Origin of the sequence: Pedobacter rhodius (genome assembly GCF_027213645.1) — a bacterium.
GTDB lineage: Bacteria > Bacteroidota > Bacteroidia > Sphingobacteriales > Sphingobacteriaceae > Pedobacter > Pedobacter rhodius.
Genome location: NZ_JAPWGL010000001.1, coordinates 1,268,771 through 1,319,393 on the forward strand (window position 1 = coordinate 1,268,771; position 50,623 = coordinate 1,319,393).

General features: G+C 36.4%; 44 protein-coding genes and 1 other RNA gene (1 of these 45 only partly in view). 20 read left to right on the forward strand and 25 right to left on the reverse strand.

The genetic code is table 11. The features are described from left to right. The 5 genes from O0931_RS05275 to O0931_RS05295 form a co-directional block, all read left to right on the forward strand. On the forward strand, positions 1-866 hold the 3' portion of the coding sequence (locus O0931_RS05275) for a PhoH family protein (protein WP_269414504.1). It extends 94 nt beyond the left edge of the window; the window shows 866 of its 960 coding nt (coding positions 95-960); the start codon falls outside the window, past its left edge; the stop codon is at positions 864-866. Positions 867-964: 98 nt separating this feature from the next. Next, the gene (locus O0931_RS05280) at positions 965-1,243 is read left to right on the forward strand and encodes a hypothetical protein (protein WP_269414505.1); all 279 of its coding nucleotides are present in this window, start codon (positions 965-967) and stop codon (positions 1,241-1,243) included. 113 nt (positions 1,244-1,356) lie between these two features. Further along, a complete protein-coding gene (locus O0931_RS05285; protein ID WP_269414506.1) occupies positions 1,357-2,301 on the forward strand; it encodes a phosphoribosylaminoimidazolesuccinocarboxamide synthase in 945 nt (314 codons plus the stop codon). Between the two features lie 35 nt (positions 2,302-2,336). Beyond that, entirely contained in the window at positions 2,337-2,714 is a 378-nt protein-coding gene (locus O0931_RS05290) for an STAS domain-containing protein (protein WP_269414507.1), read from the forward strand. Positions 2,715-2,782: 68 nt separating this feature from the next. Beyond that, the gene (locus O0931_RS05295; RefSeq protein ID WP_269414508.1) at positions 2,783-3,688 is read left to right on the forward strand and encodes a ribonuclease Z; all 906 of its coding nucleotides are present in this window, start codon (positions 2,783-2,785) and stop codon (positions 3,686-3,688) included. Positions 3,689-3,919: 231 nt separating this feature from the next. Here O0931_RS05295 and O0931_RS05300 read toward each other — a convergent pair whose 3' ends face one another. The 3 genes from O0931_RS05300 to O0931_RS05310 form a co-directional block, all read right to left on the reverse strand. After that, positions 3,920-4,873 carry an MlaD family protein gene (locus O0931_RS05300; protein WP_269414509.1) on the reverse strand — a complete coding sequence of 318 codons (954 nt, stop codon included), beginning with the start codon at positions 4,871-4,873 and terminating at the stop codon, positions 3,920-3,922. 173 nt (positions 4,874-5,046) lie between these two features. Then, positions 5,047-5,829 carry an N-acetylmuramoyl-L-alanine amidase family protein gene (locus O0931_RS05305; protein WP_269414510.1) on the reverse strand — a complete coding sequence of 261 codons (783 nt, stop codon included), beginning with the start codon at positions 5,827-5,829 and terminating at the stop codon, positions 5,047-5,049. Positions 5,830-5,838: 9 nt separating this feature from the next. Then, entirely contained in the window at positions 5,839-6,747 is a 909-nt protein-coding gene (locus tag O0931_RS05310) for an N-acetylmuramoyl-L-alanine amidase family protein (RefSeq protein WP_269414511.1), read from the reverse strand. A 29-nt stretch (positions 6,748-6,776) separates the two neighbouring features. Between O0931_RS05310 and O0931_RS05315 the strand changes: the two genes are divergently transcribed. From O0931_RS05315 to trxA, 5 genes are all read left to right on the forward strand, one after another. Beyond that, positions 6,777-9,443, forward strand: a complete 2,667-nt coding sequence (locus tag O0931_RS05315) for a putative LPS assembly protein LptD (RefSeq protein ID WP_269414512.1) — start codon at positions 6,777-6,779, stop codon at positions 9,441-9,443. 1 nt (position 9,444) lies between these two features. Next, positions 9,445-10,698 carry a competence/damage-inducible protein A gene (locus O0931_RS05320; RefSeq protein ID WP_269414513.1) on the forward strand — a complete coding sequence of 418 codons (1,254 nt, stop codon included), beginning with the start codon at positions 9,445-9,447 and terminating at the stop codon, positions 10,696-10,698. Between the two features lie 47 nt (positions 10,699-10,745). Next, positions 10,746-12,089 carry a dihydrolipoamide acetyltransferase family protein gene (locus tag O0931_RS05325; protein WP_269414514.1) on the forward strand — a complete coding sequence of 448 codons (1,344 nt, stop codon included), beginning with the start codon at positions 10,746-10,748 and terminating at the stop codon, positions 12,087-12,089. Positions 12,090-12,159: 70 nt separating this feature from the next. Further along, positions 12,160-12,774 carry a hypothetical protein gene (locus O0931_RS05330; RefSeq protein ID WP_269414515.1) on the forward strand — a complete coding sequence of 205 codons (615 nt, stop codon included), beginning with the start codon at positions 12,160-12,162 and terminating at the stop codon, positions 12,772-12,774. 323 nt (positions 12,775-13,097) lie between these two features. Then, positions 13,098-13,394 carry a thioredoxin gene (gene trxA, locus O0931_RS05335; protein WP_269414516.1) on the forward strand — a complete coding sequence of 99 codons (297 nt, stop codon included), beginning with the start codon at positions 13,098-13,100 and terminating at the stop codon, positions 13,392-13,394. Here trxA and pdeM read toward each other — a convergent pair whose 3' ends face one another. From pdeM to O0931_RS05355, 4 genes are all read right to left on the reverse strand, one after another. Next, positions 13,395-14,033: a ligase-associated DNA damage response endonuclease PdeM gene (pdeM, locus tag O0931_RS05340; RefSeq protein WP_269414517.1), complete on the reverse strand. Its 639-nt coding sequence runs from the start codon at positions 14,031-14,033 to the stop codon at positions 13,395-13,397. It abuts the gene before it with no gap. A 112-nt stretch (positions 14,034-14,145) separates the two neighbouring features. Continuing rightward, a complete protein-coding gene (locus O0931_RS05345) occupies positions 14,146-16,623 on the reverse strand; it encodes a ligase-associated DNA damage response DEXH box helicase (protein ID WP_269414518.1) in 2,478 nt (825 codons plus the stop codon). Positions 16,624-16,758: 135 nt separating this feature from the next. Continuing rightward, entirely contained in the window at positions 16,759-18,348 is a 1,590-nt protein-coding gene (locus tag O0931_RS05350) for an ATP-dependent DNA ligase (RefSeq protein WP_269414519.1), read from the reverse strand. Positions 18,349-18,352: 4 nt separating this feature from the next. Further along, positions 18,353-19,399: a ligase-associated DNA damage response exonuclease gene (locus tag O0931_RS05355; RefSeq protein WP_269414520.1), complete on the reverse strand. Its 1,047-nt coding sequence runs from the start codon at positions 19,397-19,399 to the stop codon at positions 18,353-18,355. Positions 19,400-19,554: 155 nt separating this feature from the next. On the opposite strand from O0931_RS05355, the gene O0931_RS05360 reads away from it, so the two are divergent. Beyond that, positions 19,555-20,166 carry a SatD family protein gene (locus O0931_RS05360; RefSeq protein ID WP_269414521.1) on the forward strand — a complete coding sequence of 204 codons (612 nt, stop codon included), beginning with the start codon at positions 19,555-19,557 and terminating at the stop codon, positions 20,164-20,166. Then, on the forward strand, positions 20,166-20,876 hold the full coding sequence (locus O0931_RS05365) for a DUF3307 domain-containing protein (RefSeq protein WP_269414522.1): 711 nt from the start codon (positions 20,166-20,168) through the stop codon (positions 20,874-20,876). The genes O0931_RS05360 and O0931_RS05365 overlap by 1 nt, the downstream gene beginning before the upstream one ends. A 206-nt stretch (positions 20,877-21,082) precedes the next feature. Here O0931_RS05365 and O0931_RS05370 read toward each other — a convergent pair whose 3' ends face one another. From O0931_RS05370 to O0931_RS05400, 7 genes are all read right to left on the reverse strand, one after another. Next, complete coding sequence (locus tag O0931_RS05370) at positions 21,083-23,254, reverse strand: S9 family peptidase (RefSeq protein WP_269414523.1); 2,172 nt, start codon at positions 23,252-23,254, stop codon at positions 21,083-21,085. A gap of 95 nt (positions 23,255-23,349) precedes the next feature. Next, positions 23,350-24,006, reverse strand: coding sequence for a DUF4412 domain-containing protein (locus tag O0931_RS05375; protein WP_269414524.1), 657 nt, complete (start codon positions 24,004-24,006; stop codon positions 23,350-23,352). 22 nt (positions 24,007-24,028) lie between these two features. Then, complete coding sequence (locus tag O0931_RS05380; RefSeq protein ID WP_269414525.1) at positions 24,029-24,805, reverse strand: enoyl-CoA hydratase/isomerase family protein; 777 nt, start codon at positions 24,803-24,805, stop codon at positions 24,029-24,031. A gap of 1 nt (position 24,806) precedes the next feature. Further along, the gene (locus tag O0931_RS05385; protein WP_269414526.1) at positions 24,807-26,894 is read right to left on the reverse strand and encodes a ComEC/Rec2 family competence protein; all 2,088 of its coding nucleotides are present in this window, start codon (positions 26,892-26,894) and stop codon (positions 24,807-24,809) included. 93 nt (positions 26,895-26,987) lie between these two features. Further along, a complete protein-coding gene (locus tag O0931_RS05390; RefSeq protein WP_269414527.1) occupies positions 26,988-29,018 on the reverse strand; it encodes a ComEA family DNA-binding protein in 2,031 nt (676 codons plus the stop codon). Then, the gene (locus O0931_RS05395; RefSeq protein ID WP_269414528.1) at positions 29,008-29,808 is read right to left on the reverse strand and encodes a PorV/PorQ family protein; all 801 of its coding nucleotides are present in this window, start codon (positions 29,806-29,808) and stop codon (positions 29,008-29,010) included. The genes O0931_RS05390 and O0931_RS05395 overlap by 11 nt, the downstream gene beginning before the upstream one ends. Before the next feature lie 320 nt (positions 29,809-30,128). Further along, the gene (locus O0931_RS05400) at positions 30,129-30,464 is read right to left on the reverse strand and encodes a MerR family transcriptional regulator (RefSeq protein ID WP_269414529.1); all 336 of its coding nucleotides are present in this window, start codon (positions 30,462-30,464) and stop codon (positions 30,129-30,131) included. Between the two features lie 115 nt (positions 30,465-30,579). Between O0931_RS05400 and alaS the strand changes: the two genes are divergently transcribed. Both alaS and O0931_RS05410 read left to right on the forward strand, forming a co-directional pair. Beyond that, the gene (gene alaS / locus O0931_RS05405; protein ID WP_269414530.1) at positions 30,580-33,192 is read left to right on the forward strand and encodes an alanine--tRNA ligase; all 2,613 of its coding nucleotides are present in this window, start codon (positions 30,580-30,582) and stop codon (positions 33,190-33,192) included. A 27-nt stretch (positions 33,193-33,219) separates the two neighbouring features. After that, positions 33,220-33,804: a hypothetical protein gene (locus O0931_RS05410; protein ID WP_269414531.1), complete on the forward strand. Its 585-nt coding sequence runs from the start codon at positions 33,220-33,222 to the stop codon at positions 33,802-33,804. 33 nt (positions 33,805-33,837) lie between these two features. On the opposite strand, the gene O0931_RS05415 is transcribed toward O0931_RS05410, so the two are convergent. The 3 genes from O0931_RS05415 to O0931_RS05425 form a co-directional block, all read right to left on the reverse strand. Then, positions 33,838-34,341, reverse strand: a complete 504-nt coding sequence (locus O0931_RS05415; RefSeq protein WP_269414532.1) for a hypothetical protein — start codon at positions 34,339-34,341, stop codon at positions 33,838-33,840. Positions 34,342-34,455: 114 nt separating this feature from the next. Continuing rightward, complete coding sequence (locus O0931_RS05420) at positions 34,456-34,953, reverse strand: hypothetical protein (protein WP_269414533.1); 498 nt, start codon at positions 34,951-34,953, stop codon at positions 34,456-34,458. 107 nt (positions 34,954-35,060) lie between these two features. Further along, positions 35,061-35,657 (reverse strand): hypothetical protein, encoded by a 597-nt coding sequence (locus O0931_RS05425; RefSeq protein ID WP_269414534.1) that lies wholly within the window; start codon positions 35,655-35,657, stop codon positions 35,061-35,063. 167 nt (positions 35,658-35,824) lie between these two features. On the opposite strand from O0931_RS05425, the gene O0931_RS05430 reads away from it, so the two are divergent. The 6 genes from O0931_RS05430 (at position 35,825) to O0931_RS05455 (ending at position 43,361) form a co-directional block, all read left to right on the forward strand. Next, positions 35,825-37,012: an ATP-binding protein gene (locus O0931_RS05430; RefSeq protein ID WP_269414535.1), complete on the forward strand. Its 1,188-nt coding sequence runs from the start codon at positions 35,825-35,827 to the stop codon at positions 37,010-37,012. A gap of 213 nt (positions 37,013-37,225) precedes the next feature. After that, entirely contained in the window at positions 37,226-38,689 is a 1,464-nt protein-coding gene (gene gatB / locus O0931_RS05435; RefSeq protein ID WP_269414536.1) for an Asp-tRNA(Asn)/Glu-tRNA(Gln) amidotransferase subunit GatB, read from the forward strand. After that, entirely contained in the window at positions 38,689-39,801 is a 1,113-nt protein-coding gene (locus tag O0931_RS05440; protein ID WP_269414537.1) for a TlpA disulfide reductase family protein, read from the forward strand. Before gatB ends, O0931_RS05440 begins: the two co-directional genes overlap by 1 nt. Positions 39,802-39,904: 103 nt before the next feature. Further along, complete coding sequence (locus tag O0931_RS05445) at positions 39,905-40,594, forward strand: response regulator transcription factor (RefSeq protein WP_269414538.1); 690 nt, start codon at positions 39,905-39,907, stop codon at positions 40,592-40,594. Between the two features lie 213 nt (positions 40,595-40,807). Then, positions 40,808-41,530, forward strand: coding sequence for an RluA family pseudouridine synthase (locus tag O0931_RS05450; protein WP_269414539.1), 723 nt, complete (start codon positions 40,808-40,810; stop codon positions 41,528-41,530). Between the two features lie 40 nt (positions 41,531-41,570). Beyond that, positions 41,571-43,361 (forward strand): chloride channel protein, encoded by a 1,791-nt coding sequence (locus O0931_RS05455; protein WP_269414540.1) that lies wholly within the window; start codon positions 41,571-41,573, stop codon positions 43,359-43,361. An 80-nt stretch (positions 43,362-43,441) separates the two neighbouring features. Here the strand turns inward: O0931_RS05455 and O0931_RS05460 are convergent, their stop codons facing one another. The 8 genes from O0931_RS05460 to O0931_RS05495 form a co-directional block, all read right to left on the reverse strand. Beyond that, positions 43,442-44,848 carry a sigma-54-dependent transcriptional regulator gene (locus O0931_RS05460; protein WP_269414541.1) on the reverse strand — a complete coding sequence of 469 codons (1,407 nt, stop codon included), beginning with the start codon at positions 44,846-44,848 and terminating at the stop codon, positions 43,442-43,444. Between the two features lie 286 nt (positions 44,849-45,134). Next, positions 45,135-45,529: RNase P RNA component class A (gene rnpB / locus O0931_RS05465), an RNA gene on the reverse strand. Between the two features lie 58 nt (positions 45,530-45,587). Then, entirely contained in the window at positions 45,588-46,010 is a 423-nt protein-coding gene (locus tag O0931_RS05470; RefSeq protein WP_269414542.1) for a c-type cytochrome, read from the reverse strand. A gap of 132 nt (positions 46,011-46,142) precedes the next feature. Further along, positions 46,143-46,793 carry an SCO family protein gene (locus O0931_RS05475; protein ID WP_269414543.1) on the reverse strand — a complete coding sequence of 217 codons (651 nt, stop codon included), beginning with the start codon at positions 46,791-46,793 and terminating at the stop codon, positions 46,143-46,145. 182 nt (positions 46,794-46,975) lie between these two features. Then, positions 46,976-47,431, reverse strand: coding sequence for a hypothetical protein (locus tag O0931_RS05480; RefSeq protein WP_269414544.1), 456 nt, complete (start codon positions 47,429-47,431; stop codon positions 46,976-46,978). 11 nt (positions 47,432-47,442) lie between these two features. Next, positions 47,443-48,420, reverse strand: a complete 978-nt coding sequence (locus tag O0931_RS05485; protein ID WP_269414545.1) for a transporter — start codon at positions 48,418-48,420, stop codon at positions 47,443-47,445. Beyond that, positions 48,383-49,420, reverse strand: a complete 1,038-nt coding sequence (locus tag O0931_RS05490; protein WP_269414546.1) for a cytochrome-c peroxidase — start codon at positions 49,418-49,420, stop codon at positions 48,383-48,385. Before O0931_RS05490 ends, O0931_RS05485 begins: the two co-directional genes overlap by 38 nt. Position 49,421: 1 nt before the next feature. Next, complete coding sequence (locus O0931_RS05495; protein ID WP_269414547.1) at positions 49,422-50,192, reverse strand: MbnP family protein; 771 nt, start codon at positions 50,190-50,192, stop codon at positions 49,422-49,424. Positions 50,193-50,623 lie beyond the last annotated feature (431 nt).

A 50,623-nucleotide genomic window follows, 5' to 3' on the forward strand; every position in this document is an offset into this window, starting at 1 on the left:
CGAAATTGAAACTGGTAGCGAGAGGTAGTGATGTTAAGGTTCTCGGTGACGAACAGGAACTCAAGGCATTTGAAGAAAGATTTAACCTGCTTGTTGCACACCTTGAGAAATATAGTTCATTAACGAATAATGATGTAGAATCTATCTTAGGTGCGAAGGCTAGCGGGGTTGCAAAAAAAGATGCAGAGCAACCAACAGGTGGCGGTGGCGAAGTAATTGTTTTTGGTACCAATGGATTATTGGTAAAAGCAAGAACTGCAAATCAGCGTAAAATGGTCAGCAGCATTGCCAAAAATGATATTCTTTTTGCTATTGGTCCTGCGGGAACAGGTAAAACTTACACGGCAGTTGCTCTGGCCGTCCGTGCGTTGAAAAATAAAGAGATCAAAAGAATTATATTAACACGTCCGGCAGTTGAGGCAGGCGAGAACCTTGGTTTCTTACCCGGCGATTTGAAAGAAAAAATCGATCCTTATTTACGCCCGCTTTATGATGCTTTGGATGATATGATTCCTGCAGAAAAGTTGAAGTTTTATATTGAAAACCGAACTATTGAGATTGCGCCACTGGCTTTTATGCGTGGGCGTACCTTGGATAACTGCTTTGTGATTCTGGATGAAGCTCAAAATGCGACTGATATGCAGCTGAAAATGTTTTTAACGCGTATGGGACCAACGGCAAAATTTATTGTTACCGGTGATGTTACGCAAGTCGATTTACCCAAAAAACAAATGTCGGGTTTGTTTAATGGTTTAAGAATTCTGGAAGATATTAAAGGCATCGATATTATTTACCTGAGCGGGGAAGATGTTGTTCGCCACAAATTGGTTAAAGATATCCTGAAGGCTTACGGAGATATCCAGTAATTTCTGTAAAATGAAAAATGTAAGATGGATGATTAAAAAGTATAAATGCTTTAAAACCCATCATCCATCTTAAATAAATCCATCTAACAATATTTATTATGGAAAGTATCGATTTGCAAACTGACTTAAAACTTTCCTTTGAAAAATTGCCTCACAACGTAAGGCTAATCGTTTTAAAGAATGATAAAGAATGGGTCTGTAAAAAGGAAAAGCTTGGCAGACTATTTTATTTTGCGGAAGCTGATGAAGAACATCTTTTCAATGGCAGACTTCAATTATTTAAAAATGAACATAAGATAAATATTCAGGTTAAAAATGAATTTATTGGAACAATTTCAAATGAGACCTTTAAACAGGTTTTAAGCAAATTGAAATAATTTACACCTCGCAGCGACCAAACTACGAGGTTTTTCATTTTACATATATTATCTTCTGACTTCTGTCATCCGACCTCGGACTTTCCGACTTTTTTATTTATTTTTATCCCCTCATGAAAGCATTAAAAGAAACCCATTTTAATTTCCCAAATCAGAGCAATTTCTATAAAGGTAAAGTACGCGATGTGTACACCATTTCCGATACATTTATGGTAATGGTGGTGTCAGACCGCATTTCCGCATTCGATGTTGTTTTGCCTGAAGCCATTCCTTTTAAAGGTCAGGTTTTAAACCAGATTGCTGCTAAGTTTTTAGCTGCTACGCAGGATATCGTTCCGAACTGGGTTTTAGCTGTTCCGGATCCGATGGTTACAATCGGCCGTATTTGCGAACCCTTTAAAGTTGAAATGGTTATTAGAGGTTATTTAGCCGGACATGCCTGGCGTGAGTATAGTGCAGGCAAACGTTCTGTTTGTGGCGTTTCCTTGCCAGATGGATTAAAGGAGAACGATAAATTACCTCAACCAATTATTACACCAACAACGAAAGCATCTGTTGGGCATGATGAAGACATTTCCAGGGAGGCTATTTTAACCAAAGGAATCGTTTCTTTAACTGATTACGAAAAATTAGAAGAATATACTTACGCCTTATATCAACGGGGAACTGAAATCGCGGCAAAAAGCGGATTAATCCTGGTTGATACCAAATACGAATTCGGTAAAGCCGATGGGGTTATTTACCTAATTGATGAAATCCACACACCCGATTCTTCGCGTTATTTCTATGCTGATGGCTATGAAGAACGCCAGAATGCAGATGAACCACAAAAGCAACTTTCGAAAGAATTTGTAAGAAAATGGCTAATCGAAAATGGTTTTCAAGGTAAGGATGGTCAGGTAATTCCGGAAATGACTCCTGAAATCGTGAGCTCAATATCTGAACGTTATATCGAACTATATGAACAAATTGTGGGTGAGACATTTATAAAAGCTGATGCTGATGCGATTTCGAGCCGCATAGAAAGCAATGTTTTAAAGGCTTTGGAAACCCTTTAAAATTTTATACATTAGTAAAATAAAGATTAGAAGAGATGAAATTTTCAGTAGATAAACACGATAAATATGTAACGCTGAAGCTTAAAGAGCCAAGGTTTACAAATGATAACGCACCAGGTTTAAAATCTGAATTATACCTGCTTAATGCAGAAGGCTTTAAAAACATAATTGTTGATTTAAGCCATGTTAAAGAATGTAAGGATGCACAAGATTTAAGTTGCTTATTAGTTGGCGACAGGCTGTGCAAGTCGGCGGGTGGTTTATTTATTGTAACCGGAATTAATGATGAAATCGCTCCGATAATAGAATTGTCAAACATATTTCAATCTGTAACGTTTGTTAATACATTAGCGGAAGCAACCGATTTCATCTTTATGGATGAATTGGAAAAAGAGTTCAGAGGCGATAAATAAACACATTTAAATAAATTCTGGCCTCGTAGTTTTTTAAAAATCTACGGGGCTTTTTATATCTAAACACTATGAAATTTGAAGTTACAATTTTAGGAAGCAGTTCGGCAACACCTGTTTTTAACAGGAACCCATCGGCACAGCTCTTAAATTGTAACGAAAAATATTATCTTATAGACTGCGGCGAAGGTACGCAACAACAATTTACAAAATATAACCTTAAAGCTGCCCGAATCGATTATATTTTTATCAGTCATTTGCATGGCGACCACTATTTTGGCTTAATTGGCTTGTTGTCAAGTTTACATTTAAACGGACGAATTAAACCCATGCAAATTTTTGGCCCGAAGCCACTTCTGGAAATACTTGAAATTCAGTTTAAATATTCTGATACTATTTTAAGATATCCTATAGAGTTTTTTCCGATCGAAGCTGATGAACCCCGTCAGATTTTCGAGAATCAGGATTTGATTGTTAAAACAATTGTTTTGAATCACAGAATTCCGACAACCGGTTTTATTTTTTATCAGAAACAAAGGCAACGCAAGCTGATTAAAGATAAAGCAGATGAAATTCCTATGGCTTATTACACAGCCCTGAAAAAAGGAATTGATGTAGAATTGCCTGACGGGAAAATTTTAAAAAGTGAAGATTACACAACGCCGGCAGAACCGCCCAGGTGCTATGCTTACTGCTCGGATACCATGTACGATGAGAAATATTTCCCAGCAATTAAAGATTGTAACACGCTTTATCACGAGGCAACCTTTATGCATGAACTTTTAGACCGGGCAAATGAAACCCATCATACAACGGCATTACAGGCAGGAGAGGTCGCTAAAATTAATGGTGTAAAGAAATTATTAATAGGTCATTTTTCATCTCGTTATAAAACGCTTCAGATGCTTTTGGAAGAAACACAATCTGTTTTTGAGAATACAGAATTAGCGGTTGAAGGAAGGACTTTTCAGCTTTAGTTTTTTATTTAACCACAAAGTACACAGAGAATAGCCGCAGAGATGGGTACAGATTAAACGTTAATATAATCTGCATTTTGTGGGCGCCTTTTGCTGAGTTTCTACCAGCCGAACTATCCGAGGCATCCATCATACATTTTACATCTCTCATTTTCCATGTCAGGAATTGATTGCAAAAAAAAGCCTCGCAATTTAAATTGCAAAGCTTTCGGTTTTTATAAAAAATAATTATTACTTATCTTTTTTATTTCCACCTCCAAATACAGAGAAGTGAACATAACGTTTAGGATTAGCCTTTAAATCTATCATCAATTCATCAAGGTTTTTTGAAGCATTGTTTAAGTTTTGATACATCTTATCATCATTCAATAATAAGCCTAAACTCCCTTTCCCATCTTTAATCCCTGAAATTACGCTTTGTAAGTCGGCAATAGCATTATTTGCATTATCTAAAGTTTGTTTAAAATTAGCAGCAGCAAACTTATCAGTAACCGTATTGATATTCGTTAAAATATCGCTGATTTTCTTGTTATTGTTATTTAAGTTAGCCGTAATTCCTTCTACATTTTTAAATATTGCTTCAATACGGGCACTTTCAGAACCAACCAAACCATCTACTTTTTTTGAAGTGGTTTCTAATGATGCCAATGTACCGGCAATGCTGTTAAAACTCCTGTCAACATTTTTCTGAAAATTAGGATTTAAAATAGAATTAACACTGCTCAAGATTGAATCCATTTTACCAATTATCAATTCCGCTTTCTTTTGAACAGGTTCAACCTGCTCCATTAAACCTTTCTCTACATTGGCATTTAACAGAAAGCCGTCTTCAGCCATTTTTTTTGAATTGCCCAGCGACATCACAATTGCTTTACTTCCTAAAAGATCCGTACCTTCTAAACGGGCTATACTATTTTCAGGAATGTCGTATTTACTATTGATGCTTAAGGTGGCCAGGATAGTTCCTCCGGGCTCCAGTTGTAATGCTGCCACACGTCCAATCTGATAACCGTTAATTAAGACCGGTTTTGATACTGTCAGACCGTCAACCCTGGTGTACCTGGCAAATAGTTTGGTTTCGCTTGAAAAGATAGAGTTACCTTTTAAAAAGTTGTATCCGATAATTAATAAAGCTATGGCAAATGCGGCTAAAATACCTACTTTGGTTTCATTCCTAATCTTCATGAGTGTTTTATTTAATGGCTACAGGCGCTAAAATTAATCATTATTACCTGCTCGAGCGCTATTTTTGATTTATTGATGTTAAATATGTAACTGTTATTACACAAATCTATCATCAGGATTTTTGTTTGATATATTATTTTTTTAGTTAAATTAATTATCATTTATAATGCCAATTATTTAACTTCTATATTTTTTTTATACGTTTTAATTGCTGTTAATATCGATTCGGCAATTTCATCTTGTCCTTTTTCGGAGTTTATATATTTTTCTTCCGCCTTATTTGAAATGAAACCAACCTCCGTTAAAACTGCCGGCATGCCACATCTTTGCAGCACGAGAACACCCTGTTCTTTTACGCCTCTGCTTAAACGCTCATCTCTGCTGATGTAACTGTTTTGAATCAATTTTGCAAACTTAATGCTTTTATCGCGAAAGGCATTTTTTAATAACGATAAAAGTATAAATGATGTCGGGTCATTTGGATCATAACCTTCATATTTTGCCTTATAATTTTTCTCTAATTTAATATCTGCATTTTCCCGAATTGCGGCATCCTGTTCTTTTAAACGATGAGAACCTGCAACCAGGGTTTCCACACCTTTAATATGTTTATTGCCCGGAGGCATCGAATTGCAGTGAACAGATATAAATAAATCCGCATTCGCGTCGTTAGCGATTTCTGCTCTTTTGTATAAATCTACATCAACATCTTTTGTTCTCGTGTAGATTACCTTAATGTCAGGAAGATCTTGTTTTATTCTGGCGCCAAGTTTTAACGCAACTTTTAAGGAAATATCTTTTTCAGTGGAAAAATCTCCGGAAGCGCCGGGTTTTCTTCCGCCATGCCCGGCGTCGATAACAATTGTTTTAATTTTATAACCCTGGGCTAAAGTATTTTGGGTATAAGTTAATGCCAAAAGAAGAAAAAGTATTACGGTGGAATGCTTAAAATTCATTACGGCCATTTAAAACGAAGTTTCTGCTAAACGTTTATAATTTTTTACGGCCCTGACAATACCGCTAACAATTTCATTCTGACCTTCAGGTGAATTCATATAATCTTCTTCTTCAGGATTACTTACAAAGCCAATTTCGGTAAGCACTGCAGGCATAGACGCTCTTGCCAAAACGGCCAGACTTTTTTCTTGTACCCCTCTGTTAATCCTTCCTGCACTTATGTATTCTTGTTGAAGCATCGATGCAAATTTAAGGCTTCTATCGCGATTGGTTTGCTTCATAATCGAAAGCATAATATCGTTTTCGGGCGAATTGGCAATAAAACCTTCGTAGTTTTTTTGATAATTATCTTCTAAAAACATAGATGCATTTTCCCTTTTGATCACCTCATCCTGATCACTTAAACGGCTTGTACCTGATACAAAAGTTTCTGTGCCTCTTGTAGACGTACTTTTAGAAGTAATTGTTCTGTAAACCGGCACTCTTCTGCCTTTAACTTTTTTATAATAATCTACTACTCTCGATACGCGAACCGGCATATCGTTTAAGTGGATAGAAATAAAAAGATCTGCTTTTGCATTATTGGCGATGTTTATCCGCTCGTATAACGGAATAAAAACATCAGTTTGCCTGGTATAAATTATTTTAATATCCTTGATACTGTCTTGCAAAGCCTGGCCAAGATTTAATGCCGTTTTTAATGCAACATCTTTTTCTTTAGAATAAACACCATGTGTAGCACCATCCTTACCGCCGTGACCGGCATCTATAACAATTGTTTTAATTTTATATTCTTGCGCAAACAGCTGATTATCAGTTGCATTTAAGAGCGTTAAACAAATAATAATGGTCAAAAGTTTTTTAAGATACATCAATGGTATATTTTTCACTAATTTTGAACGTTTTTGATTAAACATTTGTGCAAAAATAACATTCAAATACGAATTTGAAACTTCTCAGCAACTCTATTTTACTATTTTCTGTCATTTTATTAACACTAAACGTTAGTAAAGCTAACGCATTTTCTGCATATTCATTGCAGCAGGTAATTCAGCAAGACACCACAAAGAAGGATACTTCTAAATTAAATACAAAAAATAATAGCAGCCTTGACAAAAAAGTTGAATACAAAGCGAGGGATTCTATTAGAATGAACAAAGCCGGAAATATTATATACATGTATGGAAATGCTCGTGTTATATATGGTGATTTTGAATTAGATGCAGATTATATCAGATACGACCAAAAGAACAATATAATTTTTGCCAGTGGAAGAATCGACCCGAAAACCAAGCGGTATGTCGGTAAACCGATTTTTAAGTCGGGTGCTGAAGGTACTGCTATGGCCGATTCCCTGTATTATAATTCTGCTACTACAAGAGCAAAAGTTTTTGGCGTTTTTTCAGAACAGGAAGGTGGATTTTTCTCTGGCGGACAAAGTAAAAAACAAGCCGATGATGAGGTACACATTAAAAATATGATGTACAGCACCTGTAATTTGCCGCATCCGCATTTTGGTTTAATGATTAGTAAAGGTATTGCTACTGAAAAAACAATCATTACAGGTCCTGTTTATATGAAGATTGAAGATGTTTCGACACCCTTTGCTTTGCCTTTCGCATTTTTCCCGAAACAGAATAAACGGACATCAGGTGTTATGTTGCCAACACCTGGCGAAGATGCGACAAGAGGTTTTTTTCTTCAGAATTTTGGTTATTATTTGGGTCTGAACGATTATTGGGACGCAAAATTTTTAGGTACAATTTATACTAATGGTTCTTACGAAACCTCTTTGCAAAGTAATTATACGAAGCGCTATAAATTTAATGGCGGTATAAACATTAATTATGCAAGCACTAGAAATGGTATTCAGGGTTTAGAAGATGTAGGTAAAAATTTTAGAATCGGTTGGAATCATAGTCAAAATCCGAATGCAAGTCCGGGCTCCACATTTACGGCAAGTGTTAATTTAAGTTCCAGTTCTTATTATAAAGCAACGGCTGCGAATGCTACATATGATCAACGTGCTATTGCCCAAAATAGCTCCAACAGTAGTATTGCTTATTCAAAAGTTTTAGGAGGTGGATTATTCAATTTCAGTACTGCGCTAAGTGCTACCCAGGATTTTAGTGCAGGAACTATTGCTTTACAGTTACCAACATTAAACCTGAACATGTCTACAATCAGCCCTTTCGATACCAAAAACAGAACGGGCGAACAAAAATGGTATCAGAAAATTACGGTTGGCTATAGTTTACAAGGAAACAACAACATCAACACAGTTGACAGTATTTTATTTAAACCTGCCGGATTAAGGAAATTGCAAACAGGTTTTAGCCATACTATTCCAATTGGAATGAACTTTACTTTGTTAAAATATTTAACCTTTAGTATGGGCGGTACCTATAACGAAGTTTGGAATTTTCAAACCATCAATAAACGATTTACAACTTTTACAGATGGTTCATACACTTCACGCATTGATACGATTAGCGGCTTTAAACGTGGTGGAAGTTATAACCTTTCAACAAGTATGTCGACCAAAGTTTATGGTAAAACAAAGGAATTCAAAAATCTTGGCAACATCAAACAGCTACGTCATGTGATGACACCAAGTGTTAGTTTTACCTATTCGCCTGATTTTACAGATCCATCAAAAGGAATTTACAAGATAGCGGAAGCAAAAGATGCAAATGGCAACATTGTAAATTTGCGTGATGGTTCTGGCAACTTATTAAAATATTCCATCTTCGAGCAAAGTGCTTTCCCAGGTTCATTTTCGGGCAAGCAAGCTGCAATTGGTTTCACTTTAGATAATACAACCGAACTAAAAGTACGTTCAAAGAAAGATACAACGGGTACAGGCGAAAAGAAAATTCCGATTATACAGGGTTTAAGTTTTAGTGGTTCATATAATTTTTTAGCTACAAGAAGGAAGTTATCTGATATCAGCTTTAGTGGTCGTTCTCAGTTCACAGATAAATTAGGGATTACCTATAACGGAACATTTAATCCATATCTGCTACGCGATTCACTGAATGGAAAAGTTTTTGTTCAAAAATTGGAAGACACTCGGTATTTCTGGCAGGGGGGGAAATTTTTCCCACGGCTGCAAAGCATTGGTTTCTCTTTCGACTACAATTTTAATGCAGATGCACTCAAGAAAAAAAATGAGGCTTATGATAAAACGAAAGGGCAAATTGAGCAACAGGGAATGACGCCATTACAATCTGAACAGTTGAATGCGGTAAATCGTGATCCAAATGCATTTGTTGATTTTAATATTCCCTGGAATTTTGCATTTTCTTACCGGTTCGATTATACAAACAATTTAGGGGTAAGTACCGTTACCAATACGCTGAACTTTAACGGTGATTTTAACCTGACACCAAAATGGAAGTTTACTTTTAATTCGGGTTACGACTTTAAGAACCAGGGTTTAACGCCAATGACAATAGCAATTTATCGCGACCTGCATTGCTGGGATATGAGTGTGAACTGGATTCCTTATGGTGCATACAAAAGTTATTCTGTTACCATTAAAGTTAAGGCATCGATATTGCAAGATTTAAAATTAAGTAAAAGACAAGGATTTTACAGTACAGGATATTAATATGTTAGCCGAAATTATAACCATTGGCGATGAGATACTCATTGGTCAGATTGTTGACACCAACTCCGCCTGGATGGCTCGTCAGTTAAATTTAATAGGGGTTTCTGTTAAGCAAATTAGTTCAGTTTCTGATGATGAACAACACATTTTAAATGCACTTGCGGAAGCAGAGCAACGTGCTGATATCATTTTGATAACCGGCGGATTAGGTCCGACAAAAGACGATATTACCAAGAAAACCCTTGCGAAATATTTCAATATGGGATTTCGAAGAGATGAAGGCGCTTTGGATATGGTTCGTCAGATTTTTGAAAAATATAAACGTCCGCTGATTGATATTAATATGCAACAGGCTGATGTACCTGAAGGTTGTGAAGTCATTATAAACAAAAACGGGACAGCACCTTGCATGTGGTTTGAGCAAAATAAGAAGATTTTTGTTTCCATGCCGGGTGTTCCTTACGAGATGATGTATTTGATGGATGACGAAATTCTGCCAAGAATCAAGTCTAGATTTAAATTGCCGTCAATTGTTCATAAAACAATTCTTACCGCAAATATCGGAGAATCATTTCTGGCCAAAGAGCTGGAAGAAATTGAAGATAGTTTGCCTGCTTACATCAAATTGGCTTATTTGCCTAAACTTGGTCAGGTCCGTTTGCGTTTGTCCGCCAAAGGCGAAAACGAAAGTCTGCTAAAAACAGAGGTAGAAAATTTTGCACAAAAAATTATAGCGAAGATTAAAAAGTTTGTTGTGGTTGATGAGGATGTTCAAGTGGAGAAAGCCATTCTGGATATTATGAAAAATGAAGGTTTAACGCTATCTACAGCAGAAAGTTGCACCGGCGGATATATCGCACATTTAATTACGCAACATCCGGGCTGTTCATCTGTATATTGGGGTGGAGCAGTAGCTTACGCTTACGAACTGAAAGAATCTATTTTAGGTGTACAAGAAGGTACATTAACTAAATTTGGTGCGGTAAGCAAAGAAACGGTTATCGAAATGGCTGAAGGTGCCATTAAGCACTTTAAAACAGACTATTCAATTGCAGTAAGCGGAATTGCCGGACCAGATGGCGGTACTGAAGACAAACCTGTCGGAACGGTTTGGATAGCAATTTCATCAAAAAATAAAACTTTAGCTAAAGTGTTTAATTTCAGCAACAAACGCATTCAAAACATAGAGCGTTCAGCTTCATCTGCATTAGTGATGTTATTAAATCTACTTAAAGAAGACTTACACAAAGAATAAAAACTGTATTTTTGTCGCCTTACCAATATATAATACTGTAATTTAATATGGCTCAATACGAACTATTGTTACCAAAAATGGGTGAAAGTGTTGCCGAAGCAACCGTAATTAAATGGGTAAAACAGGTTGGAGACGCTATTGATCTAGACGATACCGTTTTAGAAATCGCTACTGATAAGGTTGACTCTGAAGTCCCTTCTCCTGTTGCGGGTAAACTGGTAAAACAATTATTTGCAGCAGATGAAGTTGCCCAGGTTGGCGATGTAATTGCCATTATTGAAACGGGGGATGGCGATAATGTAAAAACTGAAGAAGCTGGTGCTCCTAATCCGATAATTGAAGAAAAACCAGAAATTATTCCCGGTTTAGAACAACTTCCTGTAGAAAAAGCTGCAACTCAGTCAGATTTTGCTTCGTCAGAACGTTTTTATTCTCCCTTAGTAAAAAGCATTGCTTCACAAGAAAATATTTCAATCGAAGAATTAGATGCCATTAAAGGTTCAGGATCGGATGGACGTTTAAATAAAGATGATTTATTAAATTATATTTCAGGTAAAAATGGTGGACAACCAGTTGCGACGCAAACGCCATTAACTGCTCCGGTTCAACCAGTTACAGAACCTAAAACGACATCAACGTCGGCGCCGGTTGCGAGTAAAACAGCTACAACATCCGTTTCTGGTGGTGATGAAATTATTGAAATGGATAGAATGCGTAAACTTATCGCCGACCATATGGTGATGAGTAAAACAACTTCTCCACATGTAACTTCTTTTGTTGAGGCTGATGTAACCAATATGGTTTTATGGCGTAATAAAGTAAAAAATAGTTTTGAGAAGCGTGAAAATGAAAAAATTACTTTTACACCAATTTTTGTTGAAGCTGTTGCAAAAGCAATTAAAGATTTCCCAATGATTAACGTTTCCGTTAACGGAACACAGATTATTAAAAAACGTGATATTAATATTGGTATGGCAGCGGCCCTGCCAAGTGGAAACTTAATTGTTCCGGTTATTAAAAATGCAGATCAGCTGAATTTGGTTGGTTTAACGAAAGCGGTTAATGATTTAGCGGCCAGGGCAAGAGTATCTAAACTTAAGCCAGATGAAACTCAGGGTGGAACTTTTACTTTAACCAATGTCGGTTCTTTTGGTAATGTAATGGGAACACCTATTATCAATCAGCCACAGGTTGCAATTTTGGCTGTAGGCGCAATAAAGAAGAAACCGGCAGTTTTGGAAACTGAACATGGCGATGTGATTGCCATTCGTCATATGATGTTCCTCTCACTATCTTACGATCATAGGGTTGTAGATGGTTCGTTGGGAGGGATGTTCGTTCGTCGTGTAGCTGATTATTTAGAAAACTGGGATTTGAACAGAGAGATTTAGTTGGTTTTTAATCACAGTTTTCAATTATCAAAGCCAACAATTTAATAATAAAACAGTTTAACAATCATTAATGTTAGATTCAATTTTAAAGTCGATAGTTACCGATAATGTATTGCATGCCAAGTGGTTAAATACATTGTCTTATATGGAAAATGCAGGTGCTAAAAAGATTTCAGCTTCAGAACATAAGGAGCACGTTAATCTTATTATTCTTAAACATGCTGCAGAAGAACATCGGCATGCTTATTATTTGAAAAAACAAATTTCAAAGCTGAGTGATGAGTTATGTAAAACCTATACAAATGGAGAATTACTGTCGCCACATTACACAAAGTACTATTTGCATGCTTTAGATATAGCGGTTTGCCGATACTTAAAAGCCAATTTTAATCTTTCAGGTTATGAATTAAAATTCGCGGCTTATCTATTTGTGACTTATGCTATTGAAGTTCGTGCTGATGAGCTTTATCCGGTTTATCAGGCTATTTTAGATGAAGCTAAAAGTAAGGTTAATGTAAAATCAATTATTCTGGAAGAAGAAGGACATCTTGAAGAAATGATTAATCAATTAATTGGCTTCTCTGATGATTGGGAAAACCATGCTGCTGAAGTTATTAAAATCGAAAAAGCATTATTTGATAATTGGGTAGGGGCATTAAATCAGGAATTGGCGGTTAGCGCTTAATTCAGGAACCTTCCATTGCAGTTACGATGAAGTTTTCATCTTTGCGAACTGAGCCGTAGCTTTTGCATTGGCGTGAAGCCTGCCTATCACAGGACTAAGGAGTTATCGATTATAAAAAGGTCTGCAACAGGCTCAGACTTACAGTGTTTTTTTTGACTTAATGATATTGACCGCAGGCAGGCAATCATTTTTGAAAAGAGCGAAGTTAATCCGAGCAGTAAGAATTGCTTCGTCGCTTCTCCTGGCATCTGATAGCTATCGGATGAGGGATTTTCTTCTAAACTAAATTTTACATTACTTGTTTCTAAGTAAAGATTAATATCATGGCTAAATTTTCAGAATTAATAAATGGTGATAAACCTGTTTTGGTAGATTTTTTTGCCGAATGGTGCGGCCCCTGCAAAATGATGAAACCAATTTTAGAGCAATTAAAATCTCAGGTTGGCGATTCAGTTTCTATTATTAAAGTTGATATTGATAAAAATCAAGCTGCTGCCGCTGCTTACAATGTTCAAAGTGTACCTACATTGATGTTATTTAAAAAAGGGAAACAAATTTGGCGGCAAAGCGGTGTTTTACAGGCTTCGCAGTTAAAACAAATAATTGATTCACATGCTTAATTATACCTTAATCACGTTATTTGGTGTAATTGCAAATATCTGGTCGTTGGTTTTAGGATAGATATTATACAAACCTGTAAACGTGCTGAAAGCAGGCAAAACCGCATATTCTTTCCCAAAATAAAAGCATGGAAATTTTAATCGCTGCTTTGCCTTACCTACAATCGTTACACCTGGATGAATGTGACCGCTGATTGGGTATAATTCTTCTTCAGTACATTTAGGTGCATCATGGATGAAACAAAAAGGTCCAAGGCAATAGCTTGGCTCGTGGATATCAATTTGCATTGATGCATAATCTGCATTGGCCAATCTGTCATGATTTCCTTTTACCAGCAGGAATTGTAGCTGTAAATATTGATTTCTCCACTCCGAAAATTCATCAATATCGGTGTTTAAGCCATGATGAAACATATCACCGTTAATCAATAATGTTTTTGGTTTATACTTTTCGATAAGCAAACTTAGTCGTTGCAAATCATTTTGAGCAATAGTCGCTGGAACCTGTACACCCGCAGAACGGAAATGTGCTGATTTGCCCAGATGCAAATCGCTGATGGCTAAAAGTTGGTGTTGCGGTAAATATAAAGCCCTTTCTTTATCTAAAATCAGTTCGTCCCCGTGGCATGTTATGGTCATTAATTTGAATATATTAAATTTACCATATAAGAAATGTAAGTTCATTTAAGGCTCTTGTTTCAGCTATTATTAACTCAATATTTCCTTATATGTCTTATATGGTTTAAAAACCTTATTTGATTTTCTCCGATTCCGCTTTCATCCTGGCAATTCGTTGTTCTAATTCTTCCGAACTCATGTTTTCACGTAAACTGTCAACCTTAATTGGGAACGAAAGCGGCGTAAAACTTTTAGGATTTGTGATTACAACTATACTATTTTGGATTCGCTCCAACGCAGCAGCTAATCTGGGTTCTTCCAATTGCTGATAAAATACTTCATCGTACGCCTGTCGCAAAAGTAAATTATGTTTATCGTAATCGCTAAAAACGTTAAAAAACAGACCTGCCGATGACTGTAGGTGTTTATTTGCAACATATTTTCCGGGGTAACCCTGAAATACCAATCCGGAAATGCAGGCAATATCCCTGAATTTTCTTCGTGCCATTTCCGTCGAATTGATGCTCAAAGTAATGTCTTTCGTAAGGTTTTTTGGGGAGAAAACTTCATACGCAATTGATTCATCCATAGGGATTTCTATCTCACTTAACAATTCAAAACCATAATCGTTCATGGCAATTGAAAAACTGATTGGCAGAAGCTTGCTCAATCGATAAGCCACTAAAGCCGCTAAAACTTCGTGAACCAATCGTCCTTCGAAAGGATAGGCAAAAAGATGAAAACCTTCTTTATTATTTATGAGTTCGATTAACAATTCATCATTTCGAGGTACATGTGAGCGTTTTTCTTGTAGAAGAAACAGTGGGTAAACACAGTCTAATTCCTCATCCTGATGGGTTTTATCCAAGGCCTCATTGTATTTTTTGCGCAATACAGCACCTAAATTTGAAGATAAAGGCAAACGACCACCATTCCAGCTCGGAGAAATTGCATTATGTTGTTTACTCACACGAACAATAACAGTCATATCTTTGACATGGATAAACTCCAAAACACGACCAGCCAACCGGAAATTATCTCCGGCTTTCAATCGTGTAACAAAATATTCCTCTACCATACCAATATAACCACCGGAAAGGAATTTGACTTTCAACATCGCATCGCTCACAATGGTTCCAATATGCAGGCGATGACGCATGGCAAGCTGCCTGCTTTTTACTTTCCACAACCCATCTTCATCTTTTGTAACCTTTTTAAACTCATTATAAGCACTTAAACTATCACCTCCTGAAGTAATAAACTGCATCACCCAGGTCCATTCTTCTGGTAAAATCAGTTTAAAAGCATTTGTATTTTTGATTTCTTCGTAAATAATTTTATCATCAAAACCGTCGCCGATGGCAAGCGTAACCAAATATTGAACCAAGGTATCGAAAACCATAATAAATGGCTCTCTGCTTTCAATGTTGTTTGTTTTAGCTGCCTCTTTAATTGCTGCTGCCTCCACCAATTCCAGGGCATGGGTAGGCAGGAAATATATTTTTGAAACTTCATGAGGGGAATGACCAGACCGGCCGGCACGTTGCAGAAACCTGGCAACGCCCTTGGGAGAGCCAACCTGCACTACGGTATCAACAGGTTTAAAATCGACACCCAAATCCAATGATGAGGTCGCAATAACTGCTTTTAGCTGTCCGGTATGCAAAGCATCTTCAATCCAGTTTCGCAGTTCGAAATCTATTGATCCATGGTGAATGGCAATTCTTCCTGCCAGTTCCGGTTCGATATTCAGTAAATGCTGGTACCACATTTCTGACTGTCCGCGCGTATTGATAAAGATTAAAGTGGTTTTACTTTTTTCAATAATCGGTAATAATTTATAGGCTAGTTTTAAACCCAGATGCCCGGCCCAGGGCAGGGTATCAATATCATCTGGTAAAACGGATTTAATTAAAATTTTCTTTTCCAGGTCTGCCTTCACGATGATTCGTTTAGCATCTAAATTTGGTTCGAGCACATCCAAGGCCTCTTCAATGTTTCCGATGGTTGCCGAAATACCCCAAACCCTTAAAAATTGTTTTTTTTCTACTTTTTGTAAACCCTTAATACGAGATATGGCAAGTTCAACCAATACACCCCGTTTGCTGCCTAATAATTCATGCCATTCATCAGCAACAATGCATTTTAAGTTTTTAAATAAGGTTGAAGAACCTTTTTGAGCAAGTAAAAGGTGTAAACTTTCTGGCGTAATTAACAAAATTTCCGGCATCGATTTTTTTTGTTGAACTTTCTCCGCCTGTGAAGTATCGCCATTCCGAACACCAACATGCCAATCCAATTCAAGTTCGGTTAAGGTTTCCCGCATCGCTCTTGCGAGATCTTTTGCCAGGGAGCGAAGTGGTGTAATCCAGATTAACTGCAATCGATCTTTGGCTTTTTTATTGTTAATTTCTGATGCGTTTAGTGCTTCAATTGTTACCGCCAAAAATAACGAAAATGTTTTTCCGAAACCTGTTGGTGCGTTTACCAGTCCACTGTAACCATTCAGGTAATTTTGCCAGGCATCTTCCTGAAATTTAAATGGTTTACGACCATTGGCTTTAAGCCATTGCTTAATTTTTTTGTAGCCTTTGGTTTTCGTTTGGTCCATGTATAAGAAACTAATTTACTGTTATTTACTAATATTGTCGTCATTGCGAATCACGAAACAATTTTAAGAATAGCTAATGTTTAGGATTGCCTGCCTGCGGTAAGCAGGCTTCGTGCCTCATCATGACATAGACTTTTATAATGTTGACTGTAATAGCTGCCTCAAATCTTCTAATGTATTAATTTCAGCTGCTTTTTTATCTTTTCGCCAACGTAAAATTCTTGGAAAACGAAGGGCTAAACCTGCTTTATGCCGCTTACTTTCTGCTATTCCTTCAAATGCAATTTCAAAAACCAATTCAGGTTTAACTGTTCTAACCGGTCCGAATTTTTCAATGGCATTTCTGGTAACAAAAGAATTTACTTCCTTAATTTCTTTGTCTGTTAAGCCCGAATAAGCTTTTGCAATGGTTACCAGATTTTCTCCGTCACGAACAGCGAAAGTATAATCTGTAAAGAAATTTGCCCTTCTGCCGCTACCTTTCTGGGCATAAATCATTACGGCATCCACGGTGTAAGGATTGATTTTCCATTTCCACCAATCGCCACGCTTACGGCCACTGTGGTAGTGAGAACTTAATTTTTTAAGCATGATGCCCTCACTATTAATGGAGCGGGATGTTTGCCGTAGTTCTGCCAGTTCTTCCCAGGTTTTACAATTTATTACCGGAGATAAAATTACAGCACTTTCCTGTAAGCCTCCTATAAGTTGTTCCAGTATTTCTCTTCTTTTACTAAGCAGCTGTTCACGGAAATCACTGGCTTCAAATTCTAAAATATCATAAACAAAAAATCCAATCGGTGCATCCTCGAGTTGCTTTTTATTTATGGTTTTACGATTTAAACGCTGTTGTAGTGTGCTGAAGGATAAAACCTGTTTATCTTGAACGGCCAGTATTTCGCCATCTAAAACAACGCCATCAGGTAAAACATCTATTAAAAAATGAAGCTCCGGAAATTGCTCGGTTACCAGTTCTTCGCCCCGGCTCCAGATAAACAATTCTCCGTTACGCTTTACAATTTGTCCGCGGATGCCATCCCATTTCCATTCCGCCTGCCAGTCTGAAATTTCACCCAAAGTTTCAGGTTCATTTTCTAAAGCATAAGCCAAACAAAAGGGATATGGCCAGGAGTTATCGGTATTAACATGTATTCCATTAATCAGTTCGGTAAAAGTAATTTCATAAGGATTCCATTTACCCATAATACTATGCATAATTTGAGCGCTATCCAGGCTACTTTGTTTAGCTAAAGCGTTTACCAGCATTTTATTTGAAACCCCAATCCTGAAATTGCCTGATATTAATTTATTAAAGATGAATCTTTCCTGAGTTTCTAAAATATTCCAGGCATTTAAAATAAAATCTTTTTTAGTTTCATCGTCCTTTCCTTCCAAATTATGCAAATCTTCAATCCATTGATGTAATTGAAAATCAGAAGTTTTTTCGGCAGGCGGCAGGAGTAAGGCAATGGTTTCGCTCAAGTCACCAACATTCGAATAACTTTCAGAAAACAGCCATTCGGGCGTACCGGTAATCTCTATTGCCCAGTATTTTAATAAAGCTGATTTAATCGGGCGTTTAGGTTTTTTACCGGTAAACAAAGCAATTACCCAAACCTTATCTTTATCATCTGCATAGTTAAAATAATCGACCAGTGCCGCGATTTTATCGTTGGTTTTATTGCTCAATTCGAGCTGCTGGATAAGTTTTGCAAAGCTTTTCATCTGATTATTGAGTTTCGATTTCAGAATTACGGTTTTCAGTATCAGCCAGATCAACCTTGTTTTCCTCATCATCTTCTTGCCCGAATTTGGTCATAACTTCTTCTGATTCAATTCCATTATCATTTAAAAATCGGCTAAAAGCAGCTGTAAAGCCATGGGTAACATACACCTTTTCTGCTCCGGTTGCGGTAATTGCGTCTATTAAACCCGTCCAATCGGCATGGTCACTCAAAGCAAAACCGGCGTCTGCACTTTGCCAACGCCGATGCGCGCGTACCTGCATCCAACCAGAGCAAATTCCGGTAACCGGGTGCGCTAAATTTTTAATCCAACGGCTATCACGCATAGCAGGCGGAACAATTACAATTCCTTTTTGTAATTCATCTTTGGTGATTTCCGGCGTAATTCTGATGGTTTCAGGTAAATTTACACCGGCGTTTATAATGACTTCATTTAAGTTTGCGATGCTGTTGTGCACATAAATGGGAACGTTTCCTGCCAGGTTTTTGATTAAACGCTGTGCTTTACCTAAACTATAGGCAATAAGCACACTGGTTTTCTGCTGAACAATATTATCGCCAACCCAGCTTTTAATTTTATCGAAAACGATATCTTGCTTTTGCCATTTATAAACAGGTAAACCAAAAGTACTTTCAGAAACAAAAGAATGGCATTTTACAGGTTCAAAGACATCGCTGATGCCATCATCTTCTGTTTTGTAATCACCGGAAATTACACAAACCTCTCCTTTATATTCCAACCGAACCTGAGCCGAACCAATGATGTGACCAGCAGGGTAAAAAGAAATGTTTACACCATTACGTACAATGCTTTCACCATAATTTAAGGTTTCTACATCTAGATCTTCGCTTATCCGGCGTTTAATAATAGGCTTTGTGAGTGTGTGGCATAGATAATGTTTGTTTCCAAAGCGCACGTGATCGCTATGACCATGCGTAGTTACAGCATAATCTACCGGCCACCAGGGGTCGACATAAAAATCACCTTTTTTACAATAAATGCCTCTTTTGGTAAATTCTATTAATGCCATAATGTATTAAACAATTAAATTAATTATAAGTTTTATAATTATCGGCTAAATACCCGATAATTAGGATTATCGGCTAAATACCCGATAATTAGGATTATCGGCTAAATACCCGATAATTTGTTTTGAAATATAGTTTATTAGTTAGATATTGTATTATGATTTGTATTATAACAGGTGATATCATCGGTTCAAGAAAAATTAAAGATAGCTGGCTATTAAGCTTAAAAAATGCTTTAAAAGTGGTTTCCGGGCAGAATAATAGATGGGAAATCTATCGTGGTGATAGTTTTCAGGTTCAGGTAGAACCGGAAAATGCCATCAGAACTGCTGCTTATTTAAAAGCATGTATCAGGCTAAATAAACCTGCGGATGTAAGAATGGGGATCGGAATTGGTGAAGAAAAAAATAAACGTAAAAAGCTTTCAGAATCGAGTGGAGATGCTTTTATAAATTCAGGAGCTGCCTTTGATAGCCTAAAACAAGCTAAAGTTAATCTGGCTATTAAAACAAATTCTGTCGATTTCGACGAAGAAATAAATGTTTTAATTAAACTTTCTTTAATTGCGATGGATAGCTGGGGTATGGTTGCCGCGGAAATGGTAAAGCTGGCCCTGGAAAATGAAAATGTAGTACAAAGTGAATTGGCCGCCATTTCCGGAAGAACGCAATCTTCTGTTAGTGAGGCATTAAAGCGTGCACATTATTCAGAAATTATGGAAATGAATAAACTATATTGTAAAAAAATCAGCCAAATGCTTTCGAAATAATGGAAATTTATTTAATCAAAATTATAATTGCACATTTAATTGGAGATTTTTTTCTGCAGCCTGCATCCTGGGTTAAGGATAAGGAAAGAAAGAAACTTAAATCAGGAAAATTATACCTGCACGTTTTAATTCATGTGGTTTTGATTTTTATCATTTTCATGAGTTTTAATGCATGGAAAATAGCCTTATCAATTGGTGTGCTGCATTTGATGATAGATGCCTTAAAATCGATATTACAAACTAAAAAGAATGCCAGGATATTGTTTTTTATTGATCAGATTTTGCATTTCAGTTCAATCGTATTGGTCTGGCATATTTTCTATAAAGGTTATTTAAACATCAGTTTTATCAATGAAACTAAAACCTGGATTTTACTATCAGGAGGATTATTTCTAACCATGCCAACATCTATTATCATGAAAGTGATTATCGCAAAATGGTTGCCCGAAAGTGATGATGAAAGTCCGAAATCATTACAGAATGCCGGGAAATATATCGGAATATTAGAAAGGGTTTTAATCTTTGTTTTTATATTAACCAATCATTTTGAGGCTGTTGGTTTTTTACTGGCAGCCAAATCTATATTCCGTTTTGGTGATTTAAAAGAAGCACACGACTTAAAATTAACAGAATATGTGCTGATTGGAACCTTACTAAGCTTTGGTATTGCAATCGTTGTTTCATTGATGATTTTAAGCCTGGTCAGGTAAAACCAGCCGATTACAATAGTACCTTAGCTAAGGTAAATTTAAGGTTGTGAAGGTTTTCATTCTAAAACTGATTAGTATAGAATACTTTTTATTAGTCCACGTTATTCCTCCCCGCAATGGCGACTTTCTGAATCCGTGATAATCTTAAATAAAAGCGGGGATATCGAAACCGATTCCCCGCTGAAATTGCTTTTTAAACACTAATCTTATCTTGCTCCCGGAGGACAATTATCTTTTAAAAACTTAGTATAAGTTAAGGATAAATGTTCGCTGGTGCCCTCGCCTTCAGAAATACTATGGGTACGATTTGGATAACTCATCAGTTGGAATACTTTTCTGTTTTTAATCAATTCATTTATCAACATTTCGGCATTTTGATAATGTACATTATCATCGCCGGTGCCATGAATATAAAGTAAATTACCTTTTAAATTTTTTGCATATGTGATTGGCGAACCTTTTTCATAAGCTTCTTTACTTGGAAAAGGGGTTCCCATATAGCGTTCCTGATAAACATTATCATAAGTTAACTGATTGCCAACAGCGGCAATTGCAATTCCTGTTTTATAAATTTCAGGATATTGGAACATCAGGTTTAAGGTTGATGAACCGCCGCCGCTCCAACCCCATACCGCTACACGATCTTTATCCATAAAAGAATAAGTTGCCAATAACTTCTTTGCAGCCATTGCCTGATCGCGGATGTTGATTACGCCGATATTTTTGTAAATGCTTTTGCGCCAGGCTGCACCTTTTGGAACCGGGGCGCCACGATTATCCATAGAAATATAGATATAGCCATCTTTAGACATATCACCGGCATATAGCCAATTTCTTCCTGCACCATAACTGTCAGACGCCGTTGAACTGGCCGGCTCGCCATACACGTAAAATACAACCGGGTATTTTTTATCCGGATTAAAGTTGTCTGGCTTTTTCATCCAGCCATCCAATTCAATACCATCTTCAGTTGTTACTTTAAAGAATTCTACTTTGTTTTTAGGTGCTTCTTGTTTTGATAACTGTGTTGTAATACTTCCATCCATTGTAAAAGGATTTCCGGTAGTGAAATTCATCCACTCTGTTATCGGCCTTACGCCAGAACTGTTATAAGTATGGCGGGCGAAGGCTGCGTTTGGAGAGATGTCGTAACTATGCGTACCAGGAAGCAGGGTAGATGGCGTAACCTGTTCTAATTTCCCTTTCCCATCCAGCTTAGTTTTGTATAAATAACGTTGTGTAGCATTAGTGGGTGATGCAGTAAAATATACGTAATTATTCTTATCATCAATTAATTTTACATCAACCACATCATAATTTCCTTTGGTAACTAGGGTTACTTTCTTATTCTCCAGGTTGATTCTATATAAATGATTCCAACCATCTTTATCAGATAAAATTGTAAACTCTTTATTTTCATTTAACCACTTCCAGTCATCCTGAGCATCAATCCATGCTTTCGCTTTTTCAGTGTAAATTGTTTTTGCGGTACCATCCGCAGCATTACAAATAAAAACAATGCTTTCGTTTTGTTCGCGGTTAAGCTGTTGCAGAATGATTTCATTACTGTTTGGAACCCACTGCATACGAGGAATATAATGCTGGATATTATCTCCCGGAACATTTAACCAATTTGTTTTAGCAGTTGCAACATCAACTACACCAATTTTACAAGCCGATGGATTTTCGCCAACTTTAGGGTATTCAACAGGAATGGTGTAAGGGTAAATCGAATCTGTATTATTAATCATCAAAAAGTTTTTGATTTTCGTGGCATCTATCTGCCAGTAGGCAATTGATTTTCCGTCCGGGCTCCACCTAAAACCATCTCTGCAATCGAATTCTTCTTCATAAACCCAATCAAAAGTTCCGTTAATCATTCTGTCAGTTCCATCGCTGGTTAGGGCTTTCGCATCAGTTCCATCAATGTTTTCTACATATAAATTATGTTTGCTTACGTAAGCTACTTTATTTCCATCGGGAGATAACTTTGCAAACATTAGAGAAGATGCAGGTTTATCTTTACCAATCTGGGTTATTTTATTGGCTGTTAAATCAGCTAACCAATAATTTCCGCGGGTATCATAACGCCAAACCTTTTTGCTATTGGTGTAGATTAGTGCTTTCTTACCATCAGCAGATAATTGGAAACTACGAACCGCAATTGGATTATTTTTGCCTGCAGGCGTTAACAATGTTCGTGAAATGATAGTTTTACGCTCACTTTTAGGAAGTGTGACAGAAACAATTTCTCCGCCGGCAATTTGATAATAGGCGTTACCGTCTTTTGCCCAGTTTATACCTTGAGCTTGTGCATCAAATACTGCAAATAAAAATATGCAAGTAACTGATATTTTGAATAGTAGGTTTTTAATCATATAGGTTAGGTCATAAAAAAAGCTTTTTAACTTTTCGGCTAATTTAAATAAAAAGCCGGCAGTTAAAAAGCCTAATATTAATTGAAAGTGGTTAATTATTCACCGCCGCCTTGTTGCTGTAAAGCTTTCATTTCAGCGTAAGTAATTTCATCATAACCTGCAGGGATTTTAGTCACAGAAAGTTCTCCAATTTTACCTTCAGTAACAGATTTTAATGTTACCGTTGCCATTGAGGTTTCAACTAAAACAATAAAACCTTTAACTTCTTTGAAATCTGCAGTAGCAATAGTTACCGGAATTTCTACATCTGTAGTAGCCCAAAGTTCGCCTGTACCACCTTTATCATCTTTAAAAGTATATTTTTCCGCATTATAGCCTGCAACTGTTTTCTTTTCGCCGGTTGCCTTAAAATCCGAATATTTCGGTTTTGCAGCATTAGACTCTTCCATGTCTGCTTTAGTCATTTTTGAAGCCAATTGTTTTTGAGCTACCGGAATATCAACCAAAAGTAAACCTGTTCCCGTTTTACTATCCATGAACACACCGATAGAAGCCGGTCCAAATTCCATTTCCAGCTTAGAAACATCTCCATTAAATTTAACCTTTTGCTCTTCAGGAGCACCCGGTGCATCAATTTTATATTTCATTCCATAAACTAAAGTTCCTTCAGTTATCTTTTTTTGTGCATGAGCCAGAATAGCTGTGCTTACCAGGATTAAAGCTACAACGCTTGTTTTGATTGATTTTAACATGTTTTATTTTAGTTAAGTGTTTTTACCAGTTAATTTTTTCTTTATTCAAAAATGATGCTATACCCTTTTTAAAATCTTCGCTTTCCCTAACACGGGCATTTATTTGTACAGCAATTTCTAAACTTTTTTCTAGTGTAGGGTTTGTTGTCTGGGTAATTAATTGTTTAGTTATCATCAAAGAATTCCCGGAACGTTCTTTACACAAACTTAAAGCAAATTCTTTAACAGTTCGATGAATTTCTGATGAATTTGTTACAAAATTTATCAAATTATATTGAAGTGCTTTTTCAGCTGAAAAAATTTCACCGGTCAGCAGCAATTCTTTTGCAATCGCTTCATTAACCTTTTGTTTTAAAAAACAGGAAACAATGGCTGGAACAAATCCAATTTTTACCTCTGTATAGCCAAAATTACTCTCTGGTGTTGCGAAAACAATATCACATATAGTTGCTAAACCACAACCGCCGGCAATTGCATGCCCTTCAATCTGGGCGATAACGACTTTTGGTAAATAATAAATTGTCGTGAAAAGTTTCTTTAAATTGTTAGAATCGGCTACATTTTCTTCAAACGTATTGTGTTGCAGCTGCTGAAGATATTCTAAATCTGCACCTGCACTAAAAGTGTTTCCATTAGCTTTTAATACAACGACTTTTACATCGTCATCTTCTGAAGCACGAATAAAATTTTCTGTTAACTCGGAAATTAACTGCGGATTTAAAGCATTACGTTTTTCAGGCCTGTTGATGGTTATAGTGGCAATTCTATCTTCTACACTGTATAAAACCAGATTATCCATGTTATTGGGTTAGGTAGACCAAATATGCAGGATTTTTCTTTAAAACATAATACTCAACTTTATTATTTTCAGCAAAATTTTTAAAGATTGCAATTTTGTAATCCTTGTTTGTTCCATCAATCAAAATGGTTTTATAGTCAATTTTCCCGGAAAGATGCTCAACTTTGAACTTAGTATTTCCGGTTAGCCAAAGAGTTGAAAATTTCCCTTTACCTGTAAGCTTCTTGTAATTCAATTTATCATCTATGATTAATATATTGTAGTCATTAAAAACAATTTGATGTCTTTTCTTAACAAAATGTGGCATAATTACATCCTGTTTTAAACTGATGTACTTTATTTTGCTAATCTGAGCCTGTTCCAATGCCGGTTTTACAAAGAATTGATAGTTTTTATCATCTATAATTAAGTCGGTTAATAAAACGGCTTCCGTACCACTTATAAATGCTGCTGCATAATTCTTCCTCAGTGTAAAAAAGATAATTTTTTTCTGATGGACTGCTATCCAGTTATCATAAATTGCAATTGAAGCATAAATAATATAAAGCATCAATGCTATTGAGAGCAACTTCTTATTATATTTTACTAACGCATACACACAAAATCCTAAAGCTACACTCAATAAAATTAACTCAGGAAGATTTATCCAAATCGATGAATATGTTGAATAAGGCAAATCTGCAATCCATTTTAAAACTGAATTTGTGAAAACAATAATCCATTCAAAAATCGGAGCAAGTCTGTCAAAAACCGGAATTAAAACACCAATTCCCAAAATTATAATCAGGATTAACGGAATAGAAATGAATAAATTTCCGATCAGGAAATAAACTGGAAATCGATGGAAATAATAAATACACAATGGAAATGTAACCAGTTGCGCAGCTAACGACAGGGCGATTAATTCCCAAACTTTATTTAACAACTTATGCTTTATATAAATCCATTTATAAATTTTGGGCTGAAGATATATCAATCCAAAAACTGAAACATAAGACAACTGGAAACCAACATCCCAAATTGAAAATGGGTTATAAACCAGTTGACAAAAGGCTGCAAAAGCCAGGGTATTGTAGGCATTTTTATTCCTGGCGAATGTTTTTGCTGTAATAAAAATGGTTATCATAATCGCTGAACGAACAACCGATGGCGATAAACCTGTAATTAGTGAATAAGCCCAGATTAAACAACAGATTAAAATGAATTTGAATATTTTTAGTGATTGTTTCTTGTCGAGTAAAGTCAAAATAAAATCGAGTATGAAAAAAATAATTGCCACGTGGCTTCCTGAAACTGAAAGCGCATGAATGGTTCCGGTTTTGGAATAAGCAGCTAGAGTTTCCCTGGTTAAATCTGAACGATAACCTAAAATTAAAGTGGATGCAACAGCAAAAGCTTCGTCATTTTTAATTAGTTGCCGGTATTTGGTAATTTGTTTTTCTCTTAGAAGAAGTGCAAACTTTATAACAGGATTGCCAATATTTCGATTCGTTTTTAAAACATGATTTTGGTCGATAAAGGTTTGTTTATAAATGTTCTGACCAGCCAGCCAATATTTGAAATCAAATTCGGCAGGATTATAAGGTGGTTCAACTTCTGCATATCTGGCAGAAACAATTACCTCATCGCCATATCTTAAATGGATAGGATTAAGGCTGTCTACTTTCAAAGCCACTAGTAATTGTCCGCTCAACTTAATTTGCTTGGAATTTTCATAGCCTGAAACCACTCTGGCTTTAAATCTTAAAATGCCGCTGGTATGTTCTGGTTCGTCATTTACCCAAATTTTTAAACAGGTGTAATTTTTCGTAGCGAAATAATCGGATCTCAGTTTTTCGCTTTTCAATAGGCAGAGCAGGCCGCCAAAAACAAAAAAAAACAGAAAGATTAAAATTCCTGTGATACCCTTAAATTTATAAGCATTCAGTTTTTTATAATTTATATTGACAATTAAAATGAAAAAGAATGTTGCGGCTGATGCGATTGCCAAAATCAAAATTGCTTGCTCATTCTGAAAAAAATAAAGCAAAGCAATTCCCATTAAAAATGGCAATAGAATTCTTGCGAAAATATATTCTGCTTTAAACATTAAACACAGTTTAACCTAATTATGGTTTATATTTTAAATGGTAATAGCCATAGAAGAAAGGTAAGATTATTAAAAACCATCCCAGCCCGATTTTTAAAACTGGTACCTTAACTGAATTTTCAACTCCGATTTTTTATTCCCTTGTATTTCATCAAGATATGTTCCTACAGTTTCAACATCTTTGTAAATGAACATGGCGTATCTTGCCCAAAGATTTAAATTTTTTAACAGGTTATATTTTAAATTGAAATACGTTCTGAAACCTTTCCCACTGTACATCCCAAATGCAAAGCTGTATAATACATCATCTTCATAAGCATAAATCCGACTGTTATAACCTTGCGTATCAAAATAGGCAATCCTTAAGTTTCCGGTAATTTTTGAAAACATTGGCGAATAATCAACATCCTGGTAAATGAGATAGCCGAATTCTTGATTAGTATTTCCCTTTTTGAATTGAGAGACCTCTGCCCGGTTTTGGAAACTCCATTTTTTGTTCAGTTGCCAACTTAATTCAACGCGATACCCTTCTTTTTTTACATCATCTAAAAAGTTAATCGGAACTTCTAAATCAGTGTTTTGCTGTTTGTTTTCAGTTTTAAATCTGGCCAAAACCCTAAAAGTTTTGCTCGGTGTGTAAACTGCCTGACTTAAAATTTCGTAACCTTTTGATGGTGCGTCAACACGATACTTTAACCACGGAAACCGGAAATAATCTCCATAAAAAGAAAATGACCAACGTTTGTTTGGTATCACGTTTAAACCTACGTACAAGCCTTTTTCATTAACGGCTTCAGTTGCTTCGGCTAGGGCCTGGTTAAAAAAATTATGGTAATCTTTCGAATAATTTCTATACGTTAAAGCAGCTGAAACAGTAGGAGATAAACTAATTAAAGCGCCGTTCACATGCGCTAAACCAGTATTTAAACTTTTTCCGGCTTCGCCAAAGAAATAAATATTTTTATAGGTATAATTATAATAAGCACCTACGTTTGTTAAGGAATTTCCTGTGAAGCTAAATCTATCATAAACGGCAGTTTGCGTAATAAAACTATTTCTGTATTTACTTTGATAAGCGATAGCGCCAACTCCAAGCTCGCTTTTTGTATATTGAATAGCTGCTCCAAAAATTTGCTGACTTAAAGAGTTTTTATTTTTAATTTCAGTTAGGGTTCTATGATAACCGCTTTGATTAACAGTTGTCTGAACCAGATGACCGTTAAAATCCAAATCCTGACTTGCGTCTAGATTTCGGTAAGAAAGAAAAGGAGTGAGATCGATGTTTTTAAAAAGATTTACAGTTGCTGAGAAGCCTCTTAAAAAAGAATATTCGTTTGCCGAGGTGTAAGGGCGCAGGCCTAAATCTTTTTTTGCGACACTGGTTACATCAGGGCCTTTTCCAAAAGAAAAACCCGACCACATGGTTATGCCCTGACCAAATTGTAAAATATAATCACCAACCACTAATTTTTTAATCCGGTTCAATTTAAAGATTGCGATGTTTCCTGAAAAGAAATCAAATGGTTTTCCTATAAATTTTTCTCCGGCATCCTTATCTAAGGTTATTGCTGCAGAAACAATTGTACCATAATGATACCGGTAACGTGTTTGAAACCTTTCAGGTGAACCTATGTATCGGTTTCCAGGCAAATTTGTAAAGCCTTTTTGTGTTTGTAAGGTCTGCGCGAAGCGCATAACCAGATCATTTTCGCCAAAACTGAAAATATTTTTAAATGTAAGTTTCTCATATTCAGTAGCATGATTTAAAGTAACGAAAGGCAGTAAGCTTTGAACGGTTTTGACATCAAAACCATCAATACGCTGCAGTTCTAAAACATCGATAAATTTTCCGTTTTCTTTAACATAAGCAAAAAAGTTACTGATTTGTAGGGGAGAGAGAAAAACGAAGGTCTTCAACTCTTCAGGTGTGGTTTTATTTAAATTAATTGGATGTTTTCTGTATTTTGTTAATACATCTACTAATTCCGTCATATCGTAATTGTCAGGAAGGTTTTCAGCTACACTTTCCAATATATCCCGTACGTCAATTTCTTGTTCAGTTATCTGCGCATTCGCAATGAATCCCATCATTACAAACACTACTGTAATTAACCTAAAATGCATAACCAACGGCAATTTGAGGTGTATAACCAAGATTGGCATCGTAAGTAGTTGCCATATCTAATAAAAATTTCTTGCAGTTCAGGCCAAAACCTGCATGTTGCTTAAATGGCTTTGCACTTAAGCCGCCACGCAAACTGAGTAGATCGATAATTTTGTAATCGATGCCCAAGCTTACATTGATAGATTGATTAAGAATTTTGCTTACCGTAGTTGCAATTAATACCTTATCAGATGCGAAATAACCAGCACCAACATGAAATGAAGTTGGTATTTTTGCGACAATTTCGGTGCTGTTAAATTTTTGCTTAAAGGGATTATTAACGAACGCACCTAATGTGAACTGCCTTTTAAATTGATACAGTACCCCAACATCTACGGATAACCCTTTAGAAGAAGCATAATTTGCAATTTTTAATTGATGGTAATTTCCATTTAAACCAATGGAAAGTTTGTTTCCAAACCTCTTCGTATAGAGAAAACTAAACTTACTTTCGTTGTATTCCGAAAAGCCATATCGTTGAAAACCGGCACCAATAATGTTGTTTCTGAATGGGACAACAGCAGCGAAAGCTTGTGTGCTAATTTCGTTATTAAAAAGATGTTTAATATAGCTTAGTGAAACCGCAGGCGTCTTAAATTCAGAAATCCCTGAGGGATTTGCCTGCAAAGACCAGATATCGGTAACAGCAGCACCATTGTTGCCCATGGCTGTCAGTCTCGGGCCTAAATTGTTCTGAGCAAATAAATAAAAAGGGGTGAGGGAGATTAACAATACATTCCATATTTTCATAAAAAGGTTTTAACCAGTTAAAAAAAATAGGGGTGATTGTTTTTTGTTACGCTAATGTAAGAAAATTATTTATATCAATAATAAATTTTATTTTGAAATTCCCTGTTAAACTATTCGGCCCGTTGGTAATCGGCTAAGTGCCTTGCGCAAAGCTTATTGCAATAATTAACATTAGTAAAACCGACGCCGAAATAGTTTTATAAGAAAAAATCATCTTGGTTTAGTTGGGATGACCAAGGTAATTTTTTTTGCAATTGCAAATGAAGATGAAATTTAACTTTGTTATACCGATGTTTAGCCAGAAGGAATTAACTACGGCCTTATAACTCCTGCGACAGATTCATTAAAAACCCCTTAAGTTTTTCAAGGGAATCGATAATCTTCTGATTTTCTTTAACAGCGCCTTTATTATTTTTTAAATATTCTTTTGCACCTTTAAGTGTAAAACCTTTCTCATCAACCAGATTGAAAATAATCTTTAAATTCTCGATATCATCAGGCGTGAATAAACGGTTGCCTTTCTTGTTTTTTTTGGGCTCAAGTATATCAAATTCCTTTTCGTAAAAGCGGATTTGTGATGCGTTTACATTAAACATTTCAGTCACTTCGCCCATGGTATAATACATTTTATTAATGTCTCTTTCTTTATACGGCATAACTTGTGCTTGATTATGAGTGTTTTATATCGGTTAATTAAAGTGTTCAAATGTAGCTCGATTTTTCCTGATTAACGCAATAAAATTTTAATTTTGTTCCTCCAATATTTAAATAATGACAGCTAAAGAGATAAGACAGGTGTTCCTTAATTTTTTTGAACAGAAACAACATCATATTGTTCCATCGGCACCAATTGTAGTTAAAAATGACCCAACGTTAATGTTTACCAATGCGGGGATGAATCAATTTAAAGATTTGTTTTTAGGCGAAGCTGCCATTAAATATTCAAGGGTTGCCGATACCCAGCGTTGTTTGCGGGTGTCTGGAAAACACAACGACTTGGAAGAAGTTGGTATCGATACCTACCACCACACCATGTTTGAGATGCTGGGAAACTGGAGTTTTGGCGATTACTTTAAAAAAGATGCCATTGCCTGGAGCTGGGAATTGTTAACTGAAGTTTACAAAATTCCGAAAGAAAAATTATACGTTACTTATTTCGAAGGTGACGAAAAAGAGGGCTTGGAAAAAGATCAGGAAGCTTATGACCTTTGGAAACAATATGTAGATGAAAGCCATATTTTGCCAGGAAATAAAAAAGATAATTTCTGGGAAATGGGCGATACAGGTCCTTGCGGTCCGTGTTCTGAAATCCATGTAGATTGCCGTACAGATGAAGAAAAAGCATTGGTGGATGGTGCTACTTTGGTGAATGCCGACCATCCGCAAGTTATCGAAATCTGGAATAATGTATTTATGCAGTTCAACCGTTTAAAAGATGGTTCGTTGCAAAGTTTACCGGCAAAGCATGTTGATACGGGAATGGGTTTTGAACGTTTAGTACGTGTTTTACAGGAAAAAACTTCCAACTACGATACCGATGTTTTCCAACCGATGATTCAATTCATTGCAGTTAAATCCGGGATTCACTATGGCGCTGATGAGAAAACCGACATCGCAATGCGGGTAATGGCCGACCATATACGTGCCATCTCATTTGTAATTGCCGATGGCCAGCTACCATCAAATAACAAGGCTGGTTATGTTATCCGCCGGATTTTGCGCCGTGCGGTACGATATGCGTATACCTTCTTAAACTTTAAAGAGCCATTTTTAAATCAGTTGGTTCCATTATTGGCCGAACAATTTAAAGGTGTATTCGATGAATTGATTTCTCAACAGGATTTTGTTCAGAAAGTAGTTTTAGAAGAAGAGGTTTCGTTTTTGAGAACTTTATCTACTGGCATTCAGCGTTTCGAAAAATATCAGGCTATCAATGATTTAGTGGAGGGAAATTTTGCTTTCGAATTATCAGACACTTTTGGCTTTCCAATTGATTTAACTGAGCTGATGGCTAGAGAAAAGGGCTGGAGTGTCGATTTAGCCGGATACGAGCAAGCACTTAAAAAACAGAAAGATGATAGTCGTGCAGCTACCTCAATTGATACAGGCGACTGGATTATCGTAAACGCTGATGACCAAAGTGAATTTGTGGGTTACGATGATTTAGAAATTGAAACCGAAATCTTAAAATACCGTCAGGTTAAAGCAAAAGGTAAAGAGCAGTATCAAATCGTTTTACGCCAAACACCTTTTTATGCAGAAAGCGGCGGTCAGGTTGGAGATACCGGCCGTTTAGAAGACCATAGCCGCCAATTTTGGGTTGACATTACGGATACCAAAAAAGAAAATGGTTTAACCGTTCACTTCGCCGACATTCTTCCGGATAACCTTGAAGGTAAATTCTGGGCGGTAGTTGATGAAGATAAACGTGTTTTGACGGAAGATAATCACTCGGCAACGCACTTATTGCATGCAGCTTTGAAGCAGGTTTTGGGCAAGCACGTAAACCAAAAAGGCTCTTTGGTAAATGCAGATTACTTACGTTTCGATTTTTCTCACTTCGCAAAAGTAACTGATGAGGAACTTGCTCAAATTGAGGTAATTGTGAATCAAAAAATCAGACAAAATATTAAGCTAAAAGAACAACGGAATGTTCCGTATCAAGATGCAATTGAAAGTGGTGTTACCGCTTTGTTCGGCGAAAAATATGGTGATTTTGTTCGTATGATAACTTTCGACGACCATTTTTCGAAGGAACTTTGCGGTGGTACACATGTTAAGGCAACAGGACAAATTGGTTCTTTCAAAATTATTTCAGAAAGTGCTGTAGCAGCCGGTGTTCGTAGAATTGAAGCGATTACGGCTGATAAAGCTGAGCAATATTTTTTAGACCAGAGGAAAGAGCTTGGTCATTTAAAAGCATTATTAAATGGCTCAAAGGATTTACCTGCATCGGTTCAGGCTTTACTTGATGAAAATGCAAAACTGAAAAAAGAGATTGAAAAATCTACTTTGGAACGGGTAAATATTTTGAAACATGACATCGTTCATCATGTTCGTGGAATAAATGGTGTAAATTTAATTGCAAAACACATCGACTTACAAAGTGCTGATGCAATAAAAAATCTGGCTTTCTCATTGAAAGATATGATTGATAACTTATTCCTGGTTTTTACGACAGAAATTGATGGCAAACCTGGAATTACAGTGATGCTTTCGGACGATTTAGTTAAAAAAGGTATGAATGCGTCGAACATCGTTCGTGAATTGGGTAAAGAAATTCAGGGCGGTGGCGGTGGTCAGCCTTTTTATGCAACTGCTGGAGGTAAGAACCCTGAAGGTTTAAAAGCTGTTTTAGAAAAAGCTGAAAGTTTTATTAAATAACCATTACTATAATTAACCTCTTTTAAAATGAAAAGATACTTTTTGTTTGCCATCTTTATGGTAAATTTTACAACTGCTTTTGCTCAGACAGATAGTTTATCAAAATCTATAAAAGCTAAATCTGATGCCATAGGCCATGGTGGTAATAATGAAATCAGAATTAATCTACTCTATACGGTTATAGGTATTCCTGAAGTGACTTACGAAAGGTTACTGGAAGATAATATGGGTGTAGGTATTTCTGTAGCGGTTAGATTAACTGACGAAAATGTTTTTGGGAGTCGTTTCAATTATATAATTACGCCGCATTACAGGCTTTATTTTGGAAGTAAAAAAGCAAATGGTTTTTTTATTGAAGGCAATGCCGGAGTAGTGTCTTATAAAGAATCTGATTACTCATCATTAGCTTATACAAGCTATCCACCGAACTTTGATTATTCAGTATTTGATAAAAATTATACAAAGCTTGGGCTCGGGGTTGCCGGTGGCGCAAAGTTCTTAACCCGGAACGGTTTCTTGGGAGAGGCTTACCTTGGTTTAGGCAGGGTTTTTGGCAGCCAATCTATAGACGTTTATCCTCGGTTTGGATTGTCAATCGGTAAAAGATTCTAAATAAAAAAGAGGCTAGAAAGCCTCTTTTTTATTTTAATGTCTGCCATGTTTTTCTCTGTGTCCTCTGGAGAATAGACTTGAATTTACTCGTCTGTCATGTTGCCTGTAATCGACACGTTGTGGTCTGTAATGATTTCCTGGAGAATTGTATCTGATTCGGTTGCCACCTCCATAAGAACTGCGATAGTAGTTAGAATGGTTTGAATACCTTACCCGGTGCGTATTGTAACTACGGTATGGCGTATTACCATAAACTACTACCTTTCTTCCATGGTTTAAATTGTAGCCTCTATATCTTGCAGGCAAATACCTTGACCTTGTCCAACGGCTACCGCTTAAGTAAACAAACTGCCTCTGCGGAACATAATAGTACGACTGAACTTCGGGAAGATAATAATAATTAACGTTTTGGTAGCCAGCGGGAACCCATGCCGGTTGTGTACCAATATTTACATTTAAACTTACCTGAGCGTTAGATTGATTAGATGTTAAAGCCACGATACCTACAATCGCGGAAATGATTAATAACTTTTTCATAATCGGTTTTTTTGTGTGTTAACAATAATTCAAACGCTATGCCAAAATTTCTATTGTAACAGAGATATAAAAAAAGAGCTTTTTTCAAAAATCCATTGTTAATTTTAGCCTGAACTAGTGTTTTTCTTTTCCGTTTCCATGGCCTTTTCCCTTATTTCCTTTACCATATATTTTTTTTGCCTGGCCTGGAGGCATTCCGTGTGGATGACCTTTAACGACGTAATATTTGTTATCGCGACTGTCTCTAATTACCAACTGGCCTTTATTGCCTTTATATTTTGCATACTTAACTCTATCATTTTTAAAATTTAAGTAAGGTTTTGGCGAATTAATTACAACTTTATAGCCATTATATAAATCATAATTACCGAATCTTGCCGGCAAACTATTTGCAAAAACCCAGTCGCTTCCATTTAAATAAACAAATTGTTTTTGCGGGACATAATAATAACTTTCTACATCAGGTAAATAATAATAATCTACATGGTCGTAACCAGCAGGACCCCATAATGGTTGCGAACCAATATTAACATTCACATTTAACTGGGCCTTAGCTGGTATGCTGAGTAATGATATCATCATAACCGCAGCAACTAAAAATAATCTTTTCATATTCAATTTAATTTGTGTTTCGGATTTAAATCCAAACGCCATGCCAGAAATCGAAACAAAAAAAAGGGTTTCTTTCGAAACGCCCTTTATCACAACTAAATATCTCTTTAATGACGGCGGTCGCCTTTTTCGCCACCTCTTTCAGGCCGGTTGTTTCCGCCTCTGTTTTCATCTCTACGACCATTGTTCTGAACCGGCCTTGAATTTCGCTCAACTTTTACAACAGTTTTCTGTGTGCGGATTGGACGATTATTATTTATAACAACGGTTTTGTTTCCATTGTAATTCGGATGCCCTTTTACCACATAGTATTTTGTATCACGACTATCTCTGATTACCGCCTGGCGACCATTATAATTTTTAAATTTACTATACTTTGTGACGTAAATATTGTTTCTCAAATATGGTTTTGGTTCATTCACCACAACTTTATATGCCCTGTACAAATCAAAGTTTCCAAATTGTGCCGGCAAACTATTTGTCCAAACCCAGCGACCGCCATTGGAATAAATATACTGGCCAGATGGAACATAATAATACGCATCAATATCCGGAAAGTAATAGTACTCGACATGGTCGTATCCTGTGGGACCCCAAACCGGCTGAGAGCCAATATTTATATTTAAGCTAACTTGTGCTTTTGCATTGTTTATGCTGAATAATGAAACCATCAGAACTGCAGCAAATAAAAATAACTTTTTCATAATGTTTTTAAATTAAAGGTTTCTTGTATGTGTGTAATTATTTGAATAGACAAAACCATTGCACGCGAGTTTAATTGAACTAAGCTGTTTTAACATTCTTTAACCAATTTTTTAATTACGAGTTGTATTGAGTAATTTTACTCAGCGAATTGAGTAAATTGTAAATTATGTTTGAACGTTCTGAATTACAACGAGTTATAAAGGTATTGAATGAGCCAAAAAGATTTATTCAGGTGTTGGTTGGTCCCAGGCAGATTGGTAAAACTACATTAATCAGTCAATTGGTTCAAAAAATAACTGTACCCTATCTTTTCGAATCTGCTGATGCGGTTGCAGCATCAGACAGAACCTGGATTGAAAAAATATGGAAAAATACCCGCGAAACCATTAAGGAGTATAACGTTGATCAATATTTGTTAGTAATAGATGAAATTCAAAAAATAGATAACTGGAGTGAGATTGTCAAACGATTATGGGATGAAGATATTCGGAACGGTACAAACATAAAAGTGATTTTATTAGGTTCTTCCCGATTATTAATTCAACAAGGTTTAACAGAATCCTTGGCGGGACGTTTCGAGCTAACTTATTTGGGGCATTGGAGTTTTATTGAAATGGAGAAAGCTTTTGGTTTTACCGCAGAACAATATGTTTGGTTTGGCGGTTATCCAGGTTCAGCTGGTTTAATTAATGATGAAGAACGATGGAAAAACTATGTTTCAAATGCTTTAATTGAAACGAGTATTTCGAAAGATATCTTAATGCTCACAAGAGTGGATAAGCCCGCTTTAATGAAAAGATTGTTTGAACTGGGCTGCATGTATTCTGGTCAGATTCTTTCATTCACTAAAATCTTAGGACAGCTATCTGATGCTGGAAATACAACTACATTATCTCATTACCTGCAGCTATTGGATACAGCCGGATTATTGGGAGGAATAGAAAAATTCGCTGCAGATGTGATTCGTAAACGTTCATCCAGCCCAAAATTTCAGGTTCATAATAACGCCTTGGTTAGCGCCCAGCGGAATGAATATTTTGATGAAATTAGAAAAAGCCCGGCAGAATGGGGTCGGATGGTTGAATCATCTATTGGCGCACATTTATTAAATTCTTCTTTGGTTGAGGGTTATAAGGTATTCTATTGGCGACATAGAAATGATGAAGTAGATTTTATCTTAGAAAAACGCGGTAAAATAATTTGTATTGAAGTAAAAAGTACAGGATTGGTAACAGGTACTTCGGGAATGGATGCATTCGGTAAAATGTACAAACCCGATAAAGTTTTAATGGTTGGTGCCGGCGGCTTACCTTGGCAAGAGTTTTTAAAAATTTCACCATCAAACCTGTTTTAAAATTAGATGGTGATTAAGGGAACAAAAAGTACGAGAATGAAATAATACTGTTCCTTGATTATTATGTTTTCGCAGCAAAAAATCATACCAGGTTTGTAGTAAATAAAGCTCAGTTAATAGCTATATTTGCTTGTTAAATTTTAATAATAAATAATCCGTGTTTATGCTGCCTGCGGCAGGCAGGTGTGTTCATCTGTGGTTAATAAAAAATAAATGCCTTTACAAGAAACTAGCCTACAAAACAATTACGAACTCGTTTCAGGACTGGAGATACATGTTCAGTTAAATACCAATACCAAAATATTTTCTGCCGATAGCGCATCTTTCGGGGCATTGCCTAATCAAAATATTTCAACCGTTTCTTTGGCATTGCCTGGTGCATTGCCAAAACTAAATAAAGAAGTGGTAGCAAAAGCAGTTCGAATAGGGCTTGCTTTAAACTGTACCATAAACCAGATTAATCATTTCGACAGAAAAAACTATTTCTATGCCGATTTACCAAAGGGATATCAGATTACACAGGATAATCAACCGATTTGTGTCAATGGTTTCCTGGAAGTAGAATTAGGGGATGGTTCGACAAAAAAAATTGGAATCAACAGAATTCATTTGGAAGAAGATGCGGGCAAAAGCATTCACGACCAGGATGATAACTATTCTTTAGTTGATTTAAACCGTGCAGGAGTTCCTTTAATCGAGATTGTAACCGAACCCGATATCCGAAGTGCGGAAGAGGCATCAGCTTTGCTAAGTGAAATCAGAAAATTGGTTCGCCATTTAAATGTAAGCGATGGCAATATGGAAGAGGGTAGTTTGCGTTGTGATGCGAACATTTCTATTCGCGAAAACGGTTCGACGGAATTTGGTACGCGTTGCGAAGTAAAAAACCTGAACTCTATGCGTAACGTACGCAGAGCAATGGATTTTGAATTTGGTCGTCAGGTGGAACTGATTTCAAATGGTGGACAAATTATTCAAAGTACATTGAATTTTGATGCTGACAAAGGTACAACATCGCCAATGCGCACCAAAGAAGAGGCCAACGATTACCGTTATTTCTCTGACCCGGATTTGCAGCCTGTTTACATTTCTGATAATTGGCTGGCAGAAATCAAATCAGCCATGCCAGCCTTGCCAAACGAAATTTCAAAGCAAATGGTTTTAGAATTTGGTATTAGCAAAGCTGACGCGGTATTATTTGCCGAAGATTTAGATTTGCTAAATTACTTTAGTCAGGCTTTGCCGATGGTTAATACCAAAAAAACTTTAATCAATTGGTTAATTGGTCCGATTAGAGCCGTTTTAAGTGAAAAGGGTATAACCATAACCGATTATAAAGTAAAGCCTGAACAATTAGCTGCTGCAATTAATTTGGTTGATGATAAAAAACTAACGCAACAAATTGCTGTTCAACAGTTGTTACCTGCTGTTGAGGAAAAACAAAATGCTGATGTTGCTGCTTTGGCAGTATCCTTAAACCTGCTTATTTCTGAAAACAGCGATGAATTGGGTGGTTTTATTGATGAAGTGTTAAATAAATACCCGCAGCAGGTTGATGCGTATAAAAAAGGTAAAAAGGGCGTTTTAGGTTTGTTTGTTGGCGATGTAATGAAGTTGGCGAAAGGCAAAGCAGATGCTAAAAAATTAAATGAATTGATACTTGAAAAATTAAAATAATGAAATTAAAAAACCTAAGCCTTATCGCATTAATTGCGGTAGCTTTTACAGCTTGTAAGCCAAAAGATAGCTTTACCATTGACGGAACTTTTCAAAATCCTGGAACAGAAAAGAAAGTCATTTTATATGGAATGCAGAGCAGTCAGATAGTTGCTATAGATTCAACTAACTTATCAGAAAAGGGTGAATTTAAATTTATCCGCAAAACACCTTCAGTAGACTTTTTCAGGGTTTCGATCGGTAATCACGAGTATATGTTAATCGCAAAAAATGGTGATGAGATTAAGTTAGAAGCCGATTTAACGGATAAATCAATGGCTTATAAAATTTCTGGCGCTAATGAAGTAGAGAAGTTGTCAGAATTAAACGCAATCAGAAATACCTACGCTAAACAAGTAGAACAATTGCAGGCAGATTTTGAAGCTAAAGTTGCCACACAGCCTCAAAACCGGGCTGCTATTTTAGAAGAATTGAAACCAAAATATGAATCGTATACAAACCAATTAAATTCGTCAATTATCAAATTTGCAAAAGATAATAAAGGCACATTAGCAAGTTTTTATGCCATGAATACATTAAGTCCGCAGGAATTTGAAGCCGAACTGGTAAAGTTTGCCGACGAAGTTAAAACGGAAATTAAAGGAAATGCAACTGTTGATACTTTCGTTAAGCAAATGGCCTTGTTGAAAACTGTTCAGGTTGGACAGATTGCTCCGGCATTTACCATTAATACAGCAGATGGCAAAGCGGTTAGTCTTTCTGATTATAAAGGCAAATATGTTCTCGTAGATTTTTGGGCGTCGTGGTGCCAGCCTTGTCGTCAGGAAAATCCAAATGTGGTTAAAGTTTACAATAAATATAAAACAAAGAATTTCGATATTTTAGGTGTTTCATTGGATACCGATAAAGCCGCTTGGTCAGGCGCTATTAAAGCTGATGGTTTAACCTGGACGCATGTTTCAGAATTGAAAGATTTTAACGGTGAAACCGTTAGAAAATACCAGGTTCAGGCTATTCCAACATCTTACTTAATAGATCCAACCGGCAAAATTGCTGCTAAAAACCTACGTGGAGATGAATTGGATGCGTTTTTGGCAAAAACGTTACTTTAAAAGAAATTCAATGTTAAACTAATTTAAGTCGTTAACAATTTATTAACTTAGACTTAACCAAAAATTACATCAGAGACAGTATTTTCGTAACAAATATTTAACTATGAATAACGCAGGTCAGAAAATATTAATTGTTGATGATGAACCAGATATTCTGGAATTGATTGAGTACAACTTAAAAAAAGAAGGTTATCAGGTATTCACAGCATCTAACGGTCAGGAGGGAATTACCGTTGCCAAAAAGGTTCATCCGGATTTAATTATTCTGGATATTATGATGCCAAAGATGGACGGAATTGAGGCTTGCAGATTAATGAGGGCTATTCCTGAATTCAAAAACACGTTCATGGTTTTCTTAACGGCCAGAAGCGAAGAGTATTCTGAAATTGCGGGTTTTAATGTTGGTGCTGACGATTATATCGCAAAACCAATTAAACCACGTGCCTTGGTAAGTCGAATTAATGCGATTTTACGACGAAATTCCGGCACTGAAGAAGTATCAGAAAATAAATTAGAAATTGGCGATTTAGTTATCGATCGTGAAGCTTATTTAGTTTTTCAAGACGGTAATAAAGTTGTTTTGGCAAAAAAAGAATTTGAGTTACTATATCTTTTGGCATCTAAACCAGGTAAAGTTTATACCCGTGAATCAATCCTTAAAAACATTTGGGAGGATTCTGTAGTCGTAACTAACCGTACTATTGACGTTCACATTCGTAAACTACGCGAAAAATTAGGTGAAACCTATGTTTCAACAGTAAAAGGCGTTGGATATAAGTTCGAACTTTCTTAAAATACTATAAATTTTTTAAGCCGCAGATTTGCTGATTATTCAGCGAGCCTGCGGTTTTTTTTGTAACATTACAGCTAAGTCGTCATGCTGATCCGATAGCAATCGGATTCATTTCAGCATCTTAGTGGAAATAAGAACCTGAAATAAATTCAGGGTGACGACAGCCTTAAAAAATAAAATCCGTATTTTTGCAATTCATAAAAATACTACAGTTTGAAGTACCCGAATTTTAAAGACCTTATTCTTTTCGAAGACAATGATTTTATTGTAATCAACAAACCCCCATTTCTGGCCTCACTTGATGAAAGAGGTGGTTCGGGCGAAACCAACGTATTGCGTTTAGCTAAACAATACAGCGATGATGCACAGGTTTGTCACCGTTTGGATAAGGAAACTTCAGGTGCTTTAATTATCGCGAAAAACCCTGAAGCTTATCGCCATGCATCTATGCAATTTGAGCGCAGAAAGGTTAATAAAACTTATCATGCCGTGGTTGACGGGCATGTTATTTTTGATAAACTGTTAGTGGATTTGCCCATTCTTAACGATGGGAACAAAAACGTAACCATCGATAGGGCAGAAGGAAAAAGAGCAGAAACCATTTTCGATTCCTTAAAATATTATAAGCATTATACTTTGGTAGAATGTAAGCCAATTACCGGCCGAATGCACCAGATTCGTATTCACCTCGCAACGCAACGAGCTGCAATTGTTGGTGATGAAATGTATAAAGGTAAACCGGTTTTTCTCTCTTCAATTAAACGTGGTTACAAGCTAACAAAAGGTGAAGAGGAGCAACCTGTTATGAAACGTTTTGCACTTCATGCCAGGCATTTGGTTTTTAAAGGATTAGACGATAACGACATTATAATAGATGCCCCATACCCAAAAGATTTTGCCACTTTAATTAAACTTTTAGATAAGTTTGACGCCTAAGCACACAACCCCCTAAAAAGGACTTCGAAATTCCGATAACATGTACATCCGCTTTGTAAATTACCTTGATAAGATTAACCGCTACAGGAAATCAAAAATATCAAACCGTAATTTTTTAGTGATACTTGCAGTTGTTGTTGGCGTTTTAGCGGGATTAGCAGCCGCGGCGTTAAAGAGCTTAACGCATCATATTGAAGAATTCCTTCAATCAGACTGGCAATGGAAATATAAATATTTCCTGTATTTGCTTTTCCCGATGATTGGTATATTACTTACGGTTTTATACATCAAATATTTCATTCGTAAGAGCAAATTTGAAACTGGGTTAACCCCTTTACTTTATGCGATTTCTAAAAAATCGAGCAGGGTAGAACCTCATAATATCCATTCTCAAATTATAACAGCAGCCATTACGGTTGGTTTTGGTGGTTCAACAGGATTAGAGGCGCCAATTGTTACCAGTGGTTCAGCTATTGGTTCAAACTTAGGACGAATTTTAGGATTATCCTACCGGGAAATAACCATGTTAGTAGCTTGTGGTGCAGCAGCAGGAATCGCTGGTGCATTCAATAGTCCCGTTGCGGGAATCGTTTTCGCTATTGAAATATTACTTCCAGAATTTACTATTCCGGCATTTATTCCGCTTTTGTTATCTGCAGCAACAGCTGCAGTAGTTGCGAGGCTGTTTTACACACAACAATTATTTTTCCTGGTAACCGAAGGCTGGAAAGTTAACGCCCTATTTTACTATATAATTTTGGCGCTGCTGATCGGCTTATTTTCGATTTATTTTACCAAAGCCAACTATGTTGTAAAAGGATTTTTCTACAAAATTAAGCATCCCTACACTAAAGTAATTATTGGCGGTTTGATGCTTGGTGCACTGGTTTTTCTGTTCCCAACGCTGTATGGCGAGGGTTATATTACTATTAAAAGTCTGTTAAGAGGAGATTATCTGGCTGTGATTAATAACAGCATCTTTTCTGATTATAAAACAATCCCTGCTCTTGTAATTCTATTTACTGTCATTACGATTTTCATGAAATCGATTGCCACCCTGGTTACTTTAGGAGCCGGTGGTAATGGTGGTACATTTGCGCCAAGTTTGATTATGGGCGGTTTGATCGGATTTATTTTCGCTTATGTGGTTAATCTTTCAGGGATTGCGCAGTTAAATGTCCCTAATTTTATTGTGGCTGGAATGGCCTCCGCTTTGGGCGCTATCATGCACGCGCCTTTAACTGGTATTTTCCTGATTGCAGAAATCACAGGAGGATATATTTTGATGGTGCCATTGATGATTACGACAGCAATTTCTTACGCGGTAAACAGAAGTTCGCAGAAACATTCTATCTACACAAAAGCACTTGCAGATAAAGGCGAGTTGCTTTCTCATGAAGACAAGGATACAACGGTTTTAAGCCAGATGAAATTGAAATACCTGATTGAGAAAAATTATCCAACATTATCTATAAACGATTTAGTTTCTTTAAGGATGAATGAAATCGTTCAATCGCATAAAAATATTTGTGCCGTTACAGATGAACTGGAAGATTTTAAGGGGGTAATTTATGTTGAAGAAATTTTCAATGAAATGATGAAGGATGAAAATAAGCATTCTCTAACCGCGTCTCGTTTGGTTCAGCAGGCACCAAATACCATTAATGAATATGATGATTTAAAACTGGTTCTCGAAAAAATGGAACAAGAAAATGCCTGGATTTTGCCTGTAGTCAATAACGAAAACCAGTATAAGGGTTTTGTTTCGAAGACCAGCATTTTTAATAAATACCGGGCTTTATTGATGAGGCAGAACGATTACATGGGATAGGGTTAAATGTTAAAAGTTGTAAAGTTTAAAAGTTAGGTAGCCCTAAACAATTCAACCTTACAACTTTAATTTTCTAACAGTTATTCAGCTCTCTTTAAGCCAAATTTCTCAATTTTACTGTATAAATGACTTCTTTGAATATCAATCTCGTCAGCTGTTTTTGATACGTTCCAGTTATTTTTTTCCAGCTTAAATTTAATAAATTCTTTTTCAGCATGGTCTTTATAATCCTGAAAGTTATTAAAACTATCGAAAGAAGACGACATACCTGAACCGCCGGTTGCGCCTGCAATTTGCGTACTGGTTGCTGCACCGATGTTTGTTCCGCCACCGGGATTAGCGAAAGCACGAACATCATTTTCAGTGATTACTTTATCACTTAAAATAATTAAACGCTCAATCATGTTATGTAGCTCACGAACGTTACCTGTCCACGGTAAAGCTTGCAACGCAGCCATACCACCATCATTAATTTTCTTTACCGGCATTCCGTAATCGTTACAAATGCTTTCTAAAAAGTTTTGGGCAATAACAGGAATATCATCCCTGCGCTCCGTTAAATGCGGAACGTGAATGTTAATTACATTTAAGCGGTGGTATAAATCCATACGGAAATTACCATCTTCAATTTCTTTTAATAAATCTTTATTGGTCGCTGCCAAAACACGAACATTTACTTCGATTTCTTTTTCGCCGCCCACACGGGAAATTTTATGCTCCTGCAAAGCACGAAGTACTTTTGCCTGAGCCGAAAGGCTCATATCACCAATCTCATCCAGAAATAAAGTTCCGCCGTTGGCCAGTTCGAATTTACCGATACGTTGTTTTACGGCCGAAGTAAATGAACCCTTTTCATGGCCAAATAATTCACTTTCAATTAATTCTGATGGAATTGCGGCACAATTCACTTCGATTAAAGGGCTGTCGGCACGATTGGATTTTTCATGTAACCAACGGGCTACCAACTCTTTACCACTACCATTTGCACCTGTAATTAAAACACGGGCTTCGGTAGGCGCAACGCGTTCGATTGTTTCTTTTATTTTAGAAATGCTATCGGATTCACCTAAAATTTCGCGGGTTTTACTTACTTTACGTTTTAAAACTTTGGTTTCAGTAACTAAAGTTCCCCGGTCGAGACCGTTTCGAACCGTAATTAATAAACGATTCAAATCTGGTGGTTTAGAAATGAAATCGAAAGCACCTTTTTTACTGGCCTCAATTGCAGTTTCAACTGTACCGTGACCAGAAATCATGATGAAAGGTAAATCGGGTTTGATTACCTGTGCCTGTTCCAGCACTTCCATACCATCCATCTTATTCATTTTGATATCGCAAAGAACGAGGTCAAAATTACCTTTTTTTATCATTTCGAGACCGTCGATACCGTTATCGATATCTTCAACATCATAATTTTCGTACTCCAGAATTTCGCGTAAGGTACTTCTTATTGCACGCTCATCATCAATAATTAATAGTTTGGCCATTTAATACTTGTTTATTCTAATTGAAATGCGAATATATTATTTTTAAAATTAATGTATAGTTTTTTATACAATGATTTTAGGCTATAAACGGTAAATAGTTAAAAAAGTTTTAACAGGTTTTATATAAAGTGGTTAGCTTTATTTGAGGTTGTTGTTACAGGTATCTGTTAATTAAACCTGATGGGAATGATATACTTTTTGATTGCTTGGGCGGTTTAAAAAAAATATGTCAGATAGCCGGACTTAAATAACCGTATGAATTACTGGTTTTGCTTTTCAAAATAATAAAAAATGCAGGTCTGTAAGCCGGGTTCTGTTTCCTGATTACTCAGGATTTCTATCATTAATCTACTATAAACGTTGCCGTTTATCTCTAACGACCTACCCACTAACATCGGACGGGCAGCCCTTTATCCTGATAATTATCAGGATGTTAGCCTATTTGGTCTTTCAACTCCCGGGGTTTACAAACACTACAGTCGCCTGCAATGCTCGTGCGCTCTTACCGCACGTTTTCACCCTTCCCCGACTTACGTCGGGAGGTATATTTTCTGTTGCACTAATCCGTAACTCAGGTTTTCATTCCTGAATCCCTTTCCGTTAGAAAGCGAGATGCCCTGCGTTGCCCGGACTTTCCTCTCTCTTGATTTTACTCAAAACAGCGATAGAACGACCTGCATTTTGCGCAAAGATGCTTTTTTTTGACCACAAAGACGAGAAGAAGTTAAAGATTGTTATGTTATTTGCAATTCTGTAACTGAGTAGAAACCTGTTTGTAGGGAACAAAGCCCTGATTATTTCCAAATGAATTGGTAATGTAAACCATAACCTGCGCCACATCAATATCTGCTAATTCGGGGAAAGCCGGCATTTTTTCTTTATATTCTTTACCATGAACAATTAAGGGTTCATTAATACCATTTTTAATGATACAAGCTAAACGGCTTTTGTTAGTTTTTAAGAAAACAGAATCCGTTAAAGGGGGCGCCAATTCACCTAAGCCTTCGCCGTTTTCACCATGACAATTCTGACACCTACTTTTGTAAATATCCTTACCGTTCGACATATAGTTTTGCAAATCGACGGTTTCCTGGTTTTGGCAGGAAAAGATTACAGCCATAATCGAGAGCATAAATATAGAATTGATGATGTATTTGCGCATATATTTTTGTTAAAAATCGTCATTCCGATCGGAATAAAATGCAGCAGAGAATCTTTTTAATGAGTATAAAGATTTTTCCATTTCCTGCCTGCGGCAGGCATGCGGTCGAAATGACGATTAAAAATTATAATTCTACTTTTTATATTCAGCCAATAAAACCGGAATATCTTTTTTTAGTTGCTCTACCTGGTCTTTTTTGGTTCCATCATAGGCACCACGGATTCGCCTGTCTTTATCAATTAAAACCAAATATCCCTGATGAATATAACCATCTTTTGCTGTACTATCTTCGCCAACAGCAACCAGATAGTTTTTTTCTGCAAGCGTATAAACACTGTCTTTACTGCCGTAAAGAAATTGCCACTTTGCACCGTCGACGCCCAGTTTTTGAGCGTATTTTTTTAAAACGTAAGGCCTGTCATATTTAAAATCGATGGTATGCGATACAAACATCACATCCGGATTGGTTTTAAACTGATTATAAACTGTCATTAAATTGCGATGCATCGTCGGGCATATTGTCGTACAGGATGTAAAGAAAAAATCAGCTATATAAACTTTTCCATCAGTTGCTCTATTGGTCGTAACCACACTATCCTGGTTTAAAAAAGACCAGTTTGGTATGGTTTGATAAACAGTATCAATCTTGTCGGCACCAGATGAATCTTTTATGGTTTCTGTATGACGCTCGCCGTAAAACGGAAGCTTCTTTTCTTGCTGGCAAGATGATAGTATTGTAACAAATAGCAAGCAAATTGCGATCAAAGAAATAATTTTGTTCATGATATTTAATTAAAGTGTAAATATACAACCTCTGTTTTTTAGCAGGGAATTAATTGTAAAACGATTCGTCATGCCGAATTCATTTCAGCATCTTTCCTGCTATTAAGACCCTGAAATACCTTTCCTGCAGCAGGCAGAAATCCGATAGCTATCGGATCAGGGCAACGACACTTAAAATTTGTTTAATGCTTATGATGCTCCATTTTCATACTTTTAACTGGCGCAGTATTGTAAACTTTCAAAACTGAATCTGATGTTCGGGTAACTTTTATATAAGCATCTTCTACAGTCCTGATTTTTATCATTTCCGATTTGTAGTACTCTAAATCTTCCTGCTCATTTTTGCCCTTGAAATCATCTTTAAAGAAATGCATCCAATCCATCATATTTTCATCGGCTTTGTTTAATCTGCCTATTAAATCAGCAACTTTATTTGAATCGTTAGCAGATTTAATTTTGCCTGATTTTAGAACCGAATCTAACTTCATTTTATTTCTTACTACTTTTTCACCATCCACCATTAGTTTATCATGGATGTTCAATACTTCTTTTTTTACAGCAGCTGAATCTGGTTCTGTTTTACAAGCTGTAAAGGAAACCACGATAAAGCAAAATCCTGACATTATTACTTTTTTCATATTTATGGCGTTTAAAAATTATAAGTAATTCCAACATAAACCTTTCCTGCGCTCATGGGGTGGTCGGTTTCACCCTCCCAGATGTTTTTCTGGATGCCGGCATTTAGCGCGATGTTTTTATAAAAGATATCTGTGCCAAGGCCACCCATCAAATTGTTCATTACGTGCTCGCCTGTTTTAATGCCTTTATATTTTTCTCCTGCAGAATATTCGTAGAAAAACTGGGCCGACGGCATTACCTGAATATCCTTTCCAATTCTTTGCGTGTAGAAAATATTCAGGAAACTGGTTGTACTGTTTGCAATTCCTTCATCGCGGTTATTGGTTCCATTTATCTTATAGGAGGTATTTAAGCTTGCACCAAACTTGCCTACACCCACCATATAATTGAGATAAACAAAGCCGTCGGTACTTCCCGTTCCGCCTTGCATAAGCGACGAATAACGAATTCCATCATTGTTTTTAAAGTCATTTTTTCCTGTTGGAAGTTTTATGCCAGCACCTGCGATGAGCTGCTGCTTAAAATTTTCTTCCAATTTTTGGACAACATGATAACCGGCATAAAAATTTGCATCACCAATACCTGAAATAGAAGAAGTATAACCGTTATACCTTTCACTATTGGAAACGTATGGCAGAATGGCATTGATTTCTAACCGACTATTAATAAAATATTTACCTCTGATTTCTAAAGAACGGTATAATTCATAATCTTCGGGATTCCCGGCATGACCTGTAATTGGTGAATTCTGACTTCGGGCGGGAATGAAAAAATTTCCTCCGTTTGGAAATAAAGAATGTGATTGCCCATCATAACCATTAAATGAACGATAGCGATATAATAAGCTGATGCTATTGCGATTATAATAAGGCGTAATGCCCATAAAACATCCGCAGATATCGCAGGCAAAAACCTGGCTGCTCATCAAAACGAATAGAAAAATGAATAATTTACGATTCACTGTAAAGGGTATTTTTGATAAATTCATTGTCTGTTAATGTTTTTAAAAATGCTTTGATTTGTTCCTTTTCGGATGCGTTGAGTGGAATACCGTTTTTTAGTCGGGTATCTAAATTTGCCGATGCTTTTACACCTGAATTGTAATGCTCCAGCACTTCATCCAAACTATAGAAGCGACCATCATGCATATATGGGGCAGTATATTCAATGTTGCGCAGCGTGGGCACACGGAACGTTCCAAAATCGGTGTTTGTACCAGTTATATGTGAACGTCCTTCATCGGCGCTTACCAAGTCCAAACCATTGCTTCGGTAAGAAAAATCTGTAAAAAATGGCTCAGCGTGGCATGACGAACATTTTTCTTTGAATAGATTATACCCTGCTAATTCTGTTGTTGAAAAAGTAGCACCACTTTCTTTACGAATCACTTTATCATATTTTGAATTTCCTGAAACCAAAACGGCTGTAAATTGCGTCATCGATTTCAAAAATAATTGCGAATTAATTTCAGTAGAACCAAAGGCCTGCTTAAATAAATCCGGATAAGGCGCAGTACTTTTCAAAAAGGCAATAATGGTTTCGATATTAGTTCCCATTTCGCAGGCATCGGTAATGGCATTCAATGGGGAAGTCTCGACGTTCTTTACACCACCATCCCAAAAGAAAGCTTTTTGCCAGGCCAGATTAAAAAGGGGAGGCGCATTCCGCTTTCCCTGGCAATTATTTACCCCATGACTTACTTTGTGGTCGAGGTTGGCAAAGGCAGCAAATTGCTGATGGCAGCTTCCACAGGAAACACTTTTATCTGCCGATAAACGCGTATCGTAAAATAATTTCTTGCCTAAAGTAAAACCTGCGTTGGTTAACTTATTGTTTTCGAAATTGTATGCCGGTGCAGGAAAATTAGATGGAACTGAAAAACTTATTTTTTTTTCTTCAGGTTTAATGTCATCTTCATTTTTACTGCAGGCATACATCAATGCAATGCTTAAAAAAAGCATTGCATAAACGATTGGTTTCCTCAACATACTAGTTGTGGATATGGTCTAAACGAAATAATCCTTTAGCATAATTATTAGCTACGATAACAGAATTAGCGCCGCCCATTGTGAAATTCAATGCAGCAAAGCTTATATCAGTTGTGCCTGTAAATAAAGCAGCAGCGTTTACGATGAAATGCATATCAGGCTTCGCATCAGTTCTAATTCGCAAAGGATTAGCCGCATTAATCTCTGTTGAATAGGTTCTGATGGTGTTGTTTGGATCAATAACACCTCCGATATGGAACGTTAAAGCATTGTTGGCTGCTGTAGATTGGGGCGAAATTCCCTCCAGTTTTACAAAAATGTAACCACTGTTCCAGGTCCAGAACATGCCGTTAATTGGGTCTAAAGCGCCCGTTTGTGCGCCGGCAAAATTGCGGGCATAATCTACACCAATAGTGTATTCTATTTTAGTGTAATCTCCTGTCGGAACATCATTTATCGTAATCAGTTTTGATGTGCTCTTCGATTCATCAATTAGAAAATAACTTTCAGGAACCAGGTACGTTGTTCCATCGGCTTTACTTAATTTAATATTGCTAACATAGTATTTGAATACACTGATTTTGAAATCTTCGCCTTTTGCATTTTTATAAGTGCTTGAATTTAAAGCCAGGGCTGCGCCATTAACCTGGTGTTCAAATTCTATTGTAAAGTTTGATTTGGTATCTGCGTTTATTTCATCATTATTTTTTTTGCATGATGATAAAAGTATAATTGGGCATAGGAATGCCAATAAGTATAGTGAGATTTTCATCTGTTATATTTTGTTTTAAAGGTGATGAAGCTATCATGGCCCATATTTTTAAAACATAGGTAGCCATGATGGTTTCATTTTTTGAAAATTTGGAAATGTAAAGAAATAATTTTGACCTGACCATGTATTCATTGATGGTACATTTTGCTGTTATTCTGAATGCAATGAAGAATACGCAACCGAAAAGCGGTGTCTAAATTTAACCTGCCCAATTCGGGTGTAGGATATTTAAATATCAGTAATCAATAGCTTGGAGATTCTTCGCTGCGCTCAGAATGACAAAACGTCAACAATACCCTGAAATAAACCCGATAGATTCTGTGTTAATTTCCAAATAAAATATTTTATTTTTGTTTCATGGGCAGTCAAGAACTAGCCAGTGTAGCGTGCTGATCTTTTAGGTTTAGTGCGCTACTTTCTTTTAAAGCTGA

What these genes read in the sequence shown, in the direction of transcription:
- O0931_RS05455 (WP_269414540.1), top strand. Translation starts at nt 41,571, where the DNA reads ATGTACATCCGCTTTGTAAATTACCTTGATAAGATTAACCGCTACAGG.
- O0931_RS05310 (WP_269414511.1), bottom strand. Translation starts at nt 6,747, where the DNA reads ATGTTTAATCAAAAACGTTCAAAATTAGTGAAAAATATACCATTGATG.
- O0931_RS05445 (WP_269414538.1), top strand. Translation starts at nt 39,905, where the DNA reads ATGAATAACGCAGGTCAGAAAATATTAATTGTTGATGATGAACCAGAT.
- O0931_RS05295 (WP_269414508.1), top strand. Translation starts at nt 2,783, where the DNA reads ATGAAATTTGAAGTTACAATTTTAGGAAGCAGTTCGGCAACACCTGTT.
- O0931_RS05490 (WP_269414546.1), bottom strand. Translation starts at nt 49,420, where the DNA reads ATGTTGAGGAAACCAATCGTTTATGCAATGCTTTTTTTAAGCATTGCA.
- O0931_RS05300 (WP_269414509.1), bottom strand. Translation starts at nt 4,873, where the DNA reads ATGAAGATTAGGAATGAAACCAAAGTAGGTATTTTAGCCGCATTTGCC.
- O0931_RS05350 (WP_269414519.1), bottom strand. Translation starts at nt 18,348, where the DNA reads ATGAAAAGCTTTGCAAAACTTATCCAGCAGCTCGAATTGAGCAATAAA.
- O0931_RS05440 (WP_269414537.1), top strand. Translation starts at nt 38,689, where the DNA reads ATGAAATTAAAAAACCTAAGCCTTATCGCATTAATTGCGGTAGCTTTT.
- alaS (WP_269414530.1), top strand. Translation starts at nt 30,580, where the DNA reads ATGACAGCTAAAGAGATAAGACAGGTGTTCCTTAATTTTTTTGAACAG.
- O0931_RS05410 (WP_269414531.1), top strand. Translation starts at nt 33,220, where the DNA reads ATGAAAAGATACTTTTTGTTTGCCATCTTTATGGTAAATTTTACAACT.
- O0931_RS05370 (WP_269414523.1), bottom strand. Translation starts at nt 23,254, where the DNA reads ATGATTAAAAACCTACTATTCAAAATATCAGTTACTTGCATATTTTTA.
- gatB (WP_269414536.1), top strand. Translation starts at nt 37,226, where the DNA reads ATGCCTTTACAAGAAACTAGCCTACAAAACAATTACGAACTCGTTTCA.
- O0931_RS05480 (WP_269414544.1), bottom strand. Translation starts at nt 47,431, where the DNA reads ATGAAAAAAGTAATAATGTCAGGATTTTGCTTTATCGTGGTTTCCTTT.
- O0931_RS05430 (WP_269414535.1), top strand. Translation starts at nt 35,825, where the DNA reads ATGTTTGAACGTTCTGAATTACAACGAGTTATAAAGGTATTGAATGAG.
- O0931_RS05290 (WP_269414507.1), top strand. Translation starts at nt 2,337, where the DNA reads ATGAAATTTTCAGTAGATAAACACGATAAATATGTAACGCTGAAGCTT.
- trxA (WP_269414516.1), top strand. Translation starts at nt 13,098, where the DNA reads ATGGCTAAATTTTCAGAATTAATAAATGGTGATAAACCTGTTTTGGTA.
- O0931_RS05285 (WP_269414506.1), top strand. Translation starts at nt 1,357, where the DNA reads ATGAAAGCATTAAAAGAAACCCATTTTAATTTCCCAAATCAGAGCAAT.
- O0931_RS05345 (WP_269414518.1), bottom strand. Translation starts at nt 16,623, where the DNA reads ATGGACCAAACGAAAACCAAAGGCTACAAAAAAATTAAGCAATGGCTT.
- O0931_RS05420 (WP_269414533.1), bottom strand. Translation starts at nt 34,953, where the DNA reads ATGAAAAGATTATTTTTAGTTGCTGCGGTTATGATGATATCATTACTC.
- O0931_RS05485 (WP_269414545.1), bottom strand. Translation starts at nt 48,420, where the DNA reads ATGAATTTATCAAAAATACCCTTTACAGTGAATCGTAAATTATTCATT.
- O0931_RS05280 (WP_269414505.1), top strand. Translation starts at nt 965, where the DNA reads ATGGAAAGTATCGATTTGCAAACTGACTTAAAACTTTCCTTTGAAAAA.
- pdeM (WP_269414517.1), bottom strand. Translation starts at nt 14,033, where the DNA reads ATGACCATAACATGCCACGGGGACGAACTGATTTTAGATAAAGAAAGG.
- O0931_RS05365 (WP_269414522.1), top strand. Translation starts at nt 20,166, where the DNA reads ATGGAAATTTATTTAATCAAAATTATAATTGCACATTTAATTGGAGAT.
- O0931_RS05415 (WP_269414532.1), bottom strand. Translation starts at nt 34,341, where the DNA reads ATGAAAAAGTTATTAATCATTTCCGCGATTGTAGGTATCGTGGCTTTA.
- O0931_RS05470 (WP_269414542.1), bottom strand. Translation starts at nt 46,010, where the DNA reads ATGCGCAAATACATCATCAATTCTATATTTATGCTCTCGATTATGGCT.
- O0931_RS05495 (WP_269414547.1), bottom strand. Translation starts at nt 50,192, where the DNA reads ATGAAAATCTCACTATACTTATTGGCATTCCTATGCCCAATTATACTT.
- O0931_RS05395 (WP_269414528.1), bottom strand. Translation starts at nt 29,808, where the DNA reads ATGAAAATATGGAATGTATTGTTAATCTCCCTCACCCCTTTTTATTTA.
- O0931_RS05325 (WP_269414514.1), top strand. Translation starts at nt 10,746, where the DNA reads ATGGCTCAATACGAACTATTGTTACCAAAAATGGGTGAAAGTGTTGCC.
- O0931_RS05330 (WP_269414515.1), top strand. Translation starts at nt 12,160, where the DNA reads ATGTTAGATTCAATTTTAAAGTCGATAGTTACCGATAATGTATTGCAT.
- O0931_RS05380 (WP_269414525.1), bottom strand. Translation starts at nt 24,805, where the DNA reads ATGGATAATCTGGTTTTATACAGTGTAGAAGATAGAATTGCCACTATA.
- O0931_RS05390 (WP_269414527.1), bottom strand. Translation starts at nt 29,018, where the DNA reads ATGCATTTTAGGTTAATTACAGTAGTGTTTGTAATGATGGGATTCATT.
- O0931_RS05460 (WP_269414541.1), bottom strand. Translation starts at nt 44,848, where the DNA reads ATGGCCAAACTATTAATTATTGATGATGAGCGTGCAATAAGAAGTACC.
- O0931_RS05320 (WP_269414513.1), top strand. Translation starts at nt 9,445, where the DNA reads ATGTTAGCCGAAATTATAACCATTGGCGATGAGATACTCATTGGTCAG.
- O0931_RS05305 (WP_269414510.1), bottom strand. Translation starts at nt 5,829, where the DNA reads ATGAATTTTAAGCATTCCACCGTAATACTTTTTCTTCTTTTGGCATTA.
- O0931_RS05385 (WP_269414526.1), bottom strand. Translation starts at nt 26,894, where the DNA reads ATGTTTAAAGCAGAATATATTTTCGCAAGAATTCTATTGCCATTTTTA.
- O0931_RS05475 (WP_269414543.1), bottom strand. Translation starts at nt 46,793, where the DNA reads ATGAACAAAATTATTTCTTTGATCGCAATTTGCTTGCTATTTGTTACA.
- O0931_RS05425 (WP_269414534.1), bottom strand. Translation starts at nt 35,657, where the DNA reads ATGAAAAAGTTATTTTTATTTGCTGCAGTTCTGATGGTTTCATTATTC.
- O0931_RS05355 (WP_269414520.1), bottom strand. Translation starts at nt 19,399, where the DNA reads ATGGCATTAATAGAATTTACCAAAAGAGGCATTTATTGTAAAAAAGGT.
- O0931_RS05400 (WP_269414529.1), bottom strand. Translation starts at nt 30,464, where the DNA reads ATGCCGTATAAAGAAAGAGACATTAATAAAATGTATTATACCATGGGC.
- O0931_RS05375 (WP_269414524.1), bottom strand. Translation starts at nt 24,006, where the DNA reads ATGTTAAAATCAATCAAAACAAGCGTTGTAGCTTTAATCCTGGTAAGC.
- O0931_RS05360 (WP_269414521.1), top strand. Translation starts at nt 19,555, where the DNA reads ATGATTTGTATTATAACAGGTGATATCATCGGTTCAAGAAAAATTAAA.